Raw genomic sequence first — 55,110 nt, 5'->3', positions numbered from 1 at the left:
TGCAGCCATTTGAGGGCCGCCCCCGCCACCGGATCGTTCAGCGCCGCGAACCAGCCGGCGTCGTCGGCCGACAGGCCGTGGATATGCGCGCGCAATATCTCCACGAACATCAATTCGGTCAGGCGCGGCAGCATGCTGCGCGAGCCGGGGCTCAGCCGGCTCGTCTCATCTGCCGTATGGCGGATCGTCGAGCCGAGCCAGCGATCGCCCGTCTCCTCGCCGGAGCTGACGTGCAAGAGCCGCGGCAGATGGCGCAGCAAAGGATGGAACAGCAGTTCGTCACATTGCAGAAAGCCGCAGATGACCGAAGTTTTCGCGCCCGCGCCGCCGTGTTCGACCACCAATATGTCGGGCCAGGGCGGCGGCGGCAACAATTTGCCGACCTCGACCGCGGCGGCGGTTTCGCGCCCGTAAAGGCCGTGACTATCGCCATAGGGCAACAGCACCGCATCGCCCTCCGCCAGCCAGACGGGCGCGTCATTCCGCAAACCGAGCCAGCAACCGCCGGCGGCGATGATGTGAAAGGGGATGATGTGTTCGGTGCGGAAGGGCAGGACCTGGGCGAGATGGCAACCATCGGGTGTAACCACCGACCAGGGCTCGCGAAATTCGGCGCGAAACAACACCGTGCCGGAAAGGCGCATCCCGCTGAGCAGGTCGGAAAGCAGGTCCCGCCCGTCCGACGGCGTTTCGATCAAATCTTCCGGCGTCCCGGCCATGGCGTCGCCTCGCGGCGAAAATTACACTTTTGCCGATGTCCAACAAACATCGGTGGGAGGCAAAGATGAGTCAAGACGCCCGCGATCTCGTCGTCATGGTGACACATGGAATCGACCATGAATTATCGTCCGCCGGCTTGACCATTGCGCTTGGCGGCATGACGGCGGGCCTGAAGGTCTCCATTTTTCTTACCAGTTCCGGCGTCGATATCGCCCGGCGCCGCGCCGCCGACGCCACCCATGTCAAGCCTCTGGAGCCGCTGGCGGACATGATGCGCGATTTTCTCGCCCGCGGCGGCGCCATCTGGGCGTGCACGCCCTGCGTCAAGAGCCGCGGCTATTCCCAGGAAGACCTGATCGACGGCGTGGTCATCGCGGGGGCGAGCAACGTCCACGAATTGATCAAGGGCGGAGCGGCCACTTTGAGCTTCTAGATCAATAACTGCTAGATCAATAAGGAGAAACCGGGATGATTCTCTATCGCGAATTCAGCTGGTGGTATTGGGCGGCGACCGACGTCCTGCTCTTCCTCGGCCTCGCCGGCCATGAAGAAGGATTCCTGCTCGCGATTGCGCTCTCCTGCGTCCAGATCGTTCATTTCCGCTGGAGAACCGGGGCTTTCGCCGCCTTCCCGACGCAGGTCCGCGTCGCTTACACGGGCCTGCTCCTGCTGGCTTTTCTGCCGCCTTTGCGCTGGCTTTACTGGATCCTGGCGATCGGAACCCTGGCCCAGGTCCTGTTCGGCTATTGCACCCTGGCGCGCTGCCTGTCGCTCATGCCCTGGAACCGCCGGGAGCCGATGAACTGGCGGCTGGTCTGGCGCACTTTCGCCTCGCGGCCGGTGAAAGGCAACATCATGCAGGGCTTGCCGGCGGCGACGTGAGCCGCTCCGGAATCTGCGGGAATCGCGCCGGGGCTCTACGCGCGGAAATCTGATAAGATTTCCGCGTCGTCACCCGGAACGCCCAATGCGCCTGCACCGCCGCGCCTTCACTGGCTCCATCGTCGCAACGCTCATCGCCGGACTGCGGCCGGCAGGAGCGGACGAGAAAACGCCGCCCGCCCCAGGCGACGACGGCTTCACCCTGCTCGAAGCGCGTCCCGGCGCCGTCCCCCTGCTGCCGGCGCCGGCGGCGCAGACCAAAATCTGGGGTTTCGGCGGCGACGTTCCCGGGCCTCTGCTGCGGGTGAGGCTTGGCCAGGAGATCAAGGCGCGGCTGATCAACAAGCTCGATCAACCGACCGCTTTGCATTGGCGCGGGATGCGAATTGCCAATGAAATAGACGGCGCCGCCGGTCTTGTGCATAAATCTTTGGCGCCCGGCGAGAGCCGCGACTTCCGCTTCACCCCGCCCGACGCCGGGACTTTTTTCTATCAGCCGCTCATCCAACCTTTTTCCGGCGAACAGCTCGGGCGCGGACTCCAAGGCGTCGTCATCGTCGACGAGCCCAAGCCGATCTTCTCGGATTCCGAGCTGATTCTCGTCCTCGACGACTGGCGGCTGGACGCCAAGGGCCAGATCGTCCCCGATTTCGACCATCCGGCCGACGTTTTGCGTCAGGGCCGGCTCGGCGCGGTCGGCAGCGTCAATGCACGCGCGAAACCCGCGCCGCTGACTTTCGCGCCCGGCGCGCGGTTGCGCCTGCGGCTCGTCAACGCCGCCACGGCGCGAATCATGTCTCTCTATTTGCCGGGCGGCGACCTCAAGGCGATCGCGCTCGACGGCCAATTCTGCGACCCGTTCGAGCCGCACGACCGCACCCTGCCGCTCGGCCCCGGCGCGCGCTGCGACCTGCTGCTCGACCTCGCCCCGACCGAGAACCAGAGTTTCAAGCTGATCCTGCGCGGCGAGGCCGAACTGCCGGACCTCACCTTGCTCGAAATCCGGACCAAAGGCGCCGTCAGGCCGCCGGCGCCGCCCATCGCCGCGCCGCCGCTCAACCCGCTCCTGCCCGCCGAAATCCGGCTGGAAAAATCGAAAAGGCTCGATCTCGTCATCGCCGGCGGCGCGACCCGAACCACGCCTTCCCGCTACAAACCGACCGGCGAGGCCCTGCGTCGGGTGTGGTCGATCAACGGCAGGAGTTCGACCGGCCTCGACGGCCCGCCACTGTTCTCGGTGAAGAAGGGCTCGCCCGTCACTTTAGGCCTTGTGAACAAATCCCTGTTTGCACAGGCTATTCACGTTCAAGGCCATGTCGTGCGGCTGCTGCACGACCTCGACGACGGCTGGGAGCCCTATTGGCGCGACAGCGTGATCGTGCCGCCGAAACGGACCAAGCATATCGCCTTCGTCGCCGACAATCCCGGAAAATGGCTGGTGGCTTCCGCGATCTTGGACCATTTCGCCAACGGTTTGGCAGCGTGGTTCGAGGTCGTTTAGAGCCTCTTATGCGCGCCGTCGCAAAGCGGCTTTTTCTCACTGTGCTTGCAGCCGCAGAACCAGACTTTTCCGGCCTTCTCGGCCTCATAGGCGATCGGCGCGAAGGCGCTTCCCCGGTGCGAGCCGTCGCAAAAGGGCTGTTTCGCCGATTTGCCGCAGGCGCACCAAAAATAGGTCTTGCCCTCTTCGACCTCGACCGGAAAGGGCGATTTCTGGGCGACGACGGGCTCGGTCATGGTTTCTCCTGCATCTTTTGCCAGCGCCCAAGATTTGTCCGATCAGAGGTAAAAGGCCATGGGCGTCAGCGCAAGGCCAGATTTGCGAGCGCTTGGGGCAAGATTTCGGGCAGATCCTCGGCGATCAGGCCCGGGCCGAACAGATTGGCCGCCTCGCCATGCAGCCAGACCGCGCAGGCGCAGGCCTCGAAGCCTTCCATGCCCTGGGCGAGCAATCCGCCGATCAGACCGGCCAGCACGTCCCCGGAACCCGCGGTCGCGAGCGTCGGCGGGGCGTTTCGGGCTATGCCTGCGCGGCCGTCCGGGCTCGCCACCACCGTATCCGGTCCCTTGAGCACGACGAAGGCGCCTGTCGCCCCCGCCGCCGCCCGCGCGCGATCGATTTTACATGGAAAGTCAGATGGTTGTGTCTGAATTTGCGAAGTTGATGTCGAACTTGAGGCGCCGCCTTGACCTAATTCATCAACTTCTTTGTCTTTATGACTGAAAAGACGTGAAAACTCACCTTCATGCGGCGTCAAAGCCACCTGCGCGCCGCTGTTCCGGATGATGTTCCCCAGCCTATCCGATTGTGATTGAAAGGAGGTTAAGGCGTCGGCGTCGAGCACCAGGCCGAAAGGCCGCTCCCGGTCCTTTCCGGCGCTCGCCAGAATGGTTTCGACGATTTCCGCGGTCGCCTCGCCGACGCCGAAGGCCGGGCCGATGACGACAGCCGAGAAACGTCTATCCGCCAGCAACTCGCGCCATTGCGCCGGCCCCTCCGCCGAGCGCAGCATGATCGCGGTGAGATGCGCCGCATTGACGGCCAGCGCCTCGGGCGGGCTGGCGAGCGTCACAAGGCCCGCCCCCACCCTCAGGCCGGCCCGCGCGGCAAGACGCGCCGCGCCGGTGCGGATCGCCGGCCCCGAAGCGACGACCAGATGGCCGCGCTCGTATTTATGGCCGGCCTCATTGGGCCAGGGGAAGGAATCGCGCCACAGGGCCGGCGCGTTGAGAAAGGCTTTTGGCGCGATCTCGCGCAAAACCTCGTCCTCGATCCCGATCTGCGTCAGCCGGACATTGCCGCATGCGCGCCGGCCCGGCATAAGGACATGGCCGGGCTTGAGCCGGAAAAAGGTCACCGTTTCGCGCGCCTGCACGCATTGGGAGCCGATCGCGCCATTGGCGCCGTCGAGACCGGAAGGGACGTCCACGGCAAGAACCGGCGCGCCGGAGCCGTTGATCCGCTGGACGATGGCCAGCGCCGCCCCGTCGAGCGGGCGCGACAGGCCGGCGCCGAACAAGGCGTCAATGATCAGATCATAGGCGGGCGGGTAGAGCGTCTCGGCCGCGACCACGGTCCCGCCCCAGTCGGAGAAGGCCTGGGCGGCGTCGCCGCGCAAGGCGAGCGGGTCGCCGAGCGCGCCTATGGCGACCTCGAAGCCCTGTTCGCGCAGCAGACGGCCGGCGACATAGCCGTCGCCGCCATTGTTGCCGGGCCCGCAATAAATCGCGATCCGGCCGCCTTCGTTCGCCCGTAGCATGTCGGAGGCCGCCGCCGCGACATTTTTTCCCGCCCGCAGCATCAGACTGTAGCCTGGTGTGCCGCTTTGAATCGTCAGCGAATCCGCACAGCCCATTTCGGCGGGCGTCAGAAGTTCGATCGGGTCGAGGTCGAGAGCGCGCATCGCTTGATTTTGAGCCGCAACCGGAAATAGTTCAATTGTTGCATCGCGGGAATTGTCCTAGACGCAGGAAAGCAACCTGGAGCCTGGTCCATGAGCAAAAGCCCCCGCAAATTCTATGAGCCCCTGGCGATCGGCGCGCCCGCGCCTTTTCGCGAATTGCCGGTGCGCGTCGAGCGCATGATTCATTTCGTGCCGCCGCATCTCGAAAAAGTGCGCGCCAAAATGCCGGAAATGATCCCGACCGCCGATGTCATTCTCGGCAATCTCGAGGACGCAATTCCCGCCGACGCCAAGGAGGCCGCGCGCAAGGGTTTCATCGAAATGGGCAAGGCCAATGATTTCGGCTCGACCGGCCTGTGGACTCGGGTGAATTGCCTGAATTCGCCGTGGATGCTCGACGACGTCACCGAGATCGTCGCCGCCATCGGCGACAAGCTCGACGTCATCATGCTGCCCAAGGTCGAAGGCCCGTGGGACATTCATTATCTCGACCAATTGCTCGCGCAGCTCGAAGCCAGGCACGGCGTGACCAAGCCGATTCTGATCCACGCCATTCTCGAAACCGCCGAGGGGGTGAAGAATGTCGAGGACATCGCCCTGGCCTCGCCGCGCATGCACGGCATGAGCCTCGGCCCCGCGGACCTTGCCGCCTCGCGCGCGATGAAGACCACCCGCGTCGGCGGCGGTCACCCGGAATATAAGGTGCTGGCCGATCCGGGCGCCGATCCGGCCGCGCCGCGCGCCGTCTATCAGCAGGACCTGTGGCATTACACCGTCGCCAAAATGGTGGACGCCTGCGCCTCCGCCGGCATCAAGAGTTTTTATGGCCCGTTCGGCGACATCGCCGATCTCGCCGCCTGTGAAGTCCAGTTCCGCAACGCCTTCCTCATGGGCTGCGCTGGCGCCTGGTCGCTGCATCCGAATCAGATTGCGCTCGCCAAAAAGGTGTTCTCGCCCGACCCGAAGGAAGTGGCTTTCGCCAGGAAAATTCTGGAAGCCATGCCGGACGGCTCCGGCGTCGCCATGATCGACGGCAAGATGCAGGACGACGCCACCTGGAAGCAGGCCAAGGTGATCGTCGATCTCGCCCGACAGGTCGCCGCCAAGGATCCGGAATATGCGGCGGCTTACGGCTTCTGAACTGGAAAGCCCGGGCGCGCTGGCGGAAGGCCCGCGCGCCCCAAATGTCCGAAGCGTCCCAATTGACTCGCGTGCGGGCTTATGAAACTTTTATTACCGCTCAGCATGACGGGCAAATGACATGAAACCGCGCGCGGCGAAATTCGGCATCGGCGAAGTCGTCAAACACCGCAAATATCCCTTTCGCGGCGTGATCTACGACATCGATCCGGTCTTTGCGAACACCGAGGAATGGTGGCTGTCCATCCCCGAGGAAGTACGTCCGGCGAAGGACCAGCCCTTTTATCATCTTTATGCCGAGAATTCGGACACGGAATATATGGCCTATGTGTCCGAACAGAATCTCGAGCGCGACGAATCCGGCGCGCCCTTCCGCAATCCGCAAATCGACGAAGCCTTCGCGCGCTCCGATACCGGCCGCTATGTGCGCCGCGAGCGCGTGCTGAACTGAGGCTTTCCTTTTCGCCGCAAAATCGAATCGCCCAAACAAAAACGCGCGGCCCGACGGCCGCGCGTTTCTCCGGCTCTTGGCCGAAAATTACTTCTTCGCCGGGGCCGCCGGCGCGGCGGCGCCGCCCTGCTGCTGGAGCTTCTGGCGCTCTTCCTGGGCGCGCTTTTGAAGCTGTTCCTGAAGCTTCTTCTGCTGTTCGGCGAGCACCTTGGGGTCGATCGCCGGGCCATCGAAAGCCTTGCCGAAACCTTCGAGCGGCACGTTGAAGATCACTTCCGCATTGGCCTGGTTCTTGACGACGACCGTCATCGTCTTGCCCTTCTTGGCGGCGTCGATGACGTCCTTCTTCACCTTGGCTTCGGCGAAGCAGCCGTTGGGGAAGCAGATTTCGAAGGAGCCCTCGGAGACCGGACCCTTGTCGATCGAGAAGCGGAAGCCCGGGCGCAGCATCAGGCCGACCGGCATCAGGAAGCGCACGATGCGGGTGTCCTCGCCCTTGATGTCATAGACGGCGAGGGCCAGCACCGGGGCCTGGTCCTTCTGGGCGCCGAAATCGCGGGTGGTGTAGCAGATGTCCTTGTTGGCGGCGTTGTCGTGGCCGCAGACCTTGGTCCAGTTCGCCTGGGTGGGGATGAGGTCCACCTTGACCGGTCCCTGCGGCATGCCGGCCGGCGCCGGCATGGCCGGTTGCTGCGCGAAAGCCGGCGCGGCGCCGAGAAGTAGCGCGCCCGCGACCAGAGCGACGCCAAAGCGGGACGGAGAAATCGACATTCGAAATCCTTTCAGCGGAGCAGCGGAACGCGCGACCCACGAGACCGAGGAAACGCTTTTCCGCTCCTTGGAGCGAAACGGCGTGCTCTTGGCCGCCAATTGAGGCGACAGATTGACGGCGCCTACATATCGCCTTCGCCCGCGATTTTCCAGCCGGGAATTCCCGCGCGACGGCGTTTTTATCAATCGACGGGCGCGGCTTCCTCATTTTTCCTTTAGCATGGCGCCATGCGCCTGATGACGCCCCCCCCGCGCCTGGTCCTCGCCCTCTCGCTCGCCCTTGCCTGTGCAGGCCCGGCGCGCGCGGCCGGTTCGCCGGGACAAATCAGCCACGCCATCGCCATGCAGGGCAAGCCGGCGCTGCCGCCCGATTTCGCCTGCCTGCCCTATGCCGACCCACACGCCCGCAAGGGCGGAATTCTCCACCTCGGCGAACTCGGAACCTTCGCGAACCTCAATCCCTATGGCGTCAACGCCGGCGACGCGGCGGCGGGGCTCGCCGGCCCGGTCTATGAAAGCCTGATGGCGCGCTCCTTTGACGAGCCCTTCACCCTCTATGGGCTCGTCGCGCAATCGATCGAAACCGACGATGCCCGCGATTATGTCGTCTTCCGCCTCGATCCCAAGGCGCATTTTTCCGACGGCGTCCCGATCACGGCCCGCGACGTGCTCTTTTCCTTCAACCTGCTCAAGGCCAAGGGCCGCCCGCAGCAGCGCGCGGCCTATGGCCTGGTGCATTCGATCCAGGCGCTCGACGATCACACCGTGCGCTACGACCTCGCCGGAGCGGACGACCGCGAACTGCCGCTGATCCTGGCGCTGATGCCGGTGCTGCCGGCCCACGTCATGACCGAAAAGCGCTTTACGGATCAGGGGCTGGCGATCCCGGTCGGCTCGGGGCCATACAAGGTCGCGGAGGTCAGGCCGGGCGAAAGGCTCGATTTGCGCCGCGACCCGAATTATTGGGGCCGCGATCTGCCAATCAATTGCGGCCTCTATAATTTCGACGAGGTGGTTTTCGACTATGGCCGCGACGACAACAGCCTGTTCGAGGCCTTCAAGGCGGGACTGATCGACTACCGCCAGGAGACCGATCCGCATCGCTGGGCGAGCGGCTATGGCTTTCCCGCGCGCCGCGACGGCCGGGTCGCCGTGGAATCGCTGCCGCTCGGCGGCCCCAAGGGCCTCAGCGGCTTCGCCTTCAACACCCGCCGCGCCCTTTTCAAGGACCCGCGCCTGCGTGAAGCCCTGGCGATGATGTTCGATTTCGAATGGCTCAACGCCAATCTCTTTTCCAATCTCTACACCCGCGACAAGAGCTTTTTCGACGAATCGGAGCTTTCCGCCTCCGGTAGCCCGGCGAGCGCGGCCGAGCGCAAGCTGCTCGCGCCCTACCCCGGCGCCGTCCGCGCCGACATCATGAACGGCTCCTGGTCGCCGCCGCGCTCGGACGGCTCCGGGCGCGACCGCGAGCTGGCGAAAAAAGCGCTGGCCCTGGCGCATCAGGCCGGCTGGACCCTGCAGGACGGACGGCTGACCCGAAACGGCCAGCAACTCAATTTTGAAATTCTGGTAAGGGACCGCGAGCAGGAACGCCTCGCGCTTTACTATTCGGATCTGCTGCGGCGCATCGGGGTCGAGGCGCGGGTGCGGCTGGTCGATGACGCGCAATTCGAAGGCCGCCGCCAGAGATTCGATTTCGACATGATGATCGGCCTGTGGCAGGCCTCGGCTTCGCCCGGCAATGAGCAGCGCATGCGCTGGGGCGGCGACAGCGCCAGTGAGGAATCGTCCTACAATCTCGCCGGCGCCAAGAGCCCGGCCATCGACGCCATGATCGCGGCCTTGCTGGCGGCGCGCGGCCGCGAGGATTTCGTCACCGCCGCCCGCGCGCTGGATCGCGTGCTGCTTTCAGGCTTTTACGTGGTCCCGCTGTACCATTCGCATGCGCAATGGATCGCGTATTGGCGGCGGATCGCGCATCCAAAGGCTTTGCCCCATTATGCACAACCCTTATTTGGCGATGTGCTGGAGACGTGGAGCCTCGCTCCGGGCGCGGCGGCTGCCCGGCATTGAGCGCGGCGATGAAGGAGGGCGGCGGCTCGCCCGCGAGCCAGTCCAGGCGGGAATCGCCGCTGGCCGCCGGCTCCATTTCTTCCGCCACAAGCTGCGCCGCCTGGGCGAGACGGCCGCCGGCCGTCAGAAGAAGGAAAACCGCCATATAGGTCCAGGCGCCGAAAAAGGCGGCGAAGCCCAGCGCGAAGGACTGGAAATGTGCGGCGAAGACGGCTTCGTCCGTCTCGGGCGCGGGCGGAGCCTCGTCGGGCGACGGCTCTTCCCAAGGCGACAGCGGTCCGGCGCCGAGGCCCAGCGCAAAGACGCAAAAGGCGGCGGAAACCTCCACCCAGCGGCTGTCGATCGCCCAGGCCGTCGGCGCGATTCTGGCGAGGACCAGCCCGAGCGCGTAGCCGAGCGCCGAGGCCGCGACGCCGGCCGCCAGAGCGCGGATACGGCCCCCAGCCTCGCGGGAGAGGCCGACAAAGGCCCCCGAAAGCAATGCGGCGAAAAGATTCGGCGGCATGCGGATACTCCGCGGTTGAACCGGCGACTCGCACAAACTGAACGAAAAACAATAATGATTCGTTAAGTTCAGATTAATGCTCGGCAAGATGCCGCAAAATGGGATTTAGCGGTTGTGCACTTGCCATTTGGGCATCGACGCTTACTTTCATATTCGTGCACGGCGGAGGCGGCGGAGGCCCGGATTGGACATCATCAAGGCAGCCCTCGACCTGCGCCGTCCGGCGATCAGCCGTTCCTGGCCGCCCGACCGGCTTGCTCTCGCTTTGCAGGGCGGCGGCTCGTTCGGCGCCTTCACCTGGGGCGCGCTGGAGCGGCTGCTGGAGGACGAGCGCATCGCCCTCGACGCCTTTTCCGGCGCGAGCGCCGGCGCCGTCAACGCCGCCTTGCTGGTCAGCGGCCTTGCCGAGGGCGGGCGGGAAGGCGCCCGCAAGACGCTCAACGAGTTCTGGGCCGGCGTCAGCCAGAGCGCAGCCTTCCTGCCCAAGGCGGTCACCTTGCCGTTCGGCTTTCTCGCCCGCGCGCTCTCGCCTTATCAGTTCAACCCGTTCGACCTGAACCCGCTGCGCGTGGCGCTGGAATCCCATATCGACTTCGAGCGGCTGCGCCATGTCTCCAGCCCGCGCCTGCTGATCGCGGCGACGCGGGTGAGCACCGCGTCCCTGCGCATTTTCCGCAACGAGGAAATCACCTCGGCGGTGATTCTCGCCTCGGCCTGCCTGCCGCTCATCCATCAGTCGATCGAAATCGACGGCGAGCTTTACTGGGACGGCGGCTATATCGCCAATCCGCCGCTGACCCCTCTGGTCACGGAGACCAACGCCTCGGACGTGCTGATCATCCAGATTTCGCAGACCAAATCGGAAAAAGCGCCGCGCACGCGCCAAGAGATCGAGCGGCGCATCGAACAGATCAATTTTGCCTCGACCCTCGACCGCGAGATCGAGGCGATTCGGCTGCTGGCGCCGATCTGCGCGGGCGGCGACGCCTCGGGGAAATGGGCGAAACTGCGCCTCGACCGCCTTTCCGCCGAGGATGAGATCGAATTCCTCGCCGAACACAGCCCGGCCAATCTGGAATGGTCCTTCCTGAGCCGCCTTCGCGAGGCGGGCCGCGCCGCGGCCGAGAACTGGCTCATGCAGACCGGCGATTTCTCACCGCATTTTCTTACCGGCTGAAGCGCGACGCTGATGGACGCCCGATTCCTCCTCGACCTTGTCTTCCTGCTTTTCCTGTTCGCGCTGGCCTTGTTCCTGCGCCGGCTGCTAACGCCATTGTTCGGGCACGTTTTTGGTCCCAAAGGCGGCGGCTGGAGCGATCTGGCGAAGGTCTTCGCCACCACGCGTCCCATGCCGCCCCAGACTTTTCGGCGCCAGAACGTCGCCGTGGGGCAAATCGTCTATCGCCGCAGCATGAATGTCGGCTTCGACGACGCCGGCTTTTACCTCCAGCCCGGCTTTCCCGTGTCGCTGGCGCAGAAGGCGCGCCTGTTCATTCCCTGGGAGCGCATCGGAAAGGTTACGCCAAGAATGTTCTTCTTTCGCAGGGCGGCGGCGCTGGCGCTCGGCGAACCGCCCGCTGGCGTCGTCACCGTGCCGATGGACGTGTTCGACGCCGCGATCCGCCCGCATCTTCCCGCCGAAGCGTTGAGGGAACTGACGCCGCCGCAAGCGTGAGCCGAACGTCTTCCGCGGAACCGTCGCGCTCAAGCGGCGTTATGAGTTTGATCCGCGCGCCATCCTTCCGACCCTCCAGGACCCGCCATGCCCGCTTCCGCCGCTCCGCTGAATTTCGTCATTCTTCTGGGGAGCCTGCGCAAGGCGTCGGTTAATGGCGGGGTGGCGCGCGCCCTGCCCGCTCTGGCGCCCGAGGGCGTCACGATTTCGCCGCTCGGCTCCGTCGGCGATTTCCCGCTTTATAACGCCGACATTCAGGCCGAGGGCTTTCCCCCCGCCGTCGAGGCGATGGGCGCGGCGATCAAATCCGCCGACGGCGTGATCGTGGTGTCGCCGGAATATAATTATTCCGTCCCCGGCGTGCTGAAGAACGCCATCGACTGGCTGTCGCGTCTGCCTACAACCCCTTTCAAGCAAAAGCCGATTTTGATCCAGAGCGCCTCGCCCGGCGCGCTCGGCGGCGCGCGGATGCAATATCACCTGCGCCAGAGCTTCGTGTTCCTCGACGCGAAGGTCATGAATGTCCCCGAAGCGATGATCGGCGGCGCCTATGGCAAGAGCGACAGCGCCACCGGTGATCTGACCGACGCGGGAACAAAGGATTTTCTCGCCAAACAATTGGACGCTTTCGCGACATTTGCGCGGGGATAAATGTTTTTTGACGAATTTTGCCAATCGTTCCGGCATCGGCGCGGCGGGACGCCGCCATGCCGGCCATGAATCTCAATCCGACTCCCGAAATGGCTGAAGACGAAGCAATCCAGAAAACCTCGCCACATCAATTTCATCGTAGGAATGGAGCGCTTCGTTTCGCTTGCAATGACGGCGCGGCCTGTGGTTTTTCGAGGTTCTCGACTTCGCGTCCGTTTTATTCTGGCCTGGCGCCCGCCGCCGGCGGGCCGGACGTCATCGTCTATCGCGCTCTCCACGAAGCCAACGCGCCCCTCTCGCGATCATTCCGGATTGTGGACGCGGCGATCGGCGATCAGCCGGAAATCCCCTACCTCGCCGAGCCCTTGTCAGCCTGGCGGCGCGGAGGGCGCAGGGGCCGCCCGCCGGACGGCCTTTAGCGCGTCAAGGCAGGCAAAGAGCGCCTTTTGCGCATCGGCGACGGCCTCCTCTTCGGTGTCGCCGACGCCGAGACAGCCGGGAATATCGGGGAAGCTCACCACATAGCCGCCGCCTTCCGCTTCAGCGAGAGGCGCCACCTCGTAGCGATAGGCGCTGGGATCGGTCATTGGTCGAGTGCATCCATCTTGTCGATCAGGGCGACGAAGGCGCGGACATGAACGGCCCGGATCTTCTGTTTCAGCGGGATGGTGACGCAATCCGGCACGGAGGGATGGAGAAACACCTCGTGGGTTCCGGTCACCTTCCTGAATTTCAAGGCATATTGAGAGGCTGTGATCTCGATGTCGGCGGGGATCCAGTCCCCGCCGGGATTGCTGCGCAGGGCCTCCAGGCGCTTGTTGTGCATGGTCGTGTGTCCTTTGTCCGATAAGCGACGAGGCGCAGGGCCTCCGCCCGGTCCTCAACGCGGGCGGAGCGCCGCAGCCTCGTCCTCAGTCGATGTCACAGATCCAACACAAGAAGATCGCCCTTCGCCCGAGACACGCAGGCGAGGAAATAGCCTTGGGCGCGCTGCTCGTCCGAGAGGCGTTTGTCACGGTGGTCCGCCTCGCCCTCGACGATCTTGACCTTGCAGGTCCCGCACATGCCCTGCTCGCAGGAGGTGGGAATCTTGACGCCCTTTTCTTCCAGAAACTCAGTGACGCTCTTGTCGCCGGGAATCTTGAAGACGGCGCCGGTGCTTGCGATCTTCACCTCGAACACCTTGTCGAGCAAAGGCGCCGAGGCCTTTGCCGTGAAGCGCTCGATATGGATGCGTTCTTCGGTCCAGCCGTTTTGCTTGGCAAAGGCAACAATTGGGTCGATCCACCAGTCGACGCCGCAGATGAAGAGTTGCGTATCCTCCGGTTGATCGACAAGAACCTTCTTCGGGTCCACGCTCTCGCCATTCGATTCCAGATAAGATGTCGTATTTTCCGCGAAGGCGGAGCCCTCGATCATGGCTTGGAACGCCCCCGGCGACCCAAGCGCGTTGAGATAATGGAAAGCGAAGGGGATATCATGCGCCTTCAGGTGATCGGCGATGCTCAGGATCGGCGTCACGCCGACGCCGCGCGCGAGCAGCAAGGCGCGCTTGGTGTTGCGCGGCACGCGGAAACGGTTGCGCGGCAGGCCGACCCGCAGCACATCCCCTTCTTTCACCGCGTCATGCATGGCGATCGACCCGCCGCGGCTGTTCGGATCCTTCCACACGCCGATAATATAGCGCTGACGATCGGCTTCGCTGTTGCACAGGGAGTATTGGCGAACCAATCCCCCCGGGATTGTCACATCGATATGGGAGCCAGCGGAAAAGGCAGGAAGCTCCGTTCCGTCAGGGTCGACCAGTTCGAAGGACAACATATTGCTGGCTTCAACGGTTTTCTTGGCCACAACGACCGAGCGCAAGGCATCGTCTGACATTTCGTCCTCTCGCATCATCTGATCCTGTCACGGTCCCAAGCAAATGAGAGACCAATTCCGGATGTCATGCCGCGGCGCTTGCGAAGGACCCGCGTGGTCCCGGCCGCACAGGCTCGATTGAAGTTACGACGGCGGGCGCGGGCGCGCGTTTTTTCAAGGCGTCGCGGGCGGCGTCGATGAATTCGTTACAGGCTTCGAAGACCCGGTTCGAGCGCCCATTGGCGCGCGGACGCCGCCGGACGTTTTCGACCGGGTTCAGTTTCGGGGGCGCGTGACGGTGTGGGCGCCTTTGGCGACGCGGCGGGAGATTTCATCGACATGAATTTGCACCGGCGCATGGCGAGGCGAGCGCCGCGCGGCATCCGACCGCTCGATCCCATCGACGACCGCCGCCGGAGACGAAAGCCGTCGGCATCGGTTGGCGTCTTTCGAACGCGATGCAAGGCGCCGCGGTTCAGACGCCGAAAAGTCCGTCGTGATCCTTACCGTCGCTGGCATGGCGCGAACCCTTCTCGCGCCAAAAAGCCGGATCGACGCCAGCCGAAGCATGCCTTTCGGGTCAGGCCGAAAGGCCGCTGCCCTTACCCCTTCTTCTCGGCAATCTGCACCAGCTCGCGCAAAATGGCGCGGGCGCCGCTCAGGCGGTCCTTGGCGCGTTCGAAATCGCCGATGAAGACGATTTTCATGTCCGGCCGCACCTTCGCCTCCGAGCCCTGCCGCGCGATGAAACGCACCAGCCCGGCCGGATTGGCGAAGGAATTGTTGCGGAAACCGACGATGATCCCCTTCGGCCCCGCCTCGACCTTCTCGACATGGGCGCGGCGGCACAGAACCTTGACGCCGACGAGGGTCATCAACTGCTTCACCTCGTCGGGCATGGGGCCGAAACGGTCGATCATTTCGGCGGCGAAACTCTCGATCTCGGCCTCTTCGTCGAGCGTCGCGAGGCGGCGATAAAGTTGCAGGCGCAGGTCGAGATCCTCGACATAATGTTCGGGGATCGTCACCGGCGTCCCCAAAGTGATCAGCGGCGACCACGTCTCTTCGACCGTCTCGCCGCCGCCCGCCTTGAGCGCGGCGATCGTCTCGTTCAGCATCTGCTGGTAAAGCTCGTAGCCGACTTCCTTGATATGGCCGGACTGTTCGTCGCCGAGCAGATTGCCGGCGCCGCGCAGGTCGAGATCGTGGCTGGCGAGCTGGAAGCCCGCCCCGAGCGTGTCGAGCGATTGCAGCACCTCCAGCCGTTTCTGGGCCTGTGGCGTGATCGTGCGGTTGACCGGCGTGGTGAAGAAGGCATAGGCGCGGGTTTTCGAGCGCCCGACGCGTCCGCGCAACTGATAGAGCTGCGCCAGACCGAACATGTCGGCGCGATAGACGATCAATGTATTGGCGGTCGGAATGTCGAGGCCGGATTCGACGATGTTGGTCGAGACCAGCACGTCATATTTGCCGTCGTAGAAGGCGCCGACGCGCTCCTCCAGCTCGGTCGCCGCCATCTGGCCATGAGCGATGGTGAAATTGGCTTCCGGAACATTTTGCCGAAGCCAGGCCGCGACATCTTCGAGGTCCTCCAGACGCGGACAGACGAAAAAGCTCTGGCCGCCGCGAAAACGCTCGCGCAGCAGCGCCTCGCGCAGGATGAGATCGTCGAAGGGCGTGACGAACGTGCGCACCGCGAGGCGATCGACCGGCGGCGTGGCGATGATCGAGAGTTCGCGCACGCCGGTCAGCGCCAGTTGCAGGGTGCGCGGGATCGGCGTCGCCGAAAGCGTCAGCACATGGACTTCGGCGCGCAGCTCCTTCAGCCTTTCCTTGTGGCCGACGCCGAAATGCTGCTCCTCGTCGATGATGACAAGGCCGAGATTTTTGAATTTCACCGTCTTGCCCAGCACCGCATGGGTGCCGATGACGATGTCGATCGAGCCGTCCTGGATCCCGGCGCGGGCGGCGCGCATATCGGCGGCGCTCGCCATGCGCGACATTTGCGCCAGATGCACGGGCAAACCGGCGAAACGCGCGGAAAAATTCTTGAAATGCTGGCGCGCGAGCAAAGTCGTCGGCACGACCACCGCAACCTGAACGCCATTGATCGCCGCCGCAAAGGCCGCGCGCAGCGCCACTTCGGTCTTGCCGAAGCCGACGTCGCCGCAGATCAGGCGGTCCATCGGCCGGCCCGAGGCCATGTCGGCAAGCGAGGCTTCGATCGCAGCGGTCTGGTCGTCGGTCTCGTCATAGGGGAAGCGGGCGCAGAATTCCTCGTAAAGGCCCTCGGGCGGCGTCAGCTTCGGCGCCTCGTGCAGGGCTCGGGCGGCGGCAATTTTAATGAGCCCCTGCGCCATCTGGCGGATGCGCAGCTTCAGGCGGGCTTTGCGCTCGCGCCAGGCGGTATGGCCGAGCCGGTCGAGCGGAACCTCGGTCTCTTCCGAGCCATAGCGCGACAGCAGCTCGATGTTCTCGACCGGCAGAAACAGCTTGTCGCCGCCGTGGTAATGCAGCTCCAGGCAGTCGTGCGGCGCGCCCGCCGCCTCGATCTGCTTGAGGCCGACGAAACGGCCGATGCCGTGATCGACATGGACGACGAGATCGCCCGCCGACAGGGCCGCGACCTCGGCCAGGAAATTCTCGGGCCGCTTGCGGCGCTTGCGCTGCGGGGCGAGGCGGTCGCCCAATATGTCCTGTTCGCCGATGAGAGCGAGATCGCCGGCGACAAAGCCCGCCTCCAGCCCGATCACCGCGAAGGCGACGCGGGCGTCGCGCAGGCCGAGAGCCTGGACGAGCGAGGAGACGTTTTCGTGTTTCTTCAAGCCATGCTCGGCCAGAACCGAGGCGAGACGCTCGCGCGAGCCGTCGCTCCAGCCGGCGACCACGATCCTTTTGCCCTCGCCCTGCAAGGCGCGGATATGGTCCACCGCCGCCTGGAAGACATTGGCGTTTTCGTCATTGCGCTCGGTTGCGAAATTGCGTCCCGGCGCGCCGCCGCAATCAATGACTTTCGTCGCGCCCTCCGGCTCGGCGAAGGGGGAGAAGCGCGCCGTCGCGGCGCTGCTCAACGCCTTCGCGAATTCGTCCGGCCCCATGTAGAGTTCGTCCGGCGGCAGCGGCTTGTAATTGCAGCTCGCGGGCTCATGGGCAAAGACGCTGCGGCGCGATTCGTAATAATCCTGGATTTGAACGAAACGCTCGTGCGCCGCGGCCTCCGCCTGGGCGTCGAGCAGCAATGGCGCGTCGTCGAGATAGTCGAGCAAGGTGTCGAGCCGGTCGTAGAGCAGCGGCAGCCAATGTTCGAGCCCGGCCGGGCGGCGGCCTTCGCTGACCGCTTCGTAAAGGGCGTCGCCGCGGGTCTGGGCCCCGAAATGGGCGATATAGCCTTGGCGAAAGCGCTTGATCGTCTCGGTGAGGATCGGCGCCTCGTTGACGGGCACGAGATCGAGCGAGCGCAATTGGCCGGTGGTGCGCTGGCTTTCCGGATCGAAGGCGCGGATCGTTTCCAGCACGTCGCCGAAGAAATCGAGCCGCACCGGGCCGGGCAGGCTCGGCGGGTAAAGATCGACAATGCCGCCGCGCAGGGCGTATTCGCCGCTTTCTCTCACCGTGGAAGCGCGCAAAAAACCGTTGGCGTCGAGCCAGGCGGCAAGCTCATGCAGATCGACCACGGCGCCGGGCGCGGCCGAAAAGCTCTTGGCCGCCATTTCCTTGCGCGGCGGGACGCGCTGGGAGAGCGCGGCGACGGTGGTAAGCAGAATGCGCGGTTTTTCGAGCGAGGAGCGGGTGCGGGCGAGGCGCGCCAGCGCCGTCATGCGCTGCGCGGCGATCGCGGCGTTTGGCGAAACGCGGTCATAGGGCTGGCAGTCCCAGGCCGGAAACTCCAGAATTTCGGCCTCGGGCGCGGCGAAGGTCAAAGCCTCGCGGAAGGCGCGCAGCCTTTGGCTGTCGCGCGCGACATGAACCAGAGCGCAGGAGCGCCCCTCGCCCGCCTTGGCCTGGGCGCGGGCGAGATCGGCGGCGACAAAGGCGTCAAAGCCTTCCGGCGCCCGCGACAGAACGAGGGAATGGCCTTTTTCGAGTTCGGCGTTGGCGCGGAGGAGGTGGAGCATGGGGTCAGTTCGAATGGGTGTCGTTCGCGCCCCCTCTCCCCGCCGGCCTGTCGAAAGACGGGCGTCCTTGCCGACGCCCTGGGCGGGGAATGGAAGCGGTTCCGTCAGACGTGAATCGGGCCGTTATGGGTGTGGAAGGCTTTGATCGTCTGGAAGATCGGACGATCGAAGGCCGGATCGACCGGCTTCGAGCCGGCAAACCAGGAAAAAATGTCCGCGTCCTGCGCTTCCATGAAATGTTCGAGCTGGTCGAGTTCGTCCTCGCTCAATTCGCCGATGCGGGCGTCTGCGAACTGGCCGAGCAGGAGATCGACCTCCCTCATGCCCCTGTGCCAGCAGCGGAACAGAATTTTCCGCCGGCGCGCATCCAAACCTTCGCTCGACCTTGTCGTCCCCGACATGGAGCCTCCGAAATGCCGAAAGGCCCGCGCCGGTTTTCGGCGCGGGCGGAAGGCGTCTTATAGAGCGGGATGGGGCCGGTGTCAGCGCCTCATTCGGCATCGCCGCCACGAAAGCCGGGATGCAGGCAAACGGCAGAGCCCCGGCCCACGGGAACCATCGGGGCCGCGGCCCCTGGAGGCGGCCGGGGCGAAATAGCAAAAGGATTTTTGAGGCAAGCCGCGCGGAGCGCGAGCCGGACTACCGGCTCGCCACCACCTTCAGCTCGCGGACCTCGCCGCGCATATAGGCGTCGAGGAAGGCGCGATAATTGCGGAACGACACGCAACCGTTGGAATCGCCACGCGCGCCGAGCATGAACGTATGGGCCAGCAGGCCGTTGCGGCCATAGACATTGCCATCGACCGGGGTCAGGCGCAGCGCCCGGACGCCGTGGAACAGGCTCTCGCGCAGGCTGAGCTTATAGACCGCAGGCGGCGTCGAGCCGCGCATGCGGACATGGACATGGTTCGGATCGTCGAAAAATGCGCCGAGGCCGGAATGGGCTTCGAGCTTGCGGCCGTCCGGCAGATAGACGGTGTGAGCCGAAATGTCATAGACCGCCGTGCCGCCGCTCGCCGTGACCGGCGCCGGAGAGGACGGCAAGAGGTGCGAGAGGTTGAACAGGCCGCCGCCGCCGGCGTCGGGCGAGGCATAGGCGAGCTGCGGCCCCTTGCGCTGCTGATCGTTGTGTTTGTCGAAGATATTGTCGAAGAAGCTGCGCGGGTCGTTGCGCGCGAAAGTCGTGGCTTGGGCGCGCTCGCGCGCGGTGGCGGCGGCGGCGGCGGCGGCGCGGCTCGGCGCGGAGGGCGACTCGCGGCGCGGCGCGGCTTCCTCGGCGGAGCGCACCAGCGCGGCGAGTTGGGGCGGGCGGGCCGGCGGCAGGGGAGCCGCGATTTCGGCCTGGGCCGAGCTTTGAACTTGCGCATCCGTCTGCTCGACCTCCGCGGTCTGGACCGGAGGCAGGGCCGGCTTCAGCGGCGTGTGCTCGACGTCGTCGGCGGAGTCGAGCTGTGCGGCGGCAGTCTGTTGGGCAACGCTCTGCTGGTCAGTCCTGGCGTCGGCGACATCGGTTCCGGCGTCCGGCGCTTCGACCATCGTGAACAAAGGCTGGGCCTGAAGCGGCGAGAAAGAGGGGCCGATGGGATCGGTGCGGGCCTCCAGAGCCGGCATGCCCCGGGTTTCGCCCTGGGGATCGAACAGGCCGCCGAACGGATTGCGGGCATTGTCGAGATTGGGTTTCGTCGGACCCGACGCGAGGTCGACATGGGGAATGGCGACATTCTCGGGCGCCGCCGGCGCATTGGCCGCAACTCGCTCGGGCGCGGGCGCGGCGGCCTGGCCGGCGAGGCCGCCCGCGAGCCGCAGCGCGACTGCCGCGCTGAAGGAGAAGGCGGCAAAGGCAGGAACGGCCCGGACAAAGACCTTCCGAGGAAGGCTCACGCGATCTTCGAAAGCCGGATCGCAGGTTTCATAGCTCCAATCGGTCATACGCCGGACCCCGAATACAAAACACTGGTCGCGCCGCGGCGCGGTTCGGCGGGAACGAGAGCGGTCCCCAGGGTGGATGAGCAGCGATTCGACGGCGCCGTGGCGCCGGAACGGTTCGCCGAAGGGCTAAGGACGCCGAACGTCCTAGGATTGAAGCGAATTATCCCTAATTTCCTCTTAACGGCTCTCAGAGAAAGCTGCATATTTTCTGCCCGTCCCCTCCCGTTTCCGGCGCTGCATTCCGGGCGGCGCCATGGGGGGCGGGCGCCGCGCAGCCGTTCGCATTCTTCGAAAAGCGCTGTCGCCTTGCGAAGTGAACTTCCTTCAAAGCAATGACTTGCGCATTCGCGACTCTCCCGGTTCACGAATGCGCTCCGGCGCGGCCCGAATGAGATTCGACTCGGGCGAGTGCGCCGCCGCTTGAGCAAGTCGAAAAAAAGCGAAAAAAAGGGCGAAAATGTGGATCACGGGAATTTTATTTGACAGTGATCGAAACAACACACAAGTTTTCCCTACGGCAAATTGCCGCAGATCGCCGCCGCCTCTCCCTTTAAGGCATTGGAGTTTCAACCATTCATTGCGCCGAGCGCTCGGATTGGCGCCCGGCAAAGCTTCCGCTCGGAATTCGACTTTAGTATCGAGGCTCATCGCGCCACCGTCGCAGCAAAATCGCGTCCAGCGCGGCCAAACCGCCGTAGAGCGCCACGCCGCACAGGCAGAGCAGGACCACGGCGGCATACATCATCGGGATCTTGAGGCGATAGCCCGCCTCGACAATGCGGAAGGCGAGGCCCTCGCCCTGCCCCGACGCGCCGGCCGCAAGTTCGGCCGCCACCGCGCCGATGAGCGATAAAACGCCGCCGATGCGCAGGCCGGTGAAGATCTGCGGCAGGGCTGCGGGCAGCCGGAGCCATAGCAGGATCTTTAGCCGCGACGCGCCCTTGAGGCGGAAAAGCTCGATCAGACCCCGGTCCGTCGCCCCGAGCCCGGCCGAGGCGTTGGAAAGGATCGGGAAAAAGGCGACCAGGAAGGCGCAGGCGAGCACGGCGGCCTTCGGCTGCAGGTAGATCAGCAGCAACGGCGCGATCGCGATCAGCGGCGTCACCTGCAGTGCGATGGCGAGCGGCAGCAGCGTCTTTTCCAGCCAGGGCGACCAGGCGAACAGCACGGCCAAAGCCACGCCGCCGGCCGCCGCCAGAGCCAGCGCCTCCACCGCCTCGGTCAAGGTGGTCGCGGTCGCCGCCAGCAATTGCGGCCCATTGTCGAACAAAGTCGCGGCGATCACGCTCGGCGCCGGCAATTGCGCCGGAGGAATCGCGAGCAGGCGAACCAGGGCCTCCCACAGCGCGATCAGGGCCGCGAGCGCAATGAGGGGAGCCAACCGCGCGACAAAGCCGTTCACGCCGCCCTCCCCATCGCCTGTTGCAACCCTTCCGCAATGCGCGCGCAATCTTGCGCGAAAACGGCGCTGCGGCGCAGTTCGAGCCCGCGCGTCGGCCCACGTTCGAGAGACAGGATCGAATCGATCCGGCCAGGCCGCGCGCGCATGATCGCAACGCGGTCGGCGAGATAGGCGCTCTCGTAAACCGAATGGGTGACGAAAACCACGGTCGCCGCGCTCTTGCGGCGCAGGTCGAGCAAAGCATCGTTGAGCTGCCAGCGGGTGATCTCGTCGAGCGCGGCGAAAGGCTCGTCGAGCAGGAGCAACTCCGGTTCGTCCACCAGCGCGCGGGCGATCGAGACGCGCATTTTCATGCCGCCGGAGAGTTCGCGCGGCAAAGCGCGCAGACGGTCGCTCAAGCCCACCCCCGCCAGCGCGGCCTCGACTTTCGGCGCGGCGTCGCGCCGGCTCACGCCCGCAAGCCGCAGCGGCAGATGGACATTGGCGAAGAGATCGGCCCAAGGCATCAGGGTCGGCTCCTGGAATACGAAGCCGATCTTGGGCGCGACGCCGTCGCGCCAGCGGATTTCGCCCGAATCCGGCTGTTCGATCCCGGCGATCAGCCGCAGCAAAGTGGATTTGCCGCAGCCCGAGGGGCCGAGCAGGCACAGGGTTTCGCCGGGCAGAAGATCGAGCCGCACGCCGTCGAGCGCGGGAGCCCCCTGCCCCGGAAAGGCAAGCCGCAGATCGCTCAAAATGGCGAGCGGCGCGCTCAATTCCGGCTCAGCCCTTCCAGGCCCAGGCCCTTGTTAACAAAAGAATAATCGAAGCCGAGGGCGAGATCGAGCCCGGCGGGCGCAGCGCCCGCCGCCGCCATCTCGTGATAGAAACGGGCGATCCGCGCGCTATCCATCGCGCCGATTCCGCGGGTCAGGGCGTCGCCCGATTCGACAATGCCATGAGCCTTCATCTGTTGAAAGGAAAAGGCGATCTGGGCATCGTCCATGTCTGGATTTTCGCGCTTGATCAAAGCGTTGGCGGCGCGATTGTCGCCATGGAGATAATGGACCCAGCCTAGGATCGACGCTTCGACGAAGCGCCGCACCAGATCGGGATTCTTCTCCAGCAGGTCGCGGCGGGTCTCGATGGTCGTGGCATAGGTGTCATAGCCGTGATCGGCGAGCAGGAAGACATTGGGCTTGAAGCCGCCAGAGCGCGCGATGGCGAAGGGCTCCGAGGTCAGATAGCCCTGCTCGATCGAATGTTTGTCGGCGATGAAGGGCGCGGAATTGAAATTATAGGTCGCGACCCGGTCGCGCCTGAACCCCCATTCCTTCTCCATCCACGGCCAGACCGTGGTGAGCGTCGCCAGCCCGACGAAGGCCTTGTCAGCCTTGGGCAAATCCTCGAAACGGTCGAGCCCGGCGCCGGGATGGGACATGAAAACGAGGGGATCCTTCTGGAAGATCGCGGCGACGGTGACGATCGGGATATTTTCCGCGAGCGCCGAAAATTCCCCGATCAGATTGTCGCCCATGTAGAAATCGGCCCGGCCGGCGGCGAGCAGCAGGCGGTTGTTCCTTTCCGGGCCACCGGGAACGATTTTCACGTCGAGGCCGTATTTGGCGTAAGTCCCGTCCTCGACCGCCTGATAGAAGCCGCCGTGCTCGGCCTGGGCCAGCCAGTTCGAAGCGAAAACCACCCTGTCCAGGGCCCAGGCCGGCGGCGCCACAAAAAACATCGGCGCAGCAATCAAAAGCGCCCGCAACAAAACGTCGGCGAACAGGGAGGGTAAAGCCTTGGGCGGAATATGATTCACGGGGTCCTCTCCGCGAAAGAATGGCTCCGGCAGGAGAGGCGATCCAGCGCTCCGGGTCAAGACCGCAGGACGCCGCGGGGGAATTTTATCCCGCATTGCAACAAGTTGTTTGGCCTCTCGTAATATTGCCGCTAAAGGAGGGCCTGCTGCCTGCCGGACCTCCCGCCCATGCATTTTCTTCTTCTCGTCCTCGCCGGCTTTGGCGCGGGTTTCATCAATGCGTTGGCGGGCGGCGGCTCCTTCCTCACCTTTCCCGCCCTGATCGGCGCCGGACTGCCGGCGATCAGCGCCAACGCCACCTCGACCATCGCCTTGTTCCCGGCGCAGATCGCGACGACCTACGCCTATCGCGACAGCCTGGCCAAAACCCTGGAAGATCCGCGCATCAACGGCCGCATCCTCGCGATCGTTTCGCTGGTCGGGGGCTTTTTCGGCGCGATCCTGCTGCTATCCACCTCCGAACACGTGTTCGAGCGTCTGGTGCCCTTCCTCCTGCTCGGCGCAACCCTGGTGTTCGCGGCCGGAATGGTCATGCCGAAAAAGGCCGACAAGCAGGTGCTGAGCGCCACCGGCGTGCTGGTCGCCCAATGTTTCGTCGCCATCTATGGCGGCTATTTCGGCGGCGGCATCGGCATTCTGATGCTGGCCGCCCTGACGCTCTATGGGCTGAAGGACATCGTCCTGATGAACAGCCTGAAAATGCTTCTTGCGACCCTGATGAACGCAACGGCGACCGCCGTTTTCCTGTTCTCGGGCCGCGTGCATTGGCTGGAGGCGGTCGTGCTTTCCGCCGGCTCGATCGCGGGCGGATTCGCCGGCGCGCATGCAGGGTCGCGCATTCCGGCGCTCTTTGTCCGCCTGTTCGTGATTTTCATCGGCCTCGTGCTAAGTGTTCACTTCTATCTCAAGACGTTTTGACCCGGAGTCTCCGATGGCCGCTTTGCCCGCAACCATGCGCGAAATTTTCTTCGACGGCGCCGGCGGCCCGGAGGTGATCAAAATGCGCGATGCGCCGGTTCCGGCGCCCGGACCCGGAAAGGTTCTGGTCGAGGTCGCCGCCGCCGGGGTCAACCGGCCCGACTGCATCCAGCGCGCCGGCCTCTATCCGCCGCCGCCGGGCGAGAGCGAGGTTCCAGGACTCGAAATCGCCGGCCGGATCGTCGCGCTCGGTGAGGGCGTCGAGGGATTGCGCGTCGGCGATGAAATCTGCGCTCTGGTCGGCTCCGGCGGCTATGCGGACTATTGTTTGGCCGACGCGCCACTCTGCCTGCCCAGGCCGAAGCCGCTCGGCCTGACCGAGGCGGCGGGCGTCCCCGAAACCTTCTTCACCGTCTATGACAATGTCTTTTCCCGCGGCGCCTTGAAGCCCGGCGAGACCTTTCTCGTCCATGGCGGGTCGAGCGGCATCGGCTCGACCGCGATCCAGCTCGCCAAACACGCGGGCGCCAGAGTCTTCACCACCGCCGGCTCGGCGGAAAAGGTCGCGTTCTGCAAGACCCTCGGCGCCGATGTCGCGATCGATTATCGCGAGCAGGATTTCGTCGCCGAGGTGAAGGCTCTCACCGGCAAGAAAGGCGTGGACGTGATTCTGGACATGGTCGGCGGACCCTATCTCCAGAAGAACCTCTCGGCGCTGGCGCCGGATGGGCGTCTGGTGCAGATCGCCTTTCTGCAAGGCAGCAAGGTCAAGGATTTCGATTTCATGAACATGATGCTCAAGCGCCTGACCCTGACCGGCTCGACCCTGCGCGCGCGCCCCCTGGCGGTCAAGGCGGCGATCGCCGCCGCTTTACGGGAAAAGGTCTGGCCGCTGCTCGACAGCGGGGCGGTGAAGCCTGTCGTCCACGCGACCTTCCCGCTTGAACAGGCGCGCGCCGCCCATGAACTGATGGAATCCTCCGCCCATCTCGGCAAGATCGTGCTGCTGGCCGGAAAATGAGCCTCGCGTTCAGTTGAGGCGGGAAGGCGCCACTTTCGGCAAAGCGCTCGGCGCTTCCGCGGGATTTGCGTCGCCTTCGGCCTCCTCCTCACGAAGGCGGGCCTCGGCGCGGGCGCGAAGGTCGCGCAGCACCGGCTCGACCAGGCGGTGGGCGAGGGCGACGCCGGCGGCGGTCGCTTCGCTGGAGACGCCATCGACCGAGGCGAACAGCTTGGCGCGGACGTTGGATTCGACGAGGTCGATATTGTCGTGGTGCGTCCCGACCACCAGTTCCGCAACCAACAGGCTGATCATTTTGACCAGCGACGCCAGCGCGACTGTTGCGACTTCGGGGTTTTCAACCAGTTTCGCCATAGCGGCCTCCTGTAGCTTCGCCAAAAATAATAATGTCTATTGTTTTTATCCAGTTAAATCCAGGTCGGCGCTCCCGGCCAAGGCCACTATGGAGCGACGCCGGCTGCTGCGGGGCCGGACGCAGGAATTGGAACGGGCTGCCCCATAAGGGCCATAGGTTCAACTTCCTGTATAGTCACGGATTTTACGCAGGACATGGACGATCCAGCGGCGTTGGCGCGGCGGCGGATCGATTTGTTTGTGGCGCGCGAGCCCCTTGGTCATATTTCGGCATCCGGCTCGCCCATCACGCCGAGGCGCCTTTCGACCCACATGTCGCCAGTGCTAGGGGCGCGCGAGGCGACCAAGCTTCATCGAAAAGAAAACAGCTCGGCTTTTGGACCCGGCGAGGGATTCCTCGCGCCTCGATCGCCGGAGACGAAATGCGCCGAAAAAGGCTATGCCACACTGATATAAATCAGCGCCCCGATCAGGCCTTGGCCAGATCGCCGAAAGCGGCGTAGCTCGAAACCAGAGCGAGGATGAGCTGCCGTGCGTCCTCGTCGCGGATTAGGGCGAAATCGCGCGTCAGGCGCGCCTCCTCGTCCGCCGCGCGGGCGTCGTCCTCGGTCAGCCGGACCACGCCCTGCGCCGTGACCGAAAAGCCGTCGAAGAAGTCGGCCGGGGCCGCGTTCAGCACGCGCGACAAAGGCCGCATCAGATCGGCGGTGATACGCTCGCGTCCCTCTTCGAGATCTTGCAGGCGGCCGGTGGATATTTTCAGCGCCGAGGCAAGCCTTTCCGGCGTGAAGCCGCGGCTCTCGCGGAGCGCCTTCAGCCGCATGCCAACATGCCGATCAATAAAATTCGTCGTCATCGCTCTCACGCATTGATAGCCTCGGGCGCAAGACCCAAAAAAAAGTCGAAAGATCGCGGCGCGAGTCCCCGCCATGGACGGGCTGGGCGACACGCCCCAACGACCGTTCAATGGTGCACCATTACAACGAGGACCCGCAAGTTAAGCGCGGGTTAATCATGAATTTCAGTATATCCTATCGCTAGGGTAACAAAATGACGCAAGGAGATAAAGTCGAATTACAAAATCCGAAGTCTTTCCTGGCATCGGAAGTAGATTCAACATGTTGTTCAAACTGCGGCCACCAAGAACATCGCTGCGTCGAGTTGGAACGACCCGTCGCTCTCTATCGCGAAAAAAGCCCGTGTCTCATCGTCGGCCTTCTCCTGGAGCGGGCGGATCGCCTCGGCGAGCGGCGCCGGCGTCCCGATACGTTGCGTCCAGGCGGCGAAATACATCCGCAGGCGCCAAAAGGTCTCTTGCTCGACCGCGAAGCCCGCTTGCCCCAGCTTCTCGCGCCATTGGCCGACTTTATGGTCGCGCGCATGGGAGACGTCGCGCAGCAGTTCGACCGCCTGCAAATGGGTGTCGAGCGCGCGCACAACGCTTCGAGGTCCGGCGCCGCCGAAATGGACCACGCTCGCCACATAGGCCTGGGCGTGAGCGCCGAATTGCGCTGCCGTCAGCGGTTCGTGATCCTGTAACATGGATAGTCATTGGCCACGCCATTGTGGCGGTCGTTTGGCCAGAAAGGCCTCCATGCCTTCCTGAAAATCGGCGCTGCGATAGCACATGATGACCAGATCCTCGCCCGTCTCCATCGGCGGACGCAGGCGCAGCAGCGCTTCCTTGGTCGCGCGCAGGGTCAGGGGGGCGTGACTCGCCACAATCTTCGCCAGTTCCTCGGCGCGGGCGGCCAAAGCCTCGGGCGCGACGACCTCCCCGACCAGGCCGAACATCCGAGCTTCCTCTGCGTCAATAAGCCGCGCCGTAAAGATGAGGTCCTTGACCCGCGCCGCGCCGATGATTCCGGCAAGACGGCCGTAATTGGCGACGGAAAGGCAATTTCCCAGAGTGCGGGCAATGGGGAAACCGATTTTGGCGCTGCTCGCGGCAATCCGCAGGTCGCAACAGGCGGCAATCGCCGCGCCGCCGCCGGTGCAGGCGCCGGCGATGGCCGCGATGGTCGGAACCCGGCACTTTTCGAGAGTTGAAAGCACGCGCTCGATCTTGATCTCGTAATCGACCGCGTCCTGCGCCGATTGCAACGCGCGAAACTCAGCGATGTCGGTGCCCGAGGCGAAGGCCTTTTCGCCCGCGCCGTAAATCAGCAGCGCCTTGATCGAACGATCCGCATCCGCCTTTTCGCAGGCCTCGCGCAAATGTTCGTACATTTCGAAGGTCAGCGCGTTGCGCGCGTGGGGCCGATTGAAGACGAAATGGGCGATTCCGTCGCGGTTCTCGAAAAGGGTGACGTCGCTCAAAATCCTGCGCTCCCTGAACATTCCGGGCCGCGCCGACAATTCGGATCGGCGCGGATTCGGCGCGCATTTTAGAGGAGGATGGCGCGTGCGCATGAGAAATTTTCGAACTGAAACAGACTGCTGCTTAAGAATTAGTCAGATTGTATAATCGCCCCCGGAGGCCCGATGGTTTAAGTGAAATGCAGGGCGCTGCTCTGCAAGTCGCTCAAATCCAAGCTAAAATGTCACCCATGAAACTAACGGCGTTATCATTCCTTTTAAAAAAGGGGGCGCCGTCAGTATTGTCATGGCCATTCCAAATCTTTCACGGATGAGTCGTGACGATTGACTAGGGAGAGGAAAATGGCGGAAACTATCGATAAAGATCCTGTGGCGCCCGTGCTCGGCAACCCGGCCGTGGTTGGCCTCGGCGGCTTCGGCATGACCACCATGCTGCTGCAATTCCACAATCTCGGCTGGATGGGCATCACCCCGGTTATCTGGAGCGGCTTCGTCTTCGGCGGCGTCGGTCAGCTGATCGCCGGCTTCCAGGAGCAGAAGACCGGCAATAATTTCGGCTATGCCGCCTTCGCCGGCTATGGCGCCTTCTGGATTATCCTTTGCGCCTATCTGCTCGGCTCGACCACCGGCAACAAGATGCTGGCCCTGAATGAAAACGACGTGGGCTTCTTCCTGTTCGGCTATACCCTGTTCACCGCCGGCCTGTGGATCGCCTCGTTCAAGATCAGCAAGGCGATGTTCCTCACCTTTCTCACCCTGCTGATTGGTTTCATCCTGCTCGATCTGGTGTTCTGGGGCCGGCCCTCGCTGAAGCCGATCGCCGCCTGGGACCTGATCGTCTGCGCCCTCACCGCCTGGTACATGATGTTCCACGTCGTCTTCCGCAGTGTGTTTGGCCGCGACGTCCTGCCGGTCGGCGCGCCGCTCGCCTGAGGCTGAAGCCGCCGACAAAATCAGGAGCGGACGCCGGTCCCCGGCGTCCGCTTTTTTTGCCTCACATGCCGTGATGATCGACCGCGCTCCGTGTGCGCGCGCGCGGAATGCGGACGCCGCGCGCCCGCAAATCCTTGAGGCTCAAATAGATCATCGCCGTCATCAGCGCATCGGAGAAGGCGTCGTGCTGATTGAACAAGGGCAGCTTCAAATCACGTAAAATAGTGGCGAAGGTCAGGTCGATCTGGGCGCCGGGCGGCGCGTCGCCATATTTGCGCTCGTAATAGATGCTGGACACTTCGATGCGCGGATTGGGCAGCTGCACGCCGAGCATTTCCGTGACATGATTGTTAAGCATGGCGATGTCGAAATCGATGTAATAGCCGACGAGCGGCCGCCCGCCGACATAATGCAGAAGACCGGGCAGAATTTCGCTCATCGGCCGCGCCCGGGCGACATCGATCTCGCGCAGGCCGTGCACCTTGATCGCTTCCGCGGCAATGGCGACCCGCGGCCGCGCCACCGCCGTGAAGGATCGGCTCGAAAGAATCCTGTCGCCGCGAATCCGGATCGCCGCGACCGATATGATTTCGTCGCGGCGCGGATCGAGGCCCGTGGTTTCGCAATCGACGGAAACCACCTCGTCGGGCGGGCCCGGCTCGAACAGGAAATCATAGCTTTTGTCGCCGAGGGTCGCTCGGTCCATCAAGCGGGAGAGCCAACGCAGGGCCATGGCGTTCGCGCCTCAAAACATCGCGAGGTTGAAGCGCCGGCGCACCAGTTCGCGCAACTGCTTCACCACCTGAAAGGAATCGCGCAACAAGTCGCGGTCCATGCTGGTCAGGGTCGCGGGCTTCAGCAGGCTCGCGCTTTTTGCGGCGTCGATCTGGGCGTCGAGGCGGATGGTCATGAGATAATCCAGCGCGCGGGCGAGATCGCGGGCGAAACTCTCCCTGAGCAGGCCGAGTTCCGCCAGTTTCGCCAAGCGTTTGAAGGTGTTGGTTTCCTCCAGTCCCTGTTCGATGGCGAGCGAGCGCACGCCGTGAACGATCGGAAAAATGCCGCCCTTCTTGAGGTCGAGCGCGTCGCCCTCGCCTTCCGATGTCTTCAAGGTGTTGAACAGGCCGATCGGCGGCTCGAAAGCCTCGATGGCCTTGGCGAAACGGCCCAGGAACACCCTTTCTCCCGCGACCTTTTCCATCAAAACCTTCTTGGCGCGCTCCAGCAGGGTCGCGTCGCCGGCGACCGCTTCGGCGTCATAGAAGATCGCGACATTCATCGCCGATTGGTCGTCCGGCGCGGTCGTCCACAGGCCGAAATCGGCGACATATTCGGCGAATGTACGCGACCAGAGCGGATTATTGACCATGACATCGCCGGGACATGGCGGAAAGCCGAACTCCGCCAGCGCCCCGGAGAATTCGTTGCGGAAACGGTCGAGGGCCTTTTCGTCCACCGGACCGGCGAGAATCAGGCCATTGTCCTGATCGGTGCGGATCGTCTGCTCCCCCCGCCCCTCGCTACCCATCACGATCAGGCAGCATTTGTCGCGCAGTTCGAGCGGACAGAGCAGTTCGAACAATTTCGCGAACAGCCGCCGGTTGAGATCGGAAATGATTTCCGCCACCACTTCGAATTTCACGCCCTGCCGGCGCAGCGGGCGGACCTGCTCCGCGATCTGCTTCGCCGCGACGGCGAGTTCCGGTACGGTCGCGGCGCGGTCGATGCGGCCGACCACGAGCTGCGAATTGCCGGCGAAAAAGCTCAGGAGATTGATGTCTTCGAGAATGCCGACGAAATCGTCGCCCTTTTTCACCACGACGCGGCGCTTGTTGTGCTTGGTCATCAGCAGCAGCGCCTGGGAGACGAATTCGTCGGGCTCGATGGCGACGAGGTCGTATTGGGCGATGCGCCCGACGGGTTCGTCGATGGTCGAGCCATTGAGCACCACCGCCTTGGCCAAATTCATCCCGGTGACGATGCCCGTGCGCTCGCCATCGCGCACCAGAAGCGCGTTGCAATCGATGTCGCGCATGATTCGGCCCGCCGAGACGATCGGCTGGTCGGAATCGATGATCGCCGCCGGCATGAGGTAAAGATCGCGCACCCGCGCGCGCATCATCGATTCGATCTGGTTCGATTCGTCCCGCTCTGCGAGCGCTTCGAGCCTGCGCGAGATGTCGGTGTAGAAAAAGGCGCCGAAGCGCGGATTGGAATTGATGAGCCGCAACAGCTCGGGGCGTGGCGCCAGGGCGCACAGAGTTTCCTCGCGCGCAACGAAGCCGCTGACGCCCGCCCCCTGCACGAGGGCGCGGCTGTCGAAGAAATCCCCGGGGCCGAGCAGGCCGACCAGTTCACCGTGCGCGCGCTCCTCCACCGCCCCCTTGATGATGACATAGAGGCCTTCTGGCGCGGCGCCCTGGGCGATGATCGTTTCGCCGGGCTTGAAATAGGCGACGTCCAAGGCGCCGCGAAGGGCCTCCGCCTCGTCGGCGGTCAGGCGGTCGAAGGGCGCCGTCGTAGTGTCGAGAAGGACAGACATTTAGATCCGCCGCCCGCAAGCTGCGCATCAGCGAAAAATGAGATGCGAAATTCGGTCGAAGGGCGCGGCTCGAAAAGCCGCGCCCGACGAGGTTCAGTGGGCCGAGGCTCCAGTGGCGCCGATGCCGGTTTCGGCGCGCACGAATTGCTGGTCGAAACCGGCCCGGTCGATCCGGGCGCGCTCGCTGTTGTCCAGCTTCGAGAACAGCCAGATGCCGACGAAGGCGATGGTCATGGAGAACAGGGCCGGATTGCTGTAGGGGAACGGCGCCGAGCCCTTGGGATGGCCCATCACCACTTCCCAGACCGCCGGCGAGAGCACCACGCCAAGCACCGCCGACAGCAGGCCGAGGAACCCGCCGATCACCGCGCCGCGCGTGGTCATGCCGCGCCATTTCAGCGACATCAGCAGGACCGGGAAGTTGCACGACGCCGCGATGGCGAAGGCCAGACCGACCATGAAGGCGACGTTCGACTTCTCGAAGGCGATGCCGAGAAAGACCGCGATGATTCCGAGCACGACGGTCGCCATCTTCGAAACCCGGATTTCATCCTGCTCGTTCGCCTTGCCGCCCTTGAAGACGGTGGCGTAGAGGTCGTGGCTCACCGCCGAGGCGCCGGACAAAGTCAGGCCGGACACCACCGCGAGAATGGTCGCGAAGGCCACCGCAGAGATGAAGCCGAGGAAGACCTGGCCGCCGACCGCAGCCGACAGATGGATCGCCGCCATATTGTCGCCGCCGCGGATCGCCTCGATCGCGTTCTTGCCCTTGGCGAGCAAACCGGCGTTCAGGAACTCCGGATTGGTCGAGACGAGAGCGATCGCGCCGAAGCCGATGATGAAGGTCAGGATATAGAAATATCCGATGAACCCGGTGGCGTAGAACACCGACTTGCGCGCCGCCTGGGCGTCGGCGACGGTGAAGAAGCGCATCAGGATATGCGGCAGGCCGGCGGTGCCGAACATCAGCGCCAGACCGAGCGAAACCGCGCCGATCGGGTTGGTGACGAGCTGGCCCGGCGCCATGATCGCCTGATGTTTCGGATGCGCTTCGACCGACTTGGCGAACAGAGCCTCGAGGCTGAAGCCGAAATGGGCCAGGACCATGAGGGCCATGAAGGTCGCGCCGGCAAGCAGCAGGCAGGCCTTGATGATCTGCACCCAGGTCGTCGCCACCATGCCGCCGAAGGTCACGTAAATGATCATCAGCGCACCGACGATCACCACCGCCATCCAATAGTCGAGCCCGAACAGGATCTGGATGAGCTTGCCCGCGCCGACCATCTGGGCGATCAGATAGAAGGCGACGACGACCAGCGTGCCGCAGGAGGCGAGCACGCGAATCGGCATCTGCCGGAAGCGGAAGGAGGCGACGTCGGCGAAGGTGAACTTGCCGAGGTTGCGCAGCGGCTCCGCGATCAGGAACATCACGATCGGCCAGCCCACGAGGAAGCCGACCGAATAGATCAGGCCGTCGTAGCCGGATTTGTAGACGAGGCCGGAAATGCCCAGGAAGGACGCCGCCGACATATAGTCGCCCGCGATGGCGAGTCCGTTCTGGAAGCCGGTGATGCCGCCGCCGGCCGCATAGAATTGCGCGGCCGACCGGGTGCGTTTCGCCGCCCAATAAGTGATGCCGAGCGTCAGCACCACGAAGACGACAAACATGCCGATCGCGGCGGCGTTGACCTCCTGTTTCTGCACCGGGCCTGTGACCGCGTCGGCGAAAGCGGCGCTGCTCAGCAGGGAGAAGGCGAGGCCGGACAAGGTCGCCGGAAAAAGAGCCTTGTAGCGCGACATCACTTGCTCTCCTCCACGATCTGCTTGGTCAGGACGTCGTACGTCGCGTTGGCGCGCACGACGTAGAAACCGACGATGAGGAAGGTCGCGACGATGACCGCAAGGCCGATCGGCATGCCGATCGTCATCACCCCGTCGCCCATTTTTTCGCCGAGGAATTTCGGATCAAACGCGATGAGCAGAATGAAACCGAAATAGATGATCAGCGTCAGAATAGTCAGCGACCAGCCGAGCGTGCGGCGTTTCGCCACGAGCTCCTGGAATTTTGGATTCTTTTCAATCTCTTCCGCACTCAAAGCCATATTGGCTCCTCCCGATTACGGCGGCGTCTCCAGTCGATTTCTTTGTCGCCGCATCGGCGCTCCCGACGTGACGCGGGAAGAAATGACTGGAGGACGCTCGCTTGGCCTTGTCTAGACCAGCAGCATCGCCCAAGAGACTAAGCACTTGGTCGATGCGCGACGTAATCTGGCAAAAGAAAGGCGCCAAGTCGCTGAAAAAGTGAGTATTTAGCGACCAACTTCGGCTTTTACGGAGAAGCGCCTCAAGTTCAGGGCACGACGCGCACGGCGCCCTTGGCGGCGCTGGTGGTCATGGCCGCATAGGCGCGCAAAGCCGAACTCACCGGGCGGTCGCGACCCTCCGGCTTCCAGGCGTCCTTGCCCCTGGCCTCCATCGCGGCGCGGCGGCGCGCCAGTTCCTCATCCGCGACGTCGAGACGAAGCACGCGGTTGGGGATGTCGATCTCGATGCGGTCGCCGGTTTCGACGAGGCCGATCAGTCCGCCCTCCTCCGCCTCCGGCGAGACATGGCCGATGGAAAGGCCGGAAGTGCCGCCGGAAAACCGCCCGTCAGTGATCAGCGCGCAGGCTTTTCCCAAGCCCATGCTTTTCAGATAGGAGGTCGGATAAAGCATTTCCTGCATGCCCGGCCCGCCGCGTGGCCCCTCATAGCGGATCACGACCACGTCGCCCGCCTTGACCTTGCCCGACAGAATGCCCTGCACCGCGTCGTCCTGGCTCTCGTACACCAGGGCCGGGCCAGAGAATTTGAGAACGCTTTCGTCCACGCCCGCCGTCTTCACGATGGCGCCCTCCTCGGCGAGATTGCCGAACAGGACGGCAAGGCCGCCATCCTTGGAGAAGGCGTGTTCGGCGTCACGAATCACGCCCTTGGCGCGGTCGTCGTCGAGCGTTTCGTAGCGGCGCGACTGGCTGAAGGCGACCTGGGTCGGGACGCCGCCCGGCGAGGCCCGGAAGAAGTCGTGCAACGCCTCGGATGAATTGCGCTTGACGTCCCATTCCGCCAGCGCGGCTTCGAGGCTCGGGCTGTGGACCGAATGGACGTCGCGATTGAGCAGACCGGCGCGGTCGAGTTCGCCCAGGATGCCGAAAATGCCGCCGGCGCGATGGACGTCCTCGATATGGACGTCGGGCACGGAGGGCGCGACCTTGCACAAAACCGGGACGCGGCGCGACAGGCGGTCGATGTCCGCCATCTGGAAATTCACGCCCCCCTCATAGGCCGCCGCGAGCAGATGCAGCACGGTGTTGGTCGAACCGCCCATGGCGATGTCGAGCGTCATGGCGTTTTCGAACGCCTTTAAAGTCGCGATATTGCGCGGGAGCACGCTGTCGTCGTCCTGTTCGTAATAGCGGCGGCACAGATCGACGGCGAGCCGGCCGGCCCGGAGGAACAGTTCCTTGCGGTCGGCATGGGTCGCGACGATCGTGCCGTTGCCGGGCAGCGACAAGCCGAGGGCTTCGGTCAGGCAGTTCATGGAATTGGCGGTGAACATGCCGGAGCAGGAGCCGCAGGTCGGACAGGCCGAACGCTCCATGGCGGCGACGTCCTCGTCGCTGTTTTTGGCGTCCGCAGCCGCGACCATGGCGTCGATCAGGTCCACCGCCTTCGTCTTGCCGCCGATCACCACCTTGCCGGCCTCCATCGGACCGCCGGAAACGAAGACCGCCGGAATGTTGAGGCGCAGAGCGGCCATCAGCATGCCGGGGGTAATCTTGTCGCAATTTGAAATGCAGACGAGGGCGTCGGCGCAATGGGCGTTGGCCATATATTCGACGCTGTCGGCGATGATTTCGCGCGAGGGCAGGCTGTAGAGCATGCCGGAATGGCCCATGGCGATGCCGTCATCGACCGCGATGGTGTTGAATTCCTTGGCGACGCCGCCCGCCGCCTCGATCTCACGCGCGACCATCTGGCCGAGGTCCTTCAGATGGACATGGCCGGGCACGAATTGGGTGAAGGAATTGACCACCGCGATGATCGGCTTGCCGAAATCGCCGTCCTTCATGCCGGTGGCGCGCCACAGGCCGCGCGCGCCGGCCATGTTGCGGCCGTGGGTGGAGGTGCGGGAGCGAAAAGGAGGCATGGGTTTCCGTCCGGGATCGAAGTTTGGAGCCCCTCCTACTCCTTTGCGCGCGGCGCGTCCATGATCCGCGCGCGGCGCATCCGTGATCGGAGCGCCGGTCTTCGCCCTTCGCCGCCATCGGTTTCAGGCCGCGATTCGCAGGCGCTTCCCGGCCTGATAAAACGGTCCCCCGCGACATCGCGGGGGACCGGGTTCCAAAATGGCTTTCGCGCCGCTTGCTCAAGCGTCAGGCGGGCGAAAATTCCTCCCATTATCGCTCTGATTTCAGATTATCTTTCCAGCAGGCGCGTTGGCAGGCGGACATCCGCCTATTGCCGCTCGCACCCGTTCTGCAGGCAATAGGTCACCAGACCTGCAGCGCCAACGGTCAGCACCGCGACAAGTAGTCCAAATTCCATCATGCGTCCTCTCTTTGCCGGACCGGCGAATCGCCGGCCCCGAGCCGACGGCTCGACAAGGTCCAGACAGCGCGCACCCCTGGTTCTGGGGCCGACGCGCCGTCGGCAGAAGCTCTTGAGGATGAGCTTTTGCTGCATTGCATATAAGCATGAAAACCCATATTGCAAAAGTCGGCGCTCCCCGGGCCCGTTCCCCCCGCCGGCGAAACGGCGACGGATTCGGCCCAAGCGGGCTTTGCAAAGGCGAAAAGACGCCGGCTTGGCGCCATCGGCCAGGCTCTTTAAAGAAAAGCGCTGGCCAGTCCCTTTGAAGGCCGAGGCAATTTGGTGACGACGACGGATATGGATGAACGGGTTTCGGTCGGGTCCGACAATTTTCGCGGGGCTTCGCGCTCCGCCATCGCCGCTGCGACCGACTGGCTGCTGGCGCGCCAGAAGCCAGACGGCCATTGGGTCGGGCGCGCCGAATCGAATGGCTGCATGGAGGCGCAATGGCGCCTCTGCCTGTGGTTTCTGGGCCTTGACGACCATTTGCTGTGCGCGCGGCTGGCGCAATCGCTCATCGACACGCAGCGCGAAGACGGGGCCTGGGAAATCTATCACCGCGCGCCGAACGGCGACATCAACACCACGGTCGAGGCCTATGCGGCTTTGCGCTGTTCGGGTTTTGCCGCGGACGATCCGGCTCTGGTCAAGGCGCAAAGCTGGATCGAGGCCAAGGGCGGATTGAGGAACGTCCGCGTCTTCACCCGCTATTGGCTGGCTTTGATCGGCGAATGGCCGTGGGAGAAGACACCCAATCTGCCGCCGGAAGTGATCTGGCTGCCGCTCTGGTTTCCCTTCAACATCTATCATTTCGCGCAATGGGCGCGGGCGACGCTCATGCCGATCGCTCTGCTTTCGGCGCGCCGGCCGAGCCGCCCTCTTCCGCCCGAGCGCCGGCTGGACGCGCTTTTCCCCGGCGGGCGCGCCAGCTTCGATTATGATTTGCCCGCCAAGGCGAATCCCGACGGCTGGGACGTTTTCTTCCGCAAGACGGACAAGGTTTTGCACGCCCTGCAGGAATTCGGCCATCGTTACGGCTTGAAACTGTGGCGCGGCGCGGCGGCGCGGCAGGCGCTGGAATGGATCATCCGCCATCAGGACGCCGACGGCGGCTGGGGCGGCATTCAGCCGCCCTGGATCTACAGCCTGATGGCGCTCCATGCGGAGGGCTATGCCCTCGACCATCCGGTGCTGGCCAAGGGCCTCGCCTGCCTGAACGATCCCGGCTGGCGGGTCGATGTCAATGAGGCGACCTTCATCCAGGCGACCAATTCCCCGGTCTGGGACACGATTCTCACCCTGCTCGCCTTCGACGATTCCGGCGCGCCGGGGGCGGAATCGGAGCCGGTCGAAAAAGCGGTCGATTGGGTTTTGAAGCGCCAGGTTCTGGTCCCCGGCGACTGGTCGGTCAAACTGCCGCATGTCAAACCGGGCGGCTGGGCTTTTGAGTACGCCAATAATGCTTATCCGGACGTGGACGACACGGCCGTCGCGCTGATCGCGCTCGCGCCCTTCCGCGAAAGCCCGAAATGGCGGACGCGCGGCGTCGAGCAGGCGATTTCGCGCGGCGTGGACTGGCTGATCGCGATGCAGAGCGCGAGCGGCGGCTGGGGCGCCTTCGACAAGGACAACACCAACCAGCTCCTGACCAAAATCCCGTTCTGCGACTTCGGCGAAGCGCTCGACCCGCCTTCGGTGGACGTCACCGCCCATGTCATCGAGGCTTTCGCCCGGCTCGGGATTTCGCGCGGTCATCCGTCGATGGCGCGGGCCCTGGCCTTTATCCGGGCGCAGCAGGAGCCGGACGGCTCCTGGTTCGGCCGCTGGGGCGTGAATTACATTTACGGGACTGGCGCCGTGCTGCCGGCGCTCGCCGCCATCGGCGAGGACATGGGCCAGCCCGCCGTCGGCCGGGCCTGCGACTGGCTGAAGTCGCGCCAGCAGGAAAGCGGCGGCTGGGGCGAGAGCTGCGCCTCCTATATGCAGGCGGACATGGCCGGGCGCGGAACGGCGACCGCCTCGCAGACCGCCTGGGCCTTGATGGGCCTCATCGCCGCCGCCCGCCCGCAGGACGGCGAGGCGATCGCGCGCGGCTGCCAGTTTCTCATCGAGCGCCAGAGCGAGGGAACCTGGCCGGAGCCGGAATATACCGGGACCGGCTTTCCGGGCTATGGCGTCGGCCAAACGATCAAACTCAACGATCCGCTGCTGTCCGAGCGCCTGCGGCAGGGGCCGGAGCTGTCGCGCGCCTTCATGCTGCGCTATGGTCTATACTGCCATTATTTCCCGCTGATGGCGCTGGCGCGCGCGGCGCGCACGGAAAAGGCGTGACGCGCGTTCAGCTTGCGAAGCCGCGCGCGAAACTTTCGATCAGTTGGGCGAGTTCCGGGTCCGATACATTGGCGATTGCTTCGCCGGCGGAAAACCATTGCGTGACGCGCTCGTGTTTTTCCGGCCAGTGCGCGCGCTGGCGGACGACCCGCAAGGCGAAGACCACGACGCGGCAGCAATCGGAGCGGCGCGTTAATCTTTTCACATAGTGGAAATGGCCGATCGGCTCGTCGGACATGACGCCGAGCAGGCCTGCTTCCTCCAACGCTTCGATCGCCGCCGCCGCCCCGCCGCTGCGCCCGGCCATGGGCCAGCCTTTGGGAATGATCCAGCGTTTGGTGTCGCGCGAGGAGACGAGCATGATTTCGAGACCGGCTTCAGCCCTGCGCCAAGGCAGCGCGCCGAACTGCAGACGCTCGAGATCGATCCCGTCCGCGGCCGCCAGCAAGGCGGCAGGCGCGGCTGCGGCCGTAGTCGTCTCCCCGGCCGCAAACTTTGCCTTCGTCCTTTTTTCGGTCGATTTGGAGCCGGCGCCCCGGGCGTTCGAGCCCTTGGCTTTCTTGGAAGGAGATTTTTGCGCCGAGAAAGCCATCGTTCCCCCAAAAGACCGCGCCCGCACGGCCAGAATCTGCAATTAAATTTCAATCGATTATATGTAAAGGCGTAACTATACCTTTTGACACAAAACAAGATGCGGCGCCTCGCATCGATCCGTGCCGGCGGCTTCAGCCATTCGGACCCCGATCGCTTGAAAAAACATAATGTCGAACTAAGTCAGAATTCATTTGAAGCGCCGGCACGGCGCCGGTCGCATATTGAAATAGCCCCGTAAGTCGCCGGACAGGCACTCCCACTTCGCTAAGAGGTAGGAGTAATGTGGTGTTTATGACTGGTGACAATCCGAAGAGTGAGGTCCTGCCGGGCCGAGAACGACGGCGTCGGCGCACGTCGGCGGAGAAATTGGCGATCATTGCCGAGACGATGGAGCCGGGCATGACGGTTAGCCTTGTCGCGCGCCGTCACGGCATCGCCCCCAATCAGCTGTTCACCTGGCGGCGGCTGGCGAACCAAGGCGCCCTGACCGCGACGCAGGCCGAGGAGGACGTCGTTCCGGCGTCCGCCTACAGGGCTTTGGTCGACCAGGTGCGCGAACTGCAGCGCCTGCTCGGCAAGAAGTCGATGGAGGCCGAAATCCTCAAAGAGGCGCTTGAAGTCGCCGTAGGCTCAAAAAAACGGATGTTGCGGTCGTTGTCGCTGCCGACGCTCAATCCACGGGACGGTTCGCGATGAAGGCCGTCTGCGAAACCCTCGGCGTCGCCCGCTCGAATGTCGCCGCGCGCATTGCCGGCGGCGCGGCCAAACGCATGGGCCGACCGCCCCTGCCGGAAGACGATCTGCTCTGCGAGATCAAGGGGATCATCGCCGAACAGCCGTCCTGGGGCTACGCCCGCGTGTGGGCCGACCTGCGCCGCAAAAGACGCGCCGAGGGCGCGGCGCCGGTCAACCGCAAGCGGGTTTATCGGGTGATGAGGGCGCACGGCCTGTTGCTTCAACGTCATGCCGGCGGCGGCGAAAACCGCCGGCATGACGGCAAGATCGCCGTTCTGCGCTCCAACCTGCGTTGGTGTTCCGACGGCTTCGAGATCGCTTGCGACAATGCCGAAAAAGTCCGCGTCGCCTTCGCGCTTGATTGCTGCGACCGGGAAGCCCTCGGCCATGTCGCCACGACGGCGGGCGTCAAGGGCGAGGACATCCGCGACCTGATGGTCAGCGCCGTCGAATATCGCTTTGGCCCGGTCAATCGCCTGCCCAGCCCGATCGAATGGCTGACCGACAACGGGTCTTGCTACATCGCTGGCGACACGAAACATTTTGCCCGCGAAATCGGCCTTGAGCCGCTGACCACGCCGGTCGAAAGCCCCCAATCGAATGGAATGGCCGAAGCCTTCGTCCGCACGATCAAACGCGATTACGCGCGCGTGTCGCCACTGCCGGACGCCGAAACCGTGATCCGCTTGCTGCCGTCGTGGTTCGAGCATTACAACACACGCCATCCGCATCGCGCGCTTGGCTATCGTTCACCCCGCGAGTTCATCGCGGATCGCTTGGCCGCCGAAGCCGGAGAGTGTCTGTCCGAAACTTAAGGGGCTACAACACATATCGCGTAAGAGGAGGCATTTATGGCTGGCCTCACCGACTCAAGACAAACAGGCGCGCGCTTTCAGGATTACGCCAATTTCGTCTTTGGCGTGGTGCTGTTCATCGCGCCTTGGGCTATGCAATACACCGGCCACGAAATGGCGACGCGCGTGGCCTGGATCGGGGGACTTGCCGTCGCGATCCTTTCGCTCGCCGCGATCATCAAATTCGCGGAATGGGAGGAATGGGTCAATCTCCTGGTCGGGATCGGCGTTTTCATATCGCCTCTCGTCTTCGGCTTCACCCATGTCATGGCCGCCGTGGCGGCGCATTACGTCCTCGGCCTGCTGATCGTGATCGCGGCGGCGAGCGAACTCTGGGCCGCCCATCACCCGCAAGAGCGCATGATGTGACGTTGGAAACGCCCGCGCTTCAGTAAGCGCGGGCGATGATGATGTCCTCGACCGCCGGGCGCCCCGTGAAAACGCAGGCGCCCGAGGCGGAGGTCTGGCCGGCGGGAACATTGCGCAGGGTGAGCTTGAGCGCTTTCAGCCGCGTCTCGACCTCCACCAGTTCGGCGCCGGTCGGCCGCGCCCAGGGCGCGCGGACAAAACCCTTGAATACGGATTTGGCGTCGTCCTCCTCCGCCGCGCCGAAATAAGCGCCGATGGCGTCGAAATCCTTCAAATCGGCGCGGATATTGGCGTCGAGCCGGGCCTTGGCCTCGGCGAAGAGATTGGCCTGGATTTCCGCCAGAAGCTCCGGCGCGTGAAGGACGAAATCGGCGCGGGCGAGACCGGCCGAAATGACCTTGTCGCCATCGCGCAGCCTGTCGCGGCGGATCATGGTCACCTGATTGTTGGCCATGTCGCGCGGACCGACTTCGAGCAGGATCGGCGCGCCGCGTCGCAGCCAGTCCCAGCGCTTGTTCGCCGAGCGGACCGGCTTCTTGTCGAGATGGGCGCGCAAAGGCTGGCCGAAAGCGGTCACGCCGTCGAGAAGATCCTTTAGCGCCTCGCAATAAACGAGAAGCTCGGCGTCTTCCGGCTTTTCGCGCAACATGGGCACGATCACCACCTGTTTCGGCGCGATGCGCGGCGGCAGGCGCAGGCCGTCGTCGTCGCCATGAGTCATGATGACGCCGCCGATCAGCCGGGTCGACACGCCCCAGGAAGTAGTGTGGCAATATTCCAGCTCGCCGCTCGCCGACTGGTAGCGGATGTTCTGGGCGCGGGCGAAATTGGTTCCGAGATAATGCGAGGTGCCGGCCTGCAGCGCCTTGCCGTCCTGCATCATGGCTTCGATGGAAAAAGTCGAATCGGCGCCCGGAAAACGCTCGTTCTCGGGCTTTTCGCCGACCACCACCGGCATGGCGAGCACGTCCTCCGCCAGTTCGCGATAGACTTCAAGCATTTTCAGCGTTTCGGCGAGCGCGTCGTCCTTGCTGGCGTGGGCGGTATGGCCCTCCTGCCACAGAAATTCCGTCGTGCGCAAAAACATGCGCGTGCGCATTTCCCAGCGCACCACATTTGCCCATTGATTAATCAGAATCGGCAGGTCGCGATAGGAACTGATCCAGCGGCGGAAGGCGTCGCCGATGATCGTCTCCGAGGTCGGCCGCACCACCAGCGGCTCTTCGAGCTCCGAAGTGGGATCGACGACCAGTTTCCCGTCCTGCGCCTTGAGCCGGTGATGGGTGACGACCGCCATTTCCTTGGCGAATCCCTCGACGTGGCTCGCCTCCTGGGCAATGAAGCTCATCGGGATGAAGAGCGGAAAATAGCAATTCTCGTGGCCGGTCTCCTTGATGCGCTTGTCGAGCGCGGCCTGGATCAGCTCCCAGATCCCCCACCCCCAGGGTTTTACGATCATGCAGCCGCGCACCGGCGACGTCTCCGCCAGATCGGCTTGATCGACGACGGCCTGGTACCATTCGGGAAAATTTTCTTCGCGGGTGACGGGCAAAGCGCGTTTCATGAGGTCGGAACCGTTTTAGACTTCCGCGCCGCCAGACACATGACACGAACGCCGACCGCCCCCCTCGCCCTTTAAGGCGTCCGCAAGGACGCCCTGTGCGGGGAGAGCGGGCGCCAATGGCGATCATCCGCGCGGAACGGACAGGAGGCGTCCCTTCTGGACTGAAATCGCGCCCTTGGCAATGTCTCGCAGCGTTCGGAACAGTTTGGCCGCCGCGCGGGTTTGTCGTTCGAGGCCCGGCGGCGCGCCATCGTCCGCCGCCCCAAAAGAGAGGGATTCAGAATGCGCAAATTTGCAGCGGCGCCGGCGCTCGGCGCGTGGCTCGCGGTCGTCGCCATGCCGGCTCTGGCCGCCAACGCCGCACTGGAAATCAAGACTGCGGCAACCCATGCCGGAATGGCCGCCGCATCCAACACCCTGCAGACGGTGCATATGCATCTGCACCACGTGCTCAACTGCCTGGAGGGCCCCAAGGGCGCCGATTTCGACGCCAAACCGGGCGATCCTTGCAAAGGCCAAGGGTCGGGCGCCATCATGGATTCAGCGCCTGACAAGCGCAAGGCTCTGGAGGCGACCGCCCATCAGGCCAAAATGGCGCTGACGGAAACAGATCTGGCCAAAGCCAAGGCGATGGCGGCCAAGGTGCAAAAAAGCCTTAGCCCAACAAGCACTAGCCAATGAGACGAGACCGGCCGGCCGAGACGAACCCCTTCCGTCGCGTTCCCGTCAGCGCGGATTCCTGACGCCGCTCACCGGCCTGCACCATGGCAGTTCCCGCGAATCGGCCACGATGCTTCCCGGGCGCAGGGCCTCCGGAGGCATTTTGCCTTTGACGCCGCTTTCCTGGCACCAGGCGAAATGGATGCGGGTCGGAAGATGGCAATAAGCGCAGCGGGTCATTGGCATAGGTCGTCCTCTGTCAAATCTGTTGAACCAGCCGCCGGATTGTCGCCAATCCGGTCTCCTTCCTTCCCGACGCCCTGCCCTTTTCTGGTCCCGCCGCGTTGAGGCGGCCGGTTTGCCAAATCTAACAAGCAGGTATCATGCCAATTCTTTGCTTAACGAGCGCTTAACGCGCCCATGTCGGGCCGGCGGCGTGAAAAGGCTTCCGGTCGCCGGACAAAAGAGCTATGACGCGACGACGCCGGTTGCGCTTAAATTCGGAATTGATTCATGCTTTCAGGTGTGCTCGCTCTGGTTTTCGCCGCGGCTTTCGCCGGCGCGGCGCTTTATCTCGTTCTCGTCGAGCAGCCTGCCCGCCTCGCGCTCGACGATTCCTCGATGATTCGCGAATGGGCGCCGAGCGATAGGCGCGGCTTCGCGCTGCTCGGCGGACTGGCCGTGCTGGCGGCCCTCGCCGGCCTCGCCGCCTTCGGCCAGAACAGCGACATACGCTGGCTCATCGGCGCGCTGATCGTGCTGGCGAGCTGGCCCTATACGTTTTTCGTCATCGTGCCCCTGAACAACCGGCTGCTCGCGACCTCCGCCGCCCGGCCCGACGCCGACGCCCGTGAGATCGTTACCTTCTGGGGCCAGCTCGAATGGGGCCTGTTCGCGCTCGGCGTCGTCGCGACGGCGGTGTTCGGCTGGGTTTTGACCTGAACGTTTGACACTTCGCCCCCACCGGGTCGAAATTGCGCATGAGGAGACCGCCTCATGCATGCCATGGTTCTCAACAGGATCGGGGCGCCGCTCGAATGGGCGGAGCGGCCCGATCCGCTGCCCGGCCCCGGCGAAATCCGCCTGAAAATTTCCGCCTGCGGCGTCTGCCGCACAGACCTGCATGTGGTGGACGGCGAATTGCCCGATCCGCATGTTCCGATCATTCCCGGCCATGAGATCGTCGGGCGGGTGGACATGATCGGCCCGGGGGTCAGCGGCCTCGAAATCGGCGAACGGGTCGGCGTGCCCTGGCTCGGCCATACCTGCCAGGTCTGCGCGCCCTGCCTGAGCGGCCACGAGAATCTTTGCGACCACCCCGAATTCACCGGATTCACCCGTGACGGCGGCTACGCCACAATGACGGTCGCCGACGCCCGTTTCGCCTTTCCCCTGGGCGAGAAAGGCGAGGACGCCGCGCTCGCGCCTCTGCTCTGCGCCGGGCTGATCGGCTGGCGCGCCTTCAAGATCGCCTTGCGCAGCGCGGGGCGGATCGAAAGGCTCGGCCTCTATGGCTTCGGCGCCGCCGCCCATATTCTTGCCCAGGTCGCGACGAAACAGGGCCATCAGGTCTTCGCCTTCACCAAGGCGGGCGACAGGACGAGCCAGGATTTCGCGCAAAAACTCGGCGCCGTCTGGGCCGGCGGCGCGGACGAGGCGCCGCCGGAAAAACTCGACGCCGCAATCATCTTCGCCCCCGTCGGCGCCCTCGTTCCCGCCGCCCTGCGCGCGGTGCGAAAAGGCGGCGCCGCAGTCTGCGCCGGCATCCACATGAGCGACATTCCGAGCTTTCCCTATGCGATTCTGTGGGAGGAGCGCCAGCTCGTCTCGGTCGCCAATCTCACCCGGCGCGACGGCGTCGAGTTCTTGCGCCTCGCCCCGCAGCTCGGAATCGAAACCACGACGAAAATTTACAGGCTCGGGGAAGCGAACGCCGCCCTGGCCGATCTGCGCGCCGGCGCGTTCGATGGCGCGGCGGTGCTGATTCCCTGAACTGGAAGGCGACCATGGCCAGGAAGAAACATAAGATCGACGCCAAACAATTCCGGGTCAAGGAAGGCGACAAGGTCCATCTGAAGGACTGGCCGACCCTGATCGAACCGGTCTATCCCTCCAAGGAGGATTATCACGACGTGCTCGCCGAACACGTCGAGCGCCTCAGCGATCTTCAGCAGAAACTCTACGCCCGCGATCGCGACGCCCTGCTGATCATTTTTCAGGCCATGGACGCGGCGGGGAAGGACGGCGCGATCCGCCACGTGATGTCGGGCGTCAATCCGCAGGGCTGCCGGGTGACGCCGTTCAAACATCCGAGCGGCGTCGAGCTGGAGCACGATTTTCTGTGGCGCACGACGCGCGAACTGCCCGAGCGCGGCATGATCGGCATTTTCAACCGCTCCTATTACGAGAGCGTTCTCATCCTGCGCGTGCATCCCCAATTGCTGAACGCCGAGGGTTTCGATCCCGCGAAAGCGGACGAAAAATTCTGGGGCGAACGCTATCGCTCGATCGTCGATCTCGAGCGGCATCTCGCCGCCAACAATGTCCATGTGCTGAAATTCTTTCTGCATTTGTCGAAGGAGGAACAGCGCAAGCGCTTCCTCGACCGCATCGACGAGGCGGAGAAGAACTGGAAATTCTCGCAGGCCGACATCGTGGAGCGCGGCTTCTGGAACGATTACCGGAAGGCCTATGAGAAATGCCTGACGGCGACGAGCACGAACGAAGCCCCCTGGTTCGTCGTGCCGGCCGACGACAAATTGTCGACCCGGCTGATCGTCTCCCAAATTATCCTGGAGAAGCTGGATTCGCTGAAACTCGCCTTCCCGACGGTGAGCGAGGAGCGGAGCGAGGAGTTGAAGACCATCCGCGCGCAGCTGGAGGCTTGAGGCGCGGCGACCACAAGCGCTCCGAAATCAAACGCTTGGCGTCCACCGCCCTATCGCGCGGGTTTGGATGGGAAGGAGGCCTTCCGTTTCTTGGGCGGGCAATCACGGGCGATCCCCTGCCCGAAACGAGTGGCGTCAAATCGACCTTATTTCCACGGGCGCGCGGGCGATGCGGCGAAACAAAGAAATGCGCCGGCGGATCGGCAACCAATCATAGAGATAGATCTCGATTGGGCGCCAATTGGCGACCCAGCCGACAATAATCAAACTCTCCTCCAACACCCGCGCCACCACCGTATTTTTGATTTTCGCGGCGACCAATTGGCTGCCTGAAAGGCAGGCAACGAGAACGACCAGGCCGATCAGCAGCGAACGCCAGCCGACGCGAAACAATTCGCGGAGGTCGCGCTCGGCGGCTTCCGCGCAGCGGCGGAAATAATTCGCAAAGGCTTCGCGGATTCGATTCGCCTCGGGCCTATTGGCTTCCTCGATTGGCAATTCGACCACTATGGTGAAGGGAGCGCCATGCGGCAGCTCGCGCACCCAGCCAGTCACGAACTCGTCCGCGTGGGGGTCGAGGTCGCGTTCGCGAAATGGCGAGGGGTCGAGCGAATTGAAAAGCTGCGTTACAGTACGGACACGAATAGTGATTTCATAATGACGAGTCGCAGGCGGGGCCACGGGTCTATATCCTTCGCGCAACCATCGGCGGCGTAAGCCTGTAATTGTAACACGGAAGCTTTCAGGCGGACCACGCGGCGCGGATCGGATAACCAATCCAGGGAGCGCTGAAAGGATCCGGGTTTTTTCAGGAAAAGGACCATCGATCCCGTCCCGATCGGCCCGGTCGCAAGGGCGACGGAACTGTCATCTGGTCTAGGCCCAATTGATTTGCGCGATTGGACCGGCGCGGTTCAACGCGACGGACGACCACATCGCAGTTTGCGGGGCGCTTTGGGTCGAGATTGGCTGGTCTGCATCTCGACGACCGCCGCTTCACGCTCGTGACGAGGCGGTCAGGGTGGCTGGCCGGGGCGGCCCCCGATGGAGGGCGATACCGGCGTCCCCTCATCACCCGCCACAGGACGGCAATTGTCGGATTTTCGCCGCTAACGCGGCAGTTCGTCGACCCATACCTTGAAGCTCTTCAAGACATGCGGACCGAAGGAATGGACCAGCGGCACGTCGGCGGCGTCGCGGCCGCGCGCCATCAGGATCCGGCCGATGCGCGGACCGTTGTTGCGGGGGTCGAACGTCCACCATTGGCCGCCGAGAAAAACCTCCATCCAGGCGCAGAAATCCTGCTCCTCGTACGGCGGCGGCAGGCCGACGTCGCTGATATAGCCCACGCAATAGCGCGCTGGAATGTTCATGCAGCGGCAGAAGGCGATGGCGAGATGGGCGAAGTCGCGGCAGACGCCGGCGCGCTTTTGATTGGCCTGCGCCGCAGTGCGCGTCGGGGCGCAATCCAGATAGTCGAACTTCAGGTGATCGTGGACGTAATCGCAGATCGCCTGCACCCTGCCCCAGCCGGCGGGAGCATGTTCGAACAATTTCCACGCCTCGTCGGATAGAAGGTCGGTATCGCAATAACGGCTGCCGAGCAGGAACTGGATGGTTTCGTCGGGCAAATCTTGGATCGGATGCTCAACCGCGTCCAAGCCGACCGGATCGATCGCGCCGGACACGTGGATCACGGCGTCGGCATGAAACCTGGTGTCGCCGGCCGGCGCGACGAGGCGAAAGCAGAAATTGCCGAAACTGTCATGGTAGGTCGAAATCGGAACCTGCGGCTCCACGTGAAGCACATCCGGAGTTTCAAGCTGTCCGACCAGGGAATGATGGACGTTCAGCATGCCGATCATCGGCGTCGGCTTGGGCGTCTGGTAGGTCATGTCGTAACCGAAACGAATTCGCATTTAAAAATCAAACCTTGTCGGCAAGCCGCGGGCGGCGCGCGCGGGATCGGGCGAAAGACCGCGAGGACAGGGGAAGCGGCGAGATGAAGCCCCATATATGAGCGGCAAGCGCGTCCAGAACATGGCGATAAGCCCCTCGCGCCAGCGGTCTCCGTCAGCTTTAACCCGAAATGACCGATTGGTGGCGCCGAAATAACAGGCGTCGTCACGCGCCCGCGCGGAGATTTGGTCTACGCGGGAACAGGACACCGGCGCCCGTTTGGCGCCGGCCGGCAAAAATCAGGCCTTGAGCTTCCAGCCGCCGTCGGCCTTGCAGGCAGTTCCCTTGCCGACCTTGGGCCGGCCGTTGAAATAAACGGTGTGGGTGAAGTCGCGGCAATCGCCATTGGCGGCGCCGGGGGCGACATAGCCATAGGTTCCGTCATCGCCGCGCCAGGTCTTGCGGTCGCCGGAATTGAGCGCCGCGATTTCCGCATTATTGGCGGCGGTCTTGTCGGCAGCGTCGAGGCTGGCGCCGAGCAAGCCGTCGGCGAGGCCCGCATAGGGCCCCGGCAGAGGCGCGGACGTCGCGGCGGCTGGCGGCGGCGCGCCGCCCAATTGAGTCGCGCAGCCTCCAAGCAAAAGCATCATCGCGCTGGCGGCGCCGGCGCGGGCCAGAATCTTCACGGGCAAACCTCCGAAATCAATGATCGTGAACTGCGCCGCATCTTAGCCGCCCCGGACGCGCGACGGAAGGCCAAAGGACCAACAGCAGTTTGAGCGCGGGTTTTCGACCCTGAGGAGACCTGCCGCCTCTCAGCGTCAGCGCCTCTTCACGAGGCTGAAGCCGCCATTCGGTTGGCGCGGCGTCCTTCGAACTTGGCGCCAAACGTCGAAGCTCAACGGCCGAAAAGTCGATCCTGATCTTTACCTGGCAGGCATGGCGCGATTCCCCCGCGCCGAGCAATCGGATCAGGACCAAGCCGGGAATCCCTTTCGAGTCATACAGGAAGGCCGCTGATGAAAACAAATTTACCCTTTATTTACCAATCTTAAGCAATTCTCGCGAGCGTGACAGGAATTTTAAAATTCCAACAAAGCACCTGCGATTCGGAGGGATTATGGCGACCGCGATTCGAGCCAAAATGGCGTCCGTTGAGCAGAACATCTCAGCGGAAGCTGCTTATAATCCGCGGCGTGAGACCCCAATTCCCGACGGGCTTCGCTTCTTGTTCAACTCGACGGAGCCGCGGAATGCGCCTGACATTGGCGCGTCCTTGGATTTGGTTGAACGCGCCGTTGAAGTGATGAATTTGGCCACGCGCCGGAACAAAGAAGTCCAGGCCAGCGCCCGCGAGACGATCGAGAATTACGGCAAAGAAATCGAAGCTATCAAGCGCGAGCTTGAGACTGTTCGACGGGAATCTGAGCAATATTTCATTGATCTTCAGTCGACACGCGAAAAAGCCAAAGTCAACGCGGAGGAGGCGCGAGCCCATATCGGCGCGCTTGAGGCGGAAAACGCGTCGCTGCGGCAAGAGCTGGAAAACACTGAGACGGCTTACCGAGAAGCCAACCGGAACCTGCAGCTTATGACCGAGCGCGTATCGAACCTGCTCGGCGCTGCGATGCGAATCATGGAGGAAAACGGCGAGAATGTCGGCTTCGATTCCTTGAAACAGAAGCCCCGCCTGCGGCCCGTCTGAGCGACGTTTACGAAGACGCGCCCGCCCTTTTCGCGCTGTTTCGTGAACGACCGCTCCAACGCGCAAACTGCCAATTCTGCGGACTCCCGCTTTCCTTCCTAAATCGAAATTCGAGCTGAAACATAGCCGGCCGAATCAATCCCGCGGCAAGGCGGGCAGAATCAGCACCGCGCGCAGGCCGCCGAGCGGCGAATCGCTCAACTCCAGACGGCCGCCATAGGCTGCCGCGAGGTCGGAGACGATCGCCAAGCCGAGGCCCGAGCCCGGCTTGCTCTCGTCGAGGCGCTGTCCCCGACGCAAAGCCTCCTCGCGGCGGTCCGCCGGAAGGCCCGGCCCGTCGTCGTCGATGGTGAGGCGGAAAAACGCGCGGTCGCCGCCGCCCGATGCGAGCGGCTCCGCCGCGACCCGCGCCGCGCCGCGGGCCCATTTGCAGGCGTTGTCGATGAGATTGCCGGCCATGTCGTCAAAATCCTGGCCTTCGCCGCGAAAGCGCAAGTTGGGAGGGCAATCCACCTTGAGCTCGATTCCGGGATAGATCTTGGCGAAGGCGCGCGCCATCCCCGCCAGGGCGGCGGCGGGATCGGCGGAAGCGCCGATCGCCCGGGCGCGGGTCGCGGCGCGAGCGCGGTCGAGATAGAATTTCACCTGGTCGCGCATCACCTCCGCCTGTTCCGAAACCTTGCGCGCCAGGGCTGAATCCTCGGCGTCGGCCTCGTTGACGATGACGCTCAAAGGCGTCTTCAGGGCGTGGGCGAGATTGCCGACCTGGATCCGGGCGCGCTCGACGATTTCGCGGTTGGCGGCGATCAGCAGGTTCAATTCCTCGGCGAGCGGCGCGACCTCCTGCGGAAACGCGCCCGAGACCGCCTCCGCCTGTCCGCGCCGCACCGCGACGACTCCGCGCCGCAACCGCCGCAGAGGACGCAGGCCGAAGCGCACCTGCAACGCCATGGCGGCGACGAGCAGCAGGGCGAGAATCAAAAAGGTGAAGCCGAGATCGACCGCGAATTCCCTGACCTGGCGGTCCACCGACTGGGTCGTCGCCGCGACCTGCACCAGGAAACGGCCCTGATCGCCGGCGTTGATCTCGCGCTCCAGCATGCGCAAAGGCTTGTCGCCGGGGCCGGTGACATTGCCCCGCCTCCGCCCGTCCTGATCGCGATCGGCGTCGCTCTCCTTCAGGCGCGGCAGCCGCGAGGCGAACAGGGAGCGCGAAGCGCGGATTTCCGGCGGACTGATGTCGATCCGCGTGATCTGCCAGTACCAGCCGGAAAAAGGCAGATCGAACTGAGGCTCGGCGAGCTGGCTGGCGTCGTTGGATTCGTCGCGCGACATGGCGATGTCCGCGACGAGGGCCCGCAGATAGACGCCGAGCTGGTCGTCGAGCGCGGCCTGCGCGTTGTCGCGGTAGAGCGCCGTCAGCACCAGCCCCGCGACCGTCAGCACGACCACGCAGGCCGCCGCCGAGGACAGGAACAGCCGCCGGGCGATCGAGGGCGGGCCGCGACGCCACATTCGGCTAACGGGCGGGATTGAGCGGTCCCCCCGCCGCGCCGGCGGAGGTTCCGTCGCGATCCGCCGGCTCCGGCTCCATCACATAGCCGAGCCCGCGCACCGTATGCAGGACGTCCACGCCGAGCTTCTTGCGCAGGCGGCCGATGAAGACCTCGATCGTGTTGGAATCGCGATCGAAGTCCTGATCGTAAAGATGTTCGACGATTTCGGTGCGCGACACCACCCGTCCGGAATGGTGCATGAGATAGGCGAGCAGACGGTATTCATGCGAGGTCAGCTTGACCGGCGCGCCGGCCACCAGAACCCGCCCGGAGCGCGTGTCGAGCGCGACCGGCCCGCAGGTCAGTTCGCTCGAAGCGTGGCCGGCGGCCCGGCGCAGCAAAGCGCGCAGGCGGGCGAGGATTTCCTCGACATGGAAGGGCTTGGCGACATAATCGTCGGCGCCGGCGTCGAAACCGCGCACCTTTTCGGTCCAGCCGTCGCGCGCGGTCAAGATCAGCACCGGCATGGTCCGGCCAGCCTTGCGCCAGGAGGTAAGCACGGCGATCCCGTCCATTTTGGGCAGGCCGATGTCGAGAATGACCGCGTCATAGGGCTCGGTGTCGCCGAGGAAATGGCCCTCCTCGCCATCGAACGCCGAATCGACGGCATAGCCCACCGCTTCGAGCGCCGCGACGAGCTGGCGGTTGAGGTCCTTATCGTCCTCGATCACGAGAAGGCGCAAGATCGTCTCCCATCAATGTGGCTTCCTGGCGCCGACCACCTGGCCGGTCACGGCGTTCATGAAGACGCGAATCAGGGCGCCATCGTGACGCAGCAGACTGATCACGTAGATATCCTCGTCGTTCCAGCGGCACAATTTCCCCGCGAGCGCCTCGGCCCTTGTCATGGCGCTGGCCTTGCGCATCATCTCGAAGGGCTCGCGCAGCTTCTTGCTGGCGACGCGCTCGCGCGTCTCCGCCGGCGAATAGCATTTTCTCGGGCCTGGCGGCGGGCCGGGAGGCGGGCGGCCCCGTTCGTCGTGCGGTGGCGGCGGGAGCGTCTCGACGTCATAGGGAAGCGCGCCGTCGTAGCGCGGGCCCGCGAAATTCGGTTCGCCGAAATGGGGAACCCCGAACAGCGGCGACCCCAACCGCCAGCCGCGAAAGCGAAAGCCGTCGGCGCGCGTGCCGCCCGCGCCCGCCACGGCGAGGCCCACAAGGCAGAGGAGCAACGCCAACGCGCGGATTTTGGCCATGCCAAAATTTGAACAAGACAATCTGAATAAGACGTGAACCGTCAAATCCTTGGCTCAACGCCGAACCTGGCGCCGGAAGGACCGAATCCAGCCGAGCTTTAGCCGCAATGGCTGCTTTGAATGCCCTGGACAAAGTGATGAGCGCGCCGGCGCGGGACGAGACCGGGATGAGAGCGAATCTGGAAGCGGAATTCGAAACATTGCCTTTGAGGGTGAAGATCGGCGGCGCCTTCGCGGTGGCGGCGCTGGCTTTGCTCGGGCTCGACACCGGACTGAACGCCAGCCGGCCCGCCCCCGCCGCGCCGCCTCCGGCGGCGGCCCCGGCGCCGGCCGGCCTGCGCAACCTCGCCTATTACCCCGAACAGCTCGCCGTGCTGGCGAGCCTGAGCGAATTCACGCCCGAGGCGGAGAGCGGCGTCGCGGCGCCCTCGCCCGCCGCCGTCAAACCGGCGCCCCGCGCCCCGCCGCCGAAGGCGCTTCGTCGCGTCGAGGCGACGACGGCGCTTCGTCGCCCCGAGGCGACGACGGCGGCAGCTGTCGTCCCACCGCCCGGTCCGGCAGCCGCATCGGCCATCGGCTCCATGAAATTTCTCGGCCTCGCCCTCCCCGGATCGGCTGCGATCGGCGCCCAGGCGGCGTCGCTGCGCGACGGCGCCGCCCATCTGAGCGAAGCGGCCCTGAATCTCGGCTCCCGGCTCGTCTTCTGGCGCTGACGCGCCGGAACGAGAGCGCGACGTCCTTTTCGCGGGTCCGCCCGCTTGCCAGCCACTCCAGCTTTATGCCACCAATGGGCCTAGGGCGGCGTGCAGAAATCGCACGCCGCCTTTTCGCAAGGCAATGAGGAATCGCCGAAAGTGAGCGCCGCATCTTGCCCGGCCAGCGGGAGGGGAGATTGAGCGGTTTGAGAGCCCTGCCGTTCGCGGCGATCGTAGCCGTGGCGCTTGGCCTCACGGCGACGACGGCCTCCCTCCAGGACGGACCCGGCTTCGGCGCCATCCAGATCGGAGCTTGGACGACCTGGCCGCAGATCGGCAATTCCGACATCGATCCCTACGCGCGGGCGAGTCTCGCGGTGGACGGCGCCTTGCCGCTCGGCTCCGGCGAGGGCCTGGCCTTCATCGCCAAGACGGACGATATGGGCGCGCCGCTCGACGCCCGCTGCGACTATCTCATATCCGGCTCGGCGCCGTCCGCCCGCTTCTGGACGTTGAGCGTCTATGACGTCGACGGCAAATTGCGGCCAAACGCCGCCCATCGCTATGGCCTGACCTCCACCGCCTTGCTGCGCGACGCCAATGGAGATTTCCGGATTGCGGCGGCGCGGGAGGCGCGGCCCGGCAACTGGCTGCCTCTGGACGAAAAGAGCCGCTTCATTCTGATTTTGCGCGCTTATCAGGCGGCGACCACCGCGGTCGGATATGCCTATGAAGGGATGGAGGTCCCGTCCATCGTCCGGAACGGCTGCTCATGAGCGAGCTTCTCTCCCGCCCCGCGAGCTTCTCGAAAGCGTCGCGCCTTGCCTGGATCGACCGCGCGATTGGCGTTGCGCCCTGGGCGCTCGGCGCGCTGTTCGGCGCTGTCGCCATCCACCTACTGACCATTCTTGCCTTGCCGACCCTCTGGCCGGGCGCGCCCTATCGCGTGCTCGCCTCCCGTCTCGCGCTCGGCCAAAAGGCAACGCTGCCCCGGCCCGCGGTCGGAGGCCAGGGCACGGCCTTTTCCGATCCCTTCGCGGCTTTGGCTGTCTGCCGGTTCGATTTGTCCCGCGGCCCCTTGCGGCTGCGGGCGCAGGCCGATGGCGACCGGCCCTTTTCGGTTTCGGTGCGGCTGACCGACGGCACGATCATCTATTCCGGCAACGATCGCCAGACGCCGGGCGGGACGTTCAACATCCTGATCGTCAGCCAGGCGCAGGCCGACGCCCTGGACCCGTCCCAGGATACGAACCAGGACGCCGACCAAGGATCAGGCCAAGCATCGGGCCAAGGATCCGGCCAAGGATCGGGCCAGGATGCGGCGCCGACTCCCGGCCCGGGCGATGAATTGCGGCTGGTGTCGCCGAGCCCGAGGGGCTTCGCGGTTTTTCGCGTCCTCAGCCTGCGCGAGGGCGACTATGACGCCGCCGCGGCCGCGCTGGCGAGCGCACAATGTTCCATGGAGAAGCCAACGCGCTGACCGGCGCGGCGGCAAAACTCAGGCGCGCTTCCCGCGGCGGGTCCGGCGCGCGCCGGCGTCGGATTTGCGGTTTTTCGGCCCGCCCTTCTCGCCGTCGTCGCGGACATAGCGGACGCCGAGAAAGAACAGGATCTGCGCCGGTCCCTGCGGCGGCGCGTCGACGGCGCGGGGCCGACTGGCGATACGGAACGGCACGATTTCGCCCATGGCGCTTGACCTCTTTAGGCCTCCGACCGAATCGCCTCGTCCCGGTGGCCGCGAAAATTGAACAGTCGCATCCGTTAAAAATTCACCGTTGAATTTCACCTGTTCGATTAATGGGATGTGATGGTTAATGAAGCGTCAATAAAGCTCGCCTAGGTTCGCGTCGTCCGAAAAATTTCGGGGCCCGTCATGCCGACCGACATATACGCCCGCCTGCGCGACCTCGCTGCTTCAGCCGAGGCCAATCCGGAAGAAATGCGCCCGGTGCTGCTGCGCGTCACA

Annotated in this window: 56 protein-coding genes (2 of these 56 only partly in view); 24 read left to right on the top strand and 32 right to left on the bottom strand. The window is 64.3% G+C overall.

Going from position 1 to position 55,110, the window contains the following annotated elements:
* Window positions 1-719, bottom strand: partial view of an AraC family transcriptional regulator gene (locus tag K2U94_RS08775; RefSeq protein WP_243066849.1) — the 5' portion only. Its footprint begins 289 nt before the window's first position; 719 of the gene's 1,008 nt are visible here — the first part of the coding sequence; the start codon lies at window positions 717-719; the stop codon falls past the left edge of the window.
* A 65-nt stretch (window positions 720-784) separates the two neighbouring features.
* Between K2U94_RS08775 and K2U94_RS08770 the strand changes: the two genes are divergently transcribed.
* From K2U94_RS08770 to K2U94_RS08760, 3 genes are all read left to right on the top strand, one after another.
* Complete coding sequence (locus K2U94_RS08770) at window positions 785-1,153, top strand: DsrE family protein (RefSeq protein ID WP_243066848.1); 369 nt, start codon at window positions 785-787, stop codon at window positions 1,151-1,153.
* Window positions 1,154-1,188: 35 nt separating this feature from the next.
* Complete coding sequence (locus K2U94_RS08765) at window positions 1,189-1,602, top strand: hypothetical protein (RefSeq protein ID WP_243066847.1); 414 nt, start codon at window positions 1,189-1,191, stop codon at window positions 1,600-1,602.
* Window positions 1,603-1,687: 85 nt separating this feature from the next.
* Window positions 1,688-3,103, top strand: coding sequence for a multicopper oxidase family protein (locus K2U94_RS08760; protein WP_243066846.1), 1,416 nt, complete (start codon window positions 1,688-1,690; stop codon window positions 3,101-3,103).
* Here K2U94_RS08760 and K2U94_RS08755 read toward each other — a convergent pair.
* Both K2U94_RS08755 and K2U94_RS08750 read right to left on the bottom strand, forming a co-directional pair.
* On the bottom strand, window positions 3,100-3,339 hold the full coding sequence (locus K2U94_RS08755; protein WP_243066845.1) for a CDGSH iron-sulfur domain-containing protein: 240 nt from the start codon (window positions 3,337-3,339) through the stop codon (window positions 3,100-3,102). The two genes, K2U94_RS08760 and K2U94_RS08755, sit on opposite strands and share 4 nt — an antisense overlap.
* A 65-nt stretch (window positions 3,340-3,404) precedes the next feature.
* Complete coding sequence (locus tag K2U94_RS08750) at window positions 3,405-5,006, bottom strand: NAD(P)H-hydrate dehydratase (RefSeq protein ID WP_243066844.1); 1,602 nt, start codon at window positions 5,004-5,006, stop codon at window positions 3,405-3,407.
* A gap of 90 nt (window positions 5,007-5,096) precedes the next feature.
* On the opposite strand from K2U94_RS08750, the gene K2U94_RS08745 reads away from it, so the two are divergent.
* Both K2U94_RS08745 and hspQ read left to right on the top strand, forming a co-directional pair.
* Window positions 5,097-6,146 (top strand): HpcH/HpaI aldolase/citrate lyase family protein, encoded by a 1,050-nt coding sequence (locus tag K2U94_RS08745; RefSeq protein WP_243066843.1) that lies wholly within the window; start codon window positions 5,097-5,099, stop codon window positions 6,144-6,146.
* A 121-nt stretch (window positions 6,147-6,267) separates the two neighbouring features.
* Window positions 6,268-6,597 carry a heat shock protein HspQ gene (hspQ, locus tag K2U94_RS08740; protein WP_243066842.1) on the top strand — a complete coding sequence of 110 codons (330 nt, stop codon included), beginning with the start codon at window positions 6,268-6,270 and terminating at the stop codon, window positions 6,595-6,597.
* Between the two features lie 87 nt (window positions 6,598-6,684).
* Here hspQ and K2U94_RS08735 read toward each other — a convergent pair whose 3' ends face one another.
* Window positions 6,685-7,368, bottom strand: a complete 684-nt coding sequence (locus K2U94_RS08735; protein ID WP_243066841.1) for an invasion associated locus B family protein — start codon at window positions 7,366-7,368, stop codon at window positions 6,685-6,687.
* 237 nt (window positions 7,369-7,605) lie between these two features.
* Between K2U94_RS08735 and K2U94_RS08730 the strand changes: the two genes are divergently transcribed.
* The 4 genes from K2U94_RS08730 to K2U94_RS08715 all read left to right on the top strand — a co-directional run bounded on the left by K2U94_RS08730 (window position 7,606) and on the right by K2U94_RS08715 (window position 12,275).
* Entirely contained in the window at window positions 7,606-9,444 is a 1,839-nt protein-coding gene (locus K2U94_RS08730) for an extracellular solute-binding protein (protein WP_243066840.1), read from the top strand.
* 689 nt (window positions 9,445-10,133) lie between these two features.
* Window positions 10,134-11,126 carry a patatin-like phospholipase family protein gene (locus K2U94_RS08725; protein WP_243066839.1) on the top strand — a complete coding sequence of 331 codons (993 nt, stop codon included), beginning with the start codon at window positions 10,134-10,136 and terminating at the stop codon, window positions 11,124-11,126.
* A 12-nt stretch (window positions 11,127-11,138) separates the two neighbouring features.
* Window positions 11,139-11,624: a hypothetical protein gene (locus tag K2U94_RS08720; RefSeq protein WP_243066838.1), complete on the top strand. Its 486-nt coding sequence runs from the start codon at window positions 11,139-11,141 to the stop codon at window positions 11,622-11,624.
* A gap of 87 nt (window positions 11,625-11,711) precedes the next feature.
* On the top strand, window positions 11,712-12,275 hold the full coding sequence (locus K2U94_RS08715) for an NADPH-dependent FMN reductase (RefSeq protein WP_243066837.1): 564 nt from the start codon (window positions 11,712-11,714) through the stop codon (window positions 12,273-12,275).
* A 368-nt stretch (window positions 12,276-12,643) separates the two neighbouring features.
* Here the strand turns inward: K2U94_RS08715 and K2U94_RS08710 are convergent, their stop codons facing one another.
* From K2U94_RS08710 to K2U94_RS08665, 10 genes are all read right to left on the bottom strand, one after another.
* A complete protein-coding gene (locus K2U94_RS08710; RefSeq protein ID WP_243066836.1) occupies window positions 12,644-12,862 on the bottom strand; it encodes a type II toxin-antitoxin system HicB family antitoxin in 219 nt (72 codons plus the stop codon).
* Window positions 12,859-13,101, bottom strand: coding sequence for a hypothetical protein (locus tag K2U94_RS08705; protein WP_243066835.1), 243 nt, complete (start codon window positions 13,099-13,101; stop codon window positions 12,859-12,861). The genes K2U94_RS08710 and K2U94_RS08705 overlap by 4 nt, the downstream gene beginning before the upstream one ends.
* Window positions 13,102-13,196: 95 nt before the next feature.
* Window positions 13,197-14,156 carry a PDR/VanB family oxidoreductase gene (locus K2U94_RS08700; RefSeq protein ID WP_243066834.1) on the bottom strand — a complete coding sequence of 320 codons (960 nt, stop codon included), beginning with the start codon at window positions 14,154-14,156 and terminating at the stop codon, window positions 13,197-13,199.
* 581 nt (window positions 14,157-14,737) lie between these two features.
* The gene (mfd, locus tag K2U94_RS08695) at window positions 14,738-18,250 is read right to left on the bottom strand and encodes a transcription-repair coupling factor (protein WP_243066833.1); all 3,513 of its coding nucleotides are present in this window, start codon (window positions 18,248-18,250) and stop codon (window positions 14,738-14,740) included.
* Window positions 18,251-18,354: 104 nt separating this feature from the next.
* Complete coding sequence (locus K2U94_RS08690; protein ID WP_243066832.1) at window positions 18,355-18,651, bottom strand: FAD assembly factor SdhE; 297 nt, start codon at window positions 18,649-18,651, stop codon at window positions 18,355-18,357.
* Window positions 18,652-18,889: 238 nt separating this feature from the next.
* Window positions 18,890-20,179 (bottom strand): DUF2778 domain-containing protein, encoded by a 1,290-nt coding sequence (locus tag K2U94_RS08685; RefSeq protein WP_243066831.1) that lies wholly within the window; start codon window positions 20,177-20,179, stop codon window positions 18,890-18,892.
* A 324-nt stretch (window positions 20,180-20,503) separates the two neighbouring features.
* Window positions 20,504-20,827: a hypothetical protein gene (locus K2U94_RS08680; protein ID WP_243066830.1), complete on the bottom strand. Its 324-nt coding sequence runs from the start codon at window positions 20,825-20,827 to the stop codon at window positions 20,504-20,506.
* The gene (locus tag K2U94_RS08675; RefSeq protein WP_243066829.1) at window positions 20,811-21,581 is read right to left on the bottom strand and encodes an ABC transporter permease; all 771 of its coding nucleotides are present in this window, start codon (window positions 21,579-21,581) and stop codon (window positions 20,811-20,813) included. Before K2U94_RS08675 ends, K2U94_RS08680 begins: the two co-directional genes overlap by 17 nt.
* Complete coding sequence (locus K2U94_RS08670) at window positions 21,578-22,336, bottom strand: ABC transporter ATP-binding protein (RefSeq protein WP_336606157.1); 759 nt, start codon at window positions 22,334-22,336, stop codon at window positions 21,578-21,580. Before K2U94_RS08670 ends, K2U94_RS08675 begins: the two co-directional genes overlap by 4 nt.
* Window positions 22,333-23,301: an ABC transporter substrate-binding protein gene (locus K2U94_RS08665; protein ID WP_243068833.1), complete on the bottom strand. Its 969-nt coding sequence runs from the start codon at window positions 23,299-23,301 to the stop codon at window positions 22,333-22,335. The genes K2U94_RS08670 and K2U94_RS08665 overlap by 4 nt, the downstream gene beginning before the upstream one ends.
* Before the next feature lie 246 nt (window positions 23,302-23,547).
* Here K2U94_RS08665 and K2U94_RS08660 point away from each other — a divergent pair, with 246 nt between their 5' ends.
* Entirely contained in the window at window positions 23,548-24,297 is a 750-nt protein-coding gene (locus K2U94_RS08660) for a sulfite exporter TauE/SafE family protein (RefSeq protein ID WP_243066828.1), read from the top strand.
* A gap of 13 nt (window positions 24,298-24,310) precedes the next feature.
* Window positions 24,311-25,318 (top strand): NAD(P)H-quinone oxidoreductase, encoded by a 1,008-nt coding sequence (locus K2U94_RS08655; RefSeq protein WP_243066827.1) that lies wholly within the window; start codon window positions 24,311-24,313, stop codon window positions 25,316-25,318.
* Between the two features lie 9 nt (window positions 25,319-25,327).
* Here the strand turns inward: K2U94_RS08655 and K2U94_RS08650 are convergent, their stop codons facing one another.
* From K2U94_RS08650 to K2U94_RS08635, 4 genes are all read right to left on the bottom strand, one after another.
* Window positions 25,328-25,672, bottom strand: a complete 345-nt coding sequence (locus tag K2U94_RS08650) for a hypothetical protein (protein ID WP_243066826.1) — start codon at window positions 25,670-25,672, stop codon at window positions 25,328-25,330.
* A 469-nt stretch (window positions 25,673-26,141) separates the two neighbouring features.
* Window positions 26,142-26,495, bottom strand: a complete 354-nt coding sequence (locus K2U94_RS08645) for a helix-turn-helix domain-containing protein (protein ID WP_243066825.1) — start codon at window positions 26,493-26,495, stop codon at window positions 26,142-26,144.
* Window positions 26,496-26,797: 302 nt separating this feature from the next.
* Entirely contained in the window at window positions 26,798-27,214 is a 417-nt protein-coding gene (locus K2U94_RS08640) for a hypothetical protein (protein WP_243066824.1), read from the bottom strand.
* 6 nt (window positions 27,215-27,220) lie between these two features.
* Window positions 27,221-28,012 carry an enoyl-CoA hydratase gene (locus tag K2U94_RS08635; RefSeq protein ID WP_243066823.1) on the bottom strand — a complete coding sequence of 264 codons (792 nt, stop codon included), beginning with the start codon at window positions 28,010-28,012 and terminating at the stop codon, window positions 27,221-27,223.
* A 321-nt stretch (window positions 28,013-28,333) separates the two neighbouring features.
* On the opposite strand from K2U94_RS08635, the gene K2U94_RS08630 reads away from it, so the two are divergent.
* Window positions 28,334-28,924 (top strand): acetate uptake transporter, encoded by a 591-nt coding sequence (locus K2U94_RS08630; protein ID WP_243066822.1) that lies wholly within the window; start codon window positions 28,334-28,336, stop codon window positions 28,922-28,924.
* 61 nt (window positions 28,925-28,985) lie between these two features.
* Here K2U94_RS08630 and K2U94_RS08625 read toward each other — a convergent pair whose 3' ends face one another.
* The 5 genes from K2U94_RS08625 to ilvD all read right to left on the bottom strand — a co-directional run bounded on the left by K2U94_RS08625 (window position 28,986) and on the right by ilvD (window position 35,655).
* Window positions 28,986-29,657, bottom strand: a complete 672-nt coding sequence (locus K2U94_RS08625; protein ID WP_243066821.1) for a 3'-5' exonuclease — start codon at window positions 29,655-29,657, stop codon at window positions 28,986-28,988.
* Between the two features lie 12 nt (window positions 29,658-29,669).
* The gene (locus K2U94_RS08620; RefSeq protein ID WP_243066820.1) at window positions 29,670-31,466 is read right to left on the bottom strand and encodes a putative nucleotidyltransferase substrate binding domain-containing protein; all 1,797 of its coding nucleotides are present in this window, start codon (window positions 31,464-31,466) and stop codon (window positions 29,670-29,672) included.
* 93 nt (window positions 31,467-31,559) lie between these two features.
* Window positions 31,560-33,266, bottom strand: coding sequence for a cation acetate symporter (locus K2U94_RS08615; protein ID WP_243066819.1), 1,707 nt, complete (start codon window positions 33,264-33,266; stop codon window positions 31,560-31,562).
* A complete protein-coding gene (locus tag K2U94_RS08610; protein ID WP_243066818.1) occupies window positions 33,266-33,568 on the bottom strand; it encodes a DUF485 domain-containing protein in 303 nt (100 codons plus the stop codon). The genes K2U94_RS08615 and K2U94_RS08610 overlap by 1 nt, the downstream gene beginning before the upstream one ends.
* Before the next feature lie 248 nt (window positions 33,569-33,816).
* Window positions 33,817-35,655: a dihydroxy-acid dehydratase gene (gene ilvD / locus K2U94_RS08605; protein WP_243066817.1), complete on the bottom strand. Its 1,839-nt coding sequence runs from the start codon at window positions 35,653-35,655 to the stop codon at window positions 33,817-33,819.
* 740 nt (window positions 35,656-36,395) lie between these two features.
* On the opposite strand from ilvD, the gene shc reads away from it, so the two are divergent.
* Window positions 36,396-38,429: a squalene--hopene cyclase gene (shc, locus tag K2U94_RS08600; protein WP_243068832.1), complete on the top strand. Its 2,034-nt coding sequence runs from the start codon at window positions 36,396-36,398 to the stop codon at window positions 38,427-38,429.
* A 7-nt stretch (window positions 38,430-38,436) separates the two neighbouring features.
* Here the strand turns inward: shc and K2U94_RS08595 are convergent, their stop codons facing one another.
* A complete protein-coding gene (locus K2U94_RS08595) occupies window positions 38,437-38,877 on the bottom strand; it encodes an NUDIX hydrolase (RefSeq protein ID WP_243066816.1) in 441 nt (146 codons plus the stop codon).
* A gap of 437 nt (window positions 38,878-39,314) precedes the next feature.
* Here K2U94_RS08595 and K2U94_RS08590 point away from each other — a divergent pair.
* Both K2U94_RS08590 and K2U94_RS08585 read left to right on the top strand, forming a co-directional pair.
* A protein-coding gene (locus K2U94_RS08590; protein WP_243065398.1) for an IS3 family transposase occupies window positions 39,315-40,573 on the top strand; the annotation gives its coding sequence in 2 pieces (ribosomal slippage) (window positions 39,315-39,654 and window positions 39,654-40,573; 1,260 coding nt in all).
* A 36-nt stretch (window positions 40,574-40,609) separates the two neighbouring features.
* Window positions 40,610-40,981, top strand: coding sequence for an SPW repeat protein (locus K2U94_RS08585; protein ID WP_243066815.1), 372 nt, complete (start codon window positions 40,610-40,612; stop codon window positions 40,979-40,981).
* Window positions 40,982-41,000: 19 nt separating this feature from the next.
* On the opposite strand, the gene proS is transcribed toward K2U94_RS08585, so the two are convergent.
* On the bottom strand, window positions 41,001-42,545 hold the full coding sequence (gene proS / locus K2U94_RS08580) for a proline--tRNA ligase (RefSeq protein ID WP_243066814.1): 1,545 nt from the start codon (window positions 42,543-42,545) through the stop codon (window positions 41,001-41,003).
* A 282-nt stretch (window positions 42,546-42,827) separates the two neighbouring features.
* Between proS and K2U94_RS08575 the strand changes: the two genes are divergently transcribed.
* From K2U94_RS08575 to K2U94_RS08560, 4 genes are all read left to right on the top strand, one after another.
* Complete coding sequence (locus tag K2U94_RS08575; RefSeq protein ID WP_243066813.1) at window positions 42,828-43,226, top strand: hypothetical protein; 399 nt, start codon at window positions 42,828-42,830, stop codon at window positions 43,224-43,226.
* A gap of 492 nt (window positions 43,227-43,718) precedes the next feature.
* Window positions 43,719-44,147: an anthrone oxygenase family protein gene (locus K2U94_RS08570; RefSeq protein ID WP_243066812.1), complete on the top strand. Its 429-nt coding sequence runs from the start codon at window positions 43,719-43,721 to the stop codon at window positions 44,145-44,147.
* A gap of 54 nt (window positions 44,148-44,201) precedes the next feature.
* Complete coding sequence (locus tag K2U94_RS08565; protein ID WP_243066811.1) at window positions 44,202-45,197, top strand: zinc-dependent alcohol dehydrogenase family protein; 996 nt, start codon at window positions 44,202-44,204, stop codon at window positions 45,195-45,197.
* 14 nt (window positions 45,198-45,211) lie between these two features.
* A complete protein-coding gene (locus K2U94_RS08560) occupies window positions 45,212-46,093 on the top strand; it encodes an ADP-polyphosphate phosphotransferase (protein WP_243066810.1) in 882 nt (293 codons plus the stop codon).
* 135 nt (window positions 46,094-46,228) lie between these two features.
* On the opposite strand, the gene K2U94_RS08555 is transcribed toward K2U94_RS08560, so the two are convergent.
* From K2U94_RS08555 to K2U94_RS08545, 3 genes are all read right to left on the bottom strand, one after another.
* Complete coding sequence (locus tag K2U94_RS08555; protein WP_243066809.1) at window positions 46,229-46,774, bottom strand: hypothetical protein; 546 nt, start codon at window positions 46,772-46,774, stop codon at window positions 46,229-46,231.
* 428 nt (window positions 46,775-47,202) lie between these two features.
* Window positions 47,203-48,012, bottom strand: coding sequence for a transglutaminase-like domain-containing protein (locus tag K2U94_RS08550; RefSeq protein WP_243066808.1), 810 nt, complete (start codon window positions 48,010-48,012; stop codon window positions 47,203-47,205).
* Window positions 48,013-48,291: 279 nt separating this feature from the next.
* Window positions 48,292-48,678: a hypothetical protein gene (locus K2U94_RS08545; RefSeq protein ID WP_243066807.1), complete on the bottom strand. Its 387-nt coding sequence runs from the start codon at window positions 48,676-48,678 to the stop codon at window positions 48,292-48,294.
* 434 nt (window positions 48,679-49,112) lie between these two features.
* Here K2U94_RS08545 and K2U94_RS08540 point away from each other — a divergent pair, with 434 nt between their 5' ends.
* Window positions 49,113-49,697 carry a hypothetical protein gene (locus K2U94_RS08540; RefSeq protein WP_243066806.1) on the top strand — a complete coding sequence of 195 codons (585 nt, stop codon included), beginning with the start codon at window positions 49,113-49,115 and terminating at the stop codon, window positions 49,695-49,697.
* A 135-nt stretch (window positions 49,698-49,832) separates the two neighbouring features.
* Here K2U94_RS08540 and K2U94_RS08535 read toward each other — a convergent pair whose 3' ends face one another.
* The 3 genes from K2U94_RS08535 to K2U94_RS08525 are packed head-to-tail and all read right to left on the bottom strand — an operon-like array spanning window position 49,833 to window position 52,449.
* Window positions 49,833-51,212: a sensor histidine kinase gene (locus K2U94_RS08535; RefSeq protein ID WP_243066805.1), complete on the bottom strand. Its 1,380-nt coding sequence runs from the start codon at window positions 51,210-51,212 to the stop codon at window positions 49,833-49,835.
* Window positions 51,213-51,216: 4 nt separating this feature from the next.
* Complete coding sequence (locus tag K2U94_RS08530; RefSeq protein ID WP_243066804.1) at window positions 51,217-51,936, bottom strand: response regulator transcription factor; 720 nt, start codon at window positions 51,934-51,936, stop codon at window positions 51,217-51,219.
* A 12-nt stretch (window positions 51,937-51,948) separates the two neighbouring features.
* Window positions 51,949-52,449 carry a PepSY domain-containing protein gene (locus K2U94_RS08525; protein WP_243066803.1) on the bottom strand — a complete coding sequence of 167 codons (501 nt, stop codon included), beginning with the start codon at window positions 52,447-52,449 and terminating at the stop codon, window positions 51,949-51,951.
* Between the two features lie 167 nt (window positions 52,450-52,616).
* Between K2U94_RS08525 and K2U94_RS08520 the strand changes: the two genes are divergently transcribed.
* From K2U94_RS08520 to K2U94_RS08510, 3 genes are all read left to right on the top strand, one after another.
* Entirely contained in the window at window positions 52,617-53,162 is a 546-nt protein-coding gene (locus K2U94_RS08520) for a hypothetical protein (protein ID WP_243066802.1), read from the top strand.
* A gap of 179 nt (window positions 53,163-53,341) precedes the next feature.
* A complete protein-coding gene (locus K2U94_RS08515; protein ID WP_243066801.1) occupies window positions 53,342-53,920 on the top strand; it encodes a DUF1214 domain-containing protein in 579 nt (192 codons plus the stop codon).
* Complete coding sequence (locus tag K2U94_RS08510) at window positions 53,917-54,624, top strand: hypothetical protein (RefSeq protein WP_243066800.1); 708 nt, start codon at window positions 53,917-53,919, stop codon at window positions 54,622-54,624. The genes K2U94_RS08515 and K2U94_RS08510 overlap by 4 nt, the downstream gene beginning before the upstream one ends.
* 18 nt (window positions 54,625-54,642) lie before the next feature.
* Here K2U94_RS08510 and K2U94_RS08505 read toward each other — a convergent pair whose 3' ends face one another.
* Window positions 54,643-54,831: a hypothetical protein gene (locus tag K2U94_RS08505; protein WP_243066799.1), complete on the bottom strand. Its 189-nt coding sequence runs from the start codon at window positions 54,829-54,831 to the stop codon at window positions 54,643-54,645.
* A 186-nt stretch (window positions 54,832-55,017) separates the two neighbouring features.
* On the opposite strand from K2U94_RS08505, the gene K2U94_RS08500 reads away from it, so the two are divergent.
* A protein-coding gene (locus K2U94_RS08500) for a DUF2336 domain-containing protein (protein ID WP_243066798.1) crosses the window boundary here: on the top strand, window positions 55,018-55,110 show its beginning. Its footprint extends 1,017 nt past the window's final position; only the first 93 of its 1,110 coding nucleotides appear in the window; the start codon lies at window positions 55,018-55,020; the stop codon falls past the right edge of the window.

The sequence above is a fragment of the Candidatus Rhodoblastus alkanivorans genome (assembly GCF_022760755.1).
GTDB classification, from domain to species: domain Bacteria; phylum Pseudomonadota; class Alphaproteobacteria; order Rhizobiales; family Beijerinckiaceae; genus Rhodoblastus; species Rhodoblastus alkanivorans.
Note: the sequence above shows the minus strand (reverse complement) of the source record. Positions and strands in the feature narration are given on the sequence as shown.

Coding starts and splice junctions, on each gene's coding strand:
- K2U94_RS08770 (WP_243066848.1), top strand. CDS start 785: ATGAGTCAAGACGCCCGCGATCTCGTCGTCATGGTGACACATGGAATC.
- K2U94_RS08765 (WP_243066847.1), top strand. CDS start 1,189: ATGATTCTCTATCGCGAATTCAGCTGGTGGTATTGGGCGGCGACCGAC.
- K2U94_RS08760 (WP_243066846.1), top strand. CDS start 1,688: ATGCGCCTGCACCGCCGCGCCTTCACTGGCTCCATCGTCGCAACGCTC.
- K2U94_RS08755 (WP_243066845.1), bottom strand. CDS start 3,339: ATGACCGAGCCCGTCGTCGCCCAGAAATCGCCCTTTCCGGTCGAGGTC.
- K2U94_RS08750 (WP_243066844.1), bottom strand. CDS start 5,006: ATGCGCGCTCTCGACCTCGACCCGATCGAACTTCTGACGCCCGCCGAA.
- K2U94_RS08745 (WP_243066843.1), top strand. CDS start 5,097: ATGAGCAAAAGCCCCCGCAAATTCTATGAGCCCCTGGCGATCGGCGCG.
- hspQ (WP_243066842.1), top strand. CDS start 6,268: ATGAAACCGCGCGCGGCGAAATTCGGCATCGGCGAAGTCGTCAAACAC.
- K2U94_RS08735 (WP_243066841.1), bottom strand. CDS start 7,368: ATGTCGATTTCTCCGTCCCGCTTTGGCGTCGCTCTGGTCGCGGGCGCG.
- K2U94_RS08730 (WP_243066840.1), top strand. CDS start 7,606: ATGACGCCCCCCCCGCGCCTGGTCCTCGCCCTCTCGCTCGCCCTTGCC.
- K2U94_RS08720 (WP_243066838.1), top strand. CDS start 11,139: ATGGACGCCCGATTCCTCCTCGACCTTGTCTTCCTGCTTTTCCTGTTC.
- K2U94_RS08715 (WP_243066837.1), top strand. CDS start 11,712: ATGCCCGCTTCCGCCGCTCCGCTGAATTTCGTCATTCTTCTGGGGAGC.
- K2U94_RS08710 (WP_243066836.1), bottom strand. CDS start 12,862: ATGACCGATCCCAGCGCCTATCGCTACGAGGTGGCGCCTCTCGCTGAA.
- K2U94_RS08705 (WP_243066835.1), bottom strand. CDS start 13,101: ATGCACAACAAGCGCCTGGAGGCCCTGCGCAGCAATCCCGGCGGGGAC.
- K2U94_RS08700 (WP_243066834.1), bottom strand. CDS start 14,156: ATGTCAGACGATGCCTTGCGCTCGGTCGTTGTGGCCAAGAAAACCGTT.
- mfd (WP_243066833.1), bottom strand. CDS start 18,250: ATGCTCCACCTCCTCCGCGCCAACGCCGAACTCGAAAAAGGCCATTCC.
- K2U94_RS08690 (WP_243066832.1), bottom strand. CDS start 18,651: ATGTCGGGGACGACAAGGTCGAGCGAAGGTTTGGATGCGCGCCGGCGG.
- K2U94_RS08685 (WP_243066831.1), bottom strand. CDS start 20,179: ATGACCGATTGGAGCTATGAAACCTGCGATCCGGCTTTCGAAGATCGC.
- K2U94_RS08680 (WP_243066830.1), bottom strand. CDS start 20,827: ATGAGCCTCGATACTAAAGTCGAATTCCGAGCGGAAGCTTTGCCGGGC.
- K2U94_RS08665 (WP_243068833.1), bottom strand. CDS start 23,301: ATGTTTTTTGTGGCGCCGCCGGCCTGGGCCCTGGACAGGGTGGTTTTC.
- K2U94_RS08660 (WP_243066828.1), top strand. CDS start 23,548: ATGCATTTTCTTCTTCTCGTCCTCGCCGGCTTTGGCGCGGGTTTCATC.
- K2U94_RS08655 (WP_243066827.1), top strand. CDS start 24,311: ATGGCCGCTTTGCCCGCAACCATGCGCGAAATTTTCTTCGACGGCGCC.
- K2U94_RS08650 (WP_243066826.1), bottom strand. CDS start 25,672: ATGGCGAAACTGGTTGAAAACCCCGAAGTCGCAACAGTCGCGCTGGCG.
- K2U94_RS08645 (WP_243066825.1), bottom strand. CDS start 26,495: ATGCGGCTGAAGGCGCTCCGCGAGAGCCGCGGCTTCACGCCGGAAAGG.
- K2U94_RS08640 (WP_243066824.1), bottom strand. CDS start 27,214: ATGTTACAGGATCACGAACCGCTGACGGCAGCGCAATTCGGCGCTCAC.
- K2U94_RS08635 (WP_243066823.1), bottom strand. CDS start 28,012: ATGTTCAGGGAGCGCAGGATTTTGAGCGACGTCACCCTTTTCGAGAAC.
- K2U94_RS08630 (WP_243066822.1), top strand. CDS start 28,334: ATGGCGGAAACTATCGATAAAGATCCTGTGGCGCCCGTGCTCGGCAAC.
- K2U94_RS08625 (WP_243066821.1), bottom strand. CDS start 29,657: ATGGCCCTGCGTTGGCTCTCCCGCTTGATGGACCGAGCGACCCTCGGC.
- K2U94_RS08620 (WP_243066820.1), bottom strand. CDS start 31,466: ATGTCTGTCCTTCTCGACACTACGACGGCGCCCTTCGACCGCCTGACC.
- K2U94_RS08615 (WP_243066819.1), bottom strand. CDS start 33,266: ATGTCGCGCTACAAGGCTCTTTTTCCGGCGACCTTGTCCGGCCTCGCC.
- K2U94_RS08610 (WP_243066818.1), bottom strand. CDS start 33,568: ATGGCTTTGAGTGCGGAAGAGATTGAAAAGAATCCAAAATTCCAGGAG.
- ilvD (WP_243066817.1), bottom strand. CDS start 35,655: ATGCCTCCTTTTCGCTCCCGCACCTCCACCCACGGCCGCAACATGGCC.
- shc (WP_243068832.1), top strand. CDS start 36,396: ATGGATGAACGGGTTTCGGTCGGGTCCGACAATTTTCGCGGGGCTTCG.
- K2U94_RS08585 (WP_243066815.1), top strand. CDS start 40,610: ATGGCTGGCCTCACCGACTCAAGACAAACAGGCGCGCGCTTTCAGGAT.
- proS (WP_243066814.1), bottom strand. CDS start 42,545: ATGAAACGCGCTTTGCCCGTCACCCGCGAAGAAAATTTTCCCGAATGG.
- K2U94_RS08575 (WP_243066813.1), top strand. CDS start 42,828: ATGCGCAAATTTGCAGCGGCGCCGGCGCTCGGCGCGTGGCTCGCGGTC.
- K2U94_RS08570 (WP_243066812.1), top strand. CDS start 43,719: ATGCTTTCAGGTGTGCTCGCTCTGGTTTTCGCCGCGGCTTTCGCCGGC.
- K2U94_RS08565 (WP_243066811.1), top strand. CDS start 44,202: ATGCATGCCATGGTTCTCAACAGGATCGGGGCGCCGCTCGAATGGGCG.
- K2U94_RS08560 (WP_243066810.1), top strand. CDS start 45,212: ATGGCCAGGAAGAAACATAAGATCGACGCCAAACAATTCCGGGTCAAG.
- K2U94_RS08550 (WP_243066808.1), bottom strand. CDS start 48,012: ATGCGAATTCGTTTCGGTTACGACATGACCTACCAGACGCCCAAGCCG.
- K2U94_RS08540 (WP_243066806.1), top strand. CDS start 49,113: ATGGCGACCGCGATTCGAGCCAAAATGGCGTCCGTTGAGCAGAACATC.
- K2U94_RS08535 (WP_243066805.1), bottom strand. CDS start 51,212: ATGTGGCGTCGCGGCCCGCCCTCGATCGCCCGGCGGCTGTTCCTGTCC.
- K2U94_RS08525 (WP_243066803.1), bottom strand. CDS start 52,449: ATGGCCAAAATCCGCGCGTTGGCGTTGCTCCTCTGCCTTGTGGGCCTC.
- K2U94_RS08520 (WP_243066802.1), top strand. CDS start 52,617: ATGAGAGCGAATCTGGAAGCGGAATTCGAAACATTGCCTTTGAGGGTG.
- K2U94_RS08510 (WP_243066800.1), top strand. CDS start 53,917: ATGAGCGAGCTTCTCTCCCGCCCCGCGAGCTTCTCGAAAGCGTCGCGC.
- K2U94_RS08505 (WP_243066799.1), bottom strand. CDS start 54,831: ATGGGCGAAATCGTGCCGTTCCGTATCGCCAGTCGGCCCCGCGCCGTC.